The sequence below is a fragment of the Amycolatopsis sp. NPDC001319 genome (assembly GCF_042896185.1).
In the GTDB taxonomy this organism is placed as follows: Bacteria; Actinomycetota; Actinomycetes; order Mycobacteriales; family Pseudonocardiaceae; genus Amycolatopsis.
In genome coordinates this window covers 1-56,703 of record NZ_JBIAWY010000009.1, presented here as the reverse complement: position 1 = coordinate 56,703, position 56,703 = coordinate 1, and the positions used below count along the sequence as shown (strand labels likewise).

At 71.7% G+C, this 56,703-nt stretch carries 52 protein-coding genes, 3 pseudogenes and 1 riboswitch (1 of these 56 only partly in view); of the genes and pseudogenes, 21 read left to right on the top strand and 34 right to left on the bottom strand.

The window, feature by feature from the left end:
- Nucleotides 1-253, bottom strand: the beginning of a protein-coding gene (lepA, locus tag ACFY1H_RS31240; protein ID WP_366583854.1) for a translation elongation factor 4. The gene continues 1,598 nt to the left of window position 1, outside the view; the window shows 253 of its 1,851 coding nt (coding positions 1-253); it begins with the start codon at nt 251-253; its stop codon lies beyond the left edge, outside the window.
- Nucleotides 254-370: 117 nt separating this feature from the next.
- Here lepA and ACFY1H_RS31235 point away from each other — a divergent pair, with 117 nt between their 5' ends.
- The gene (locus tag ACFY1H_RS31235; RefSeq protein ID WP_386952292.1) at nt 371-967 is read left to right on the top strand and encodes a class I SAM-dependent methyltransferase; all 597 of its coding nucleotides are present in this window, start codon (nt 371-373) and stop codon (nt 965-967) included.
- Here the strand turns inward: ACFY1H_RS31235 and ACFY1H_RS31230 are convergent.
- Complete coding sequence (locus tag ACFY1H_RS31230; RefSeq protein WP_366583856.1) at nt 964-1,338, bottom strand: VOC family protein; 375 nt, start codon at nt 1,336-1,338, stop codon at nt 964-966. The genes ACFY1H_RS31235 and ACFY1H_RS31230 overlap by 4 nt on opposite strands.
- Before the next feature lie 22 nt (nt 1,339-1,360).
- Nucleotides 1,361-2,224, bottom strand: a complete 864-nt coding sequence (locus ACFY1H_RS31225) for an EamA family transporter (protein WP_366583857.1) — start codon at nt 2,222-2,224, stop codon at nt 1,361-1,363.
- 366 nt (nt 2,225-2,590) lie between these two features.
- Here ACFY1H_RS31225 and rpsT point away from each other — a divergent pair, with 366 nt between their 5' ends.
- Nucleotides 2,591-2,851, top strand: coding sequence for a 30S ribosomal protein S20 (gene rpsT / locus ACFY1H_RS31220; protein WP_386952287.1), 261 nt, complete (start codon nt 2,591-2,593; stop codon nt 2,849-2,851).
- Between the two features lie 213 nt (nt 2,852-3,064).
- Here the strand turns inward: rpsT and holA are convergent, their stop codons facing one another.
- The gene (gene holA, locus ACFY1H_RS31215) at nt 3,065-4,036 is read right to left on the bottom strand and encodes a DNA polymerase III subunit delta (RefSeq protein WP_366583858.1); all 972 of its coding nucleotides are present in this window, start codon (nt 4,034-4,036) and stop codon (nt 3,065-3,067) included.
- A gap of 165 nt (nt 4,037-4,201) precedes the next feature.
- A riboswitch (SAM riboswitch) is annotated at nt 4,202-4,335 on the top strand.
- A 13-nt stretch (nt 4,336-4,348) separates the two neighbouring features.
- On the opposite strand from holA, the gene thrC reads away from it, so the two are divergent.
- A complete protein-coding gene (gene thrC, locus ACFY1H_RS31210; RefSeq protein ID WP_386952283.1) occupies nt 4,349-5,614 on the top strand; it encodes a threonine synthase in 1,266 nt (421 codons plus the stop codon).
- A 26-nt stretch (nt 5,615-5,640) separates the two neighbouring features.
- Here thrC and ACFY1H_RS31205 read toward each other — a convergent pair whose 3' ends face one another.
- Together ACFY1H_RS31205 and ACFY1H_RS31200 are read right to left on the bottom strand one after the other, a co-directional pair.
- Nucleotides 5,641-8,025, bottom strand: coding sequence for a ComEC/Rec2 family competence protein (locus ACFY1H_RS31205; protein WP_386952281.1), 2,385 nt, complete (start codon nt 8,023-8,025; stop codon nt 5,641-5,643).
- Nucleotides 8,022-8,771, bottom strand: coding sequence for a helix-hairpin-helix domain-containing protein (locus tag ACFY1H_RS31200; protein WP_386952280.1), 750 nt, complete (start codon nt 8,769-8,771; stop codon nt 8,022-8,024). The genes ACFY1H_RS31205 and ACFY1H_RS31200 overlap by 4 nt, the downstream gene beginning before the upstream one ends.
- Before the next feature lie 182 nt (nt 8,772-8,953).
- Here ACFY1H_RS31200 and ACFY1H_RS31195 point away from each other — a divergent pair, with 182 nt between their 5' ends.
- Genes ACFY1H_RS31195 through ACFY1H_RS31185 form a run of 3 tightly spaced genes read left to right on the top strand, consistent with a single transcriptional unit; the run spans nt 8,954 to nt 10,842 of the window.
- Nucleotides 8,954-9,394, top strand: a complete 441-nt coding sequence (locus tag ACFY1H_RS31195) for a nuclear transport factor 2 family protein (protein ID WP_386952278.1) — start codon at nt 8,954-8,956, stop codon at nt 9,392-9,394.
- A 46-nt stretch (nt 9,395-9,440) separates the two neighbouring features.
- Nucleotides 9,441-10,265 (top strand): oxidoreductase, encoded by an 825-nt coding sequence (locus ACFY1H_RS31190; protein WP_386952277.1) that lies wholly within the window; start codon nt 9,441-9,443, stop codon nt 10,263-10,265.
- A gap of 13 nt (nt 10,266-10,278) precedes the next feature.
- Nucleotides 10,279-10,842, top strand: a complete 564-nt coding sequence (locus ACFY1H_RS31185) for a helix-turn-helix domain-containing protein (protein WP_366583864.1) — start codon at nt 10,279-10,281, stop codon at nt 10,840-10,842.
- Between the two features lie 22 nt (nt 10,843-10,864).
- Here the strand turns inward: ACFY1H_RS31185 and ACFY1H_RS31180 are convergent, their stop codons facing one another.
- From ACFY1H_RS31180 to nadD, 5 genes are read right to left on the bottom strand one after another with little or no spacing between them, the layout of a single operon-like run.
- Complete coding sequence (locus ACFY1H_RS31180; protein WP_366583865.1) at nt 10,865-11,713, bottom strand: DegV family protein; 849 nt, start codon at nt 11,711-11,713, stop codon at nt 10,865-10,867.
- 4 nt (nt 11,714-11,717) lie between these two features.
- Nucleotides 11,718-12,446, bottom strand: coding sequence for a diglucosylglycerate octanoyltransferase (gene octT, locus ACFY1H_RS31175; RefSeq protein ID WP_386952273.1), 729 nt, complete (start codon nt 12,444-12,446; stop codon nt 11,718-11,720).
- A gap of 3 nt (nt 12,447-12,449) precedes the next feature.
- On the bottom strand, nt 12,450-13,064 hold the full coding sequence (locus tag ACFY1H_RS31170; RefSeq protein ID WP_360600462.1) for a histidine phosphatase family protein: 615 nt from the start codon (nt 13,062-13,064) through the stop codon (nt 12,450-12,452).
- Nucleotides 13,061-13,480, bottom strand: coding sequence for a ribosome silencing factor (rsfS, locus tag ACFY1H_RS31165; protein ID WP_364054799.1), 420 nt, complete (start codon nt 13,478-13,480; stop codon nt 13,061-13,063). Before rsfS ends, ACFY1H_RS31170 begins: the two co-directional genes overlap by 4 nt.
- Before the next feature lie 45 nt (nt 13,481-13,525).
- Nucleotides 13,526-14,125: a nicotinate-nucleotide adenylyltransferase gene (nadD, locus tag ACFY1H_RS31160; protein ID WP_366189846.1), complete on the bottom strand. Its 600-nt coding sequence runs from the start codon at nt 14,123-14,125 to the stop codon at nt 13,526-13,528.
- Between the two features lie 322 nt (nt 14,126-14,447).
- Between nadD and ACFY1H_RS31155 the strand changes: the two genes are divergently transcribed.
- From ACFY1H_RS31155 to argS, 3 genes are all read left to right on the top strand, one after another.
- Nucleotides 14,448-16,556, top strand: a complete 2,109-nt coding sequence (locus ACFY1H_RS31155) for a RecQ family ATP-dependent DNA helicase (RefSeq protein WP_386952268.1) — start codon at nt 14,448-14,450, stop codon at nt 16,554-16,556.
- A 372-nt stretch (nt 16,557-16,928) separates the two neighbouring features.
- Complete coding sequence (locus tag ACFY1H_RS31150) at nt 16,929-18,218, top strand: MFS transporter (protein WP_386952265.1); 1,290 nt, start codon at nt 16,929-16,931, stop codon at nt 18,216-18,218.
- A gap of 70 nt (nt 18,219-18,288) precedes the next feature.
- Nucleotides 18,289-20,016, top strand: a complete 1,728-nt coding sequence (gene argS, locus ACFY1H_RS31145; protein ID WP_386952262.1) for an arginine--tRNA ligase — start codon at nt 18,289-18,291, stop codon at nt 20,014-20,016.
- A gap of 269 nt (nt 20,017-20,285) precedes the next feature.
- Here argS and ACFY1H_RS31140 read toward each other — a convergent pair.
- A pseudogene (locus ACFY1H_RS31140) lies at nt 20,286-21,236 on the bottom strand (FAD-dependent oxidoreductase); the annotation flags it as partial.
- A gap of 90 nt (nt 21,237-21,326) precedes the next feature.
- Between ACFY1H_RS31140 and ACFY1H_RS31135 the strand changes: the two are divergent.
- Nucleotides 21,327-21,941 (top strand): TetR/AcrR family transcriptional regulator, encoded by a 615-nt coding sequence (locus ACFY1H_RS31135; protein ID WP_386952259.1) that lies wholly within the window; start codon nt 21,327-21,329, stop codon nt 21,939-21,941.
- On the opposite strand, the gene ACFY1H_RS31130 is transcribed toward ACFY1H_RS31135, so the two are convergent.
- Entirely contained in the window at nt 21,931-22,515 is a 585-nt protein-coding gene (locus tag ACFY1H_RS31130; RefSeq protein WP_386952256.1) for a TetR/AcrR family transcriptional regulator, read from the bottom strand. The two genes, ACFY1H_RS31135 and ACFY1H_RS31130, sit on opposite strands and share 11 nt — an antisense overlap.
- A gap of 58 nt (nt 22,516-22,573) precedes the next feature.
- Between ACFY1H_RS31130 and ACFY1H_RS31125 the strand changes: the two genes are divergently transcribed.
- Nucleotides 22,574-23,290: an SDR family oxidoreductase gene (locus ACFY1H_RS31125; RefSeq protein ID WP_386952253.1), complete on the top strand. Its 717-nt coding sequence runs from the start codon at nt 22,574-22,576 to the stop codon at nt 23,288-23,290.
- 646 nt (nt 23,291-23,936) lie between these two features.
- Here the strand turns inward: ACFY1H_RS31125 and ACFY1H_RS31120 are convergent.
- A complete protein-coding gene (locus ACFY1H_RS31120) occupies nt 23,937-24,500 on the bottom strand; it encodes a TetR/AcrR family transcriptional regulator (protein ID WP_386952250.1) in 564 nt (187 codons plus the stop codon).
- A gap of 91 nt (nt 24,501-24,591) precedes the next feature.
- Between ACFY1H_RS31120 and ACFY1H_RS31115 the strand changes: the two genes are divergently transcribed.
- Both ACFY1H_RS31115 and ACFY1H_RS31110 read left to right on the top strand, forming a co-directional pair.
- Nucleotides 24,592-25,170, top strand: a complete 579-nt coding sequence (locus ACFY1H_RS31115) for a DJ-1/PfpI/YhbO family deglycase/protease (RefSeq protein ID WP_386952248.1) — start codon at nt 24,592-24,594, stop codon at nt 25,168-25,170.
- A gap of 44 nt (nt 25,171-25,214) precedes the next feature.
- Nucleotides 25,215-26,192, top strand: a complete 978-nt coding sequence (locus tag ACFY1H_RS31110) for an aldo/keto reductase (protein ID WP_386952245.1) — start codon at nt 25,215-25,217, stop codon at nt 26,190-26,192.
- A gap of 48 nt (nt 26,193-26,240) precedes the next feature.
- On the opposite strand, the gene proB is transcribed toward ACFY1H_RS31110, so the two are convergent.
- From proB to ACFY1H_RS31085, 5 genes are all read right to left on the bottom strand, one after another.
- Nucleotides 26,241-27,347, bottom strand: a complete 1,107-nt coding sequence (gene proB, locus ACFY1H_RS31105; protein WP_366583876.1) for a glutamate 5-kinase — start codon at nt 27,345-27,347, stop codon at nt 26,241-26,243.
- The gene (gene obgE, locus ACFY1H_RS31100; protein WP_386952242.1) at nt 27,344-28,855 is read right to left on the bottom strand and encodes a GTPase ObgE; all 1,512 of its coding nucleotides are present in this window, start codon (nt 28,853-28,855) and stop codon (nt 27,344-27,346) included. The genes proB and obgE overlap by 4 nt, the downstream gene beginning before the upstream one ends.
- 116 nt (nt 28,856-28,971) lie before the next feature.
- On the bottom strand, nt 28,972-29,238 hold the full coding sequence (rpmA, locus tag ACFY1H_RS31095) for a 50S ribosomal protein L27 (RefSeq protein ID WP_220242880.1): 267 nt from the start codon (nt 29,236-29,238) through the stop codon (nt 28,972-28,974).
- A 41-nt stretch (nt 29,239-29,279) separates the two neighbouring features.
- On the bottom strand, nt 29,280-29,594 hold the full coding sequence (gene rplU / locus ACFY1H_RS31090; RefSeq protein ID WP_009081084.1) for a 50S ribosomal protein L21: 315 nt from the start codon (nt 29,592-29,594) through the stop codon (nt 29,280-29,282).
- A 180-nt stretch (nt 29,595-29,774) separates the two neighbouring features.
- Entirely contained in the window at nt 29,775-32,882 is a 3,108-nt protein-coding gene (locus ACFY1H_RS31085) for a translation initiation factor IF-2 N-terminal domain-containing protein (protein ID WP_366583878.1), read from the bottom strand.
- Between the two features lie 507 nt (nt 32,883-33,389).
- Here ACFY1H_RS31085 and ACFY1H_RS31080 point away from each other — a divergent pair.
- Nucleotides 33,390-34,832 carry a S8 family serine peptidase gene (locus ACFY1H_RS31080; protein ID WP_386952236.1) on the top strand — a complete coding sequence of 481 codons (1,443 nt, stop codon included), beginning with the start codon at nt 33,390-33,392 and terminating at the stop codon, nt 34,830-34,832.
- Between the two features lie 77 nt (nt 34,833-34,909).
- Entirely contained in the window at nt 34,910-35,872 is a 963-nt protein-coding gene (locus tag ACFY1H_RS31075; protein WP_386952233.1) for a LuxR C-terminal-related transcriptional regulator, read from the top strand.
- A gap of 55 nt (nt 35,873-35,927) precedes the next feature.
- Here the strand turns inward: ACFY1H_RS31075 and ACFY1H_RS31070 are convergent, their stop codons facing one another.
- The 9 genes and pseudogenes from ACFY1H_RS31070 to ACFY1H_RS31030 all read right to left on the bottom strand — a co-directional run bounded on the left by ACFY1H_RS31070 (nt 35,928) and on the right by ACFY1H_RS31030 (nt 46,726).
- Nucleotides 35,928-37,868 carry a hypothetical protein gene (locus ACFY1H_RS31070; RefSeq protein WP_386952230.1) on the bottom strand — a complete coding sequence of 647 codons (1,941 nt, stop codon included), beginning with the start codon at nt 37,866-37,868 and terminating at the stop codon, nt 35,928-35,930.
- 84 nt (nt 37,869-37,952) lie between these two features.
- Nucleotides 37,953-38,786 (bottom strand): ABC transporter permease, encoded by an 834-nt coding sequence (locus tag ACFY1H_RS31065; protein WP_386952227.1) that lies wholly within the window; start codon nt 38,784-38,786, stop codon nt 37,953-37,955.
- A complete protein-coding gene (locus ACFY1H_RS31060; RefSeq protein ID WP_366583883.1) occupies nt 38,786-39,589 on the bottom strand; it encodes an ABC transporter permease in 804 nt (267 codons plus the stop codon). The genes ACFY1H_RS31065 and ACFY1H_RS31060 overlap by 1 nt, the downstream gene beginning before the upstream one ends.
- Nucleotides 39,589-40,530, bottom strand: coding sequence for an ABC transporter ATP-binding protein (locus tag ACFY1H_RS31055; RefSeq protein WP_366583884.1), 942 nt, complete (start codon nt 40,528-40,530; stop codon nt 39,589-39,591). The genes ACFY1H_RS31060 and ACFY1H_RS31055 overlap by 1 nt, the downstream gene beginning before the upstream one ends.
- A 53-nt stretch (nt 40,531-40,583) precedes the next feature.
- Nucleotides 40,584-43,925 carry a phosphodiester glycosidase family protein gene (locus ACFY1H_RS31050; protein ID WP_386953047.1) on the bottom strand — a complete coding sequence of 1,114 codons (3,342 nt, stop codon included), beginning with the start codon at nt 43,923-43,925 and terminating at the stop codon, nt 40,584-40,586.
- A gap of 129 nt (nt 43,926-44,054) precedes the next feature.
- Complete coding sequence (locus tag ACFY1H_RS31045; protein WP_386952223.1) at nt 44,055-44,783, bottom strand: maleylpyruvate isomerase family mycothiol-dependent enzyme; 729 nt, start codon at nt 44,781-44,783, stop codon at nt 44,055-44,057.
- 85 nt (nt 44,784-44,868) lie between these two features.
- Complete coding sequence (ndk, locus tag ACFY1H_RS31040; RefSeq protein WP_220242889.1) at nt 44,869-45,279, bottom strand: nucleoside-diphosphate kinase; 411 nt, start codon at nt 45,277-45,279, stop codon at nt 44,869-44,871.
- Nucleotides 45,280-45,349: 70 nt separating this feature from the next.
- Nucleotides 45,350-46,150 (bottom strand): annotated as a pseudogene (locus tag ACFY1H_RS31035) (alkaline phosphatase D family protein); the annotation flags it as partial.
- Nucleotides 46,151-46,447: 297 nt separating this feature from the next.
- Nucleotides 46,448-46,726, bottom strand: coding sequence for a hypothetical protein (locus ACFY1H_RS31030; RefSeq protein WP_386952220.1), 279 nt, complete (start codon nt 46,724-46,726; stop codon nt 46,448-46,450).
- A gap of 217 nt (nt 46,727-46,943) precedes the next feature.
- On the opposite strand from ACFY1H_RS31030, the gene ACFY1H_RS31025 reads away from it, so the two are divergent.
- A complete protein-coding gene (locus ACFY1H_RS31025; RefSeq protein ID WP_386952217.1) occupies nt 46,944-47,213 on the top strand; it encodes a hypothetical protein in 270 nt (89 codons plus the stop codon).
- 33 nt (nt 47,214-47,246) lie between these two features.
- A complete protein-coding gene (locus ACFY1H_RS31020) occupies nt 47,247-47,690 on the top strand; it encodes a hypothetical protein (protein WP_366583889.1) in 444 nt (147 codons plus the stop codon).
- Between the two features lie 106 nt (nt 47,691-47,796).
- Here the strand turns inward: ACFY1H_RS31020 and ACFY1H_RS31015 are convergent.
- Nucleotides 47,797-48,576: pseudogene (locus tag ACFY1H_RS31015) on the bottom strand (alkaline phosphatase D family protein); the annotation flags it as partial.
- A gap of 140 nt (nt 48,577-48,716) precedes the next feature.
- Entirely contained in the window at nt 48,717-49,241 is a 525-nt protein-coding gene (locus ACFY1H_RS31010) for an SMI1/KNR4 family protein (RefSeq protein ID WP_386952214.1), read from the bottom strand.
- An 18-nt stretch (nt 49,242-49,259) separates the two neighbouring features.
- On the opposite strand from ACFY1H_RS31010, the gene ACFY1H_RS31005 reads away from it, so the two are divergent.
- Complete coding sequence (locus ACFY1H_RS31005; RefSeq protein WP_386952211.1) at nt 49,260-49,805, top strand: barstar family protein; 546 nt, start codon at nt 49,260-49,262, stop codon at nt 49,803-49,805.
- A gap of 7 nt (nt 49,806-49,812) precedes the next feature.
- Here the strand turns inward: ACFY1H_RS31005 and ACFY1H_RS31000 are convergent, their stop codons facing one another.
- Together ACFY1H_RS31000 and ACFY1H_RS30995 are read right to left on the bottom strand one after the other, a co-directional pair.
- On the bottom strand, nt 49,813-50,217 hold the full coding sequence (locus ACFY1H_RS31000) for a DUF4233 domain-containing protein (protein WP_386952208.1): 405 nt from the start codon (nt 50,215-50,217) through the stop codon (nt 49,813-49,815).
- Complete coding sequence (locus ACFY1H_RS30995) at nt 50,214-51,908, bottom strand: bifunctional folylpolyglutamate synthase/dihydrofolate synthase (protein ID WP_386952205.1); 1,695 nt, start codon at nt 51,906-51,908, stop codon at nt 50,214-50,216. Before ACFY1H_RS30995 ends, ACFY1H_RS31000 begins: the two co-directional genes overlap by 4 nt.
- A 137-nt stretch (nt 51,909-52,045) precedes the next feature.
- Here ACFY1H_RS30995 and ACFY1H_RS30990 point away from each other — a divergent pair, with 137 nt between their 5' ends.
- Complete coding sequence (locus ACFY1H_RS30990; RefSeq protein ID WP_366583893.1) at nt 52,046-52,663, top strand: class I SAM-dependent methyltransferase; 618 nt, start codon at nt 52,046-52,048, stop codon at nt 52,661-52,663.
- Between the two features lie 136 nt (nt 52,664-52,799).
- Nucleotides 52,800-53,681 carry an SGNH/GDSL hydrolase family protein gene (locus tag ACFY1H_RS30985; protein ID WP_366583894.1) on the top strand — a complete coding sequence of 294 codons (882 nt, stop codon included), beginning with the start codon at nt 52,800-52,802 and terminating at the stop codon, nt 53,679-53,681.
- Nucleotides 53,682-53,900: 219 nt separating this feature from the next.
- On the opposite strand, the gene ACFY1H_RS30980 is transcribed toward ACFY1H_RS30985, so the two are convergent.
- Entirely contained in the window at nt 53,901-54,740 is an 840-nt protein-coding gene (locus ACFY1H_RS30980; RefSeq protein WP_386952199.1) for an alpha/beta fold hydrolase, read from the bottom strand.
- Nucleotides 54,737-55,522, bottom strand: a complete 786-nt coding sequence (locus ACFY1H_RS30975; protein WP_386952196.1) for an alpha/beta fold hydrolase — start codon at nt 55,520-55,522, stop codon at nt 54,737-54,739. Before ACFY1H_RS30975 ends, ACFY1H_RS30980 begins: the two co-directional genes overlap by 4 nt.
- A 109-nt stretch (nt 55,523-55,631) precedes the next feature.
- Here ACFY1H_RS30975 and ACFY1H_RS30970 point away from each other — a divergent pair, with 109 nt between their 5' ends.
- The gene (locus ACFY1H_RS30970) at nt 55,632-56,429 is read left to right on the top strand and encodes a LysR family transcriptional regulator (RefSeq protein ID WP_386952193.1); all 798 of its coding nucleotides are present in this window, start codon (nt 55,632-55,634) and stop codon (nt 56,427-56,429) included.
- Nucleotides 56,430-56,703 lie beyond the last annotated feature (274 nt).

Genomic DNA, 56,703 nt, shown 5'->3' with positions numbered 1-56,703 from the left:
CGTGGTCCTGGCCCTGGACCTGCCAGGGCAGGCGGACGTTCTGGGCCTTGATCGTGATGCCGCGCTCACGCTCGATGTCCATCCGGTCGAGGTACTGCGCGCGCATCGCCCGTTCCTCGACGACGCCGGTGAGCTGCAGCATGCGGTCCGCCAGCGTCGACTTGCCGTGGTCGATGTGGGCGATGATGCAGAAGTTGCGGATCAGTTCCGGCGGCGTGAAGGTGGTGTCGGCGAACGTCTTGGGCGCTGTCACTCGTGTGGTCCTCGGGAAAGGTCGGGGGTGGCCGCTTCCTATCGTCCCATGGACCTCCGGGTGCGGTTGGGGGTCATCCCCGATGCGAGCGCGCCGGGCTCGTGGTGACCTCGAAGGATGAGCACTCCACACCCTCCCCCGGGGACGTTCGACACCGCGCTGGACCGCGCGTTCGGGCACCCCAGCGGCCTGCTGGGCCGCGTCGGCGGCCGGCTGATGTCCCGCGGCAACGCCGCCACCGAGCACCGGCTCGTCGACCTGGCGCGGCTGGAACCCGACGAAACCGTGCTGGTCGTGGGCCCCGGCCCGGGCGTCGGCCTCGACGCGGCCAGCCGCCTGGCGGCCGAGGTCGTCGGCGTCGAACCCTCGGCCGAGATGCGCGCCCTGTGCCGCGAACGCTGCGGAGACCGCGTGACGCTGCGTGACGGAACGGCGGCGCGCACCGGCTGCGCTCCCGGGTCCGTGGACGTGGTCCTGAGCATGAACAACGTCCAGCTCTGGGACGACCGCACGGCCGGCTTCGCCGAGCTGTTCCGCGTGCTGCGCCCCGGCGGCCGGCTGCTGCTGTCCGCGCACGAGAAGTGGCTGCCGGTCCCCCGCCACGACCTGGCCGCCGAGGTCACCGCAGCGGGCTTCACCGACCTGCAGACGTGGACGTGGGAGCCCCCGGGCTTCGCGGCCCTGGCGGCGCAGCTGCGGGCCCGCAAGCCCTAGCGGAGGTCACTGCGCAGCGGGTGATCGGGCGGAACCTGCACCAGGACGATGCGCAGGCCGTCCGGATCGGTGATCCAGGCCTCGTCGAGCCCCCACGGCTCGCGCTGCGCCCCGCGGACCGGCGTGACGCCGCGCGCGGCCAGCTCCTCGAGCGTCGCCGGCAGATCACGCACCTGCAGCCACAGGTCGACGGCCGCCGAAGGCGTCGCGTCGTTGCTGCCGACGACCTCGATCGAACCGCCGCCCGCGAAGAAGACCGTGCCACCGGGGAACTCGCGCTGGATCGCCAGCCCGAGCGTGTCCCGGTAGAACGCGGTCGAGGCCTCCAGGTCTCGCGGGTGGATCAGCACCCGGCTGCTCAGTACGTCCATGCGTCCTGCCTACCCGAGTGGCTCAGGCCACCGCAATCGCGACGATCCCGGCCAGCACCACCACCGAGCCCACCAGCCGGCGTGCCGCGTTCCGCTCACCGAGAACGAACCACGCCGCGAGCCCGCCCAGCACGATCGACAGCTCCCGCGCCGGCGCGACCAGGCTGACCGGGGCCATCCGCAGCGCGTACAGCACCAGCAGGTACGCCGCGGGCGAGGCGAGCCCGACGATCAGCGTCTCCTTGCGGTGCTCGCGCCACAGCTTCCCGACCTCGGCCCGGTCACGCAGGGCCGCGGGCGCCAGCAGCACGCTCTGCACCAGCGCGCCGCCGCCGAAGTACACGAGCGGCGGTACGGCGAGCGTCGTCACGGAGTGGGCGTCCCACAGCGTGTAGGCCGCGATGGTCGCCCCGGTGAGCACGCCGTAGAACACGCCGGCGCGGCGCGCTTTGACGTCGGCCTGGCTGCCGCCGAGACTGATCACGAGCACGCCCGCCACCACGAGGAACGCCCCGATCAGGCCCAGCACGCCGGGGTGCTCGTGCAGCACGAGCACCGCCGCCAGCACCGACAGCAGCGGCCCCGTGCCGCGCGCGAGCGGGTAGACGATCGACAGGTCGCCCACGGCGTACCCGCGCTGCAGCACCGTGCCGTACGACACGTGCAGCACGGCCGTGACCACGGCGGCGAGCAGCCACGTCCACTGTGGACGCTCGGGTTCGACCAGCAGTGCGATGACTGTCACGGGGAGCAACACCACGGCGGAGACCGTGTAGTACAGCCACACGAACCGCGGCCCGCCGAAGGTGACGCGCTTGGCCGCGAGGTTCCACCCCGCGTGCACGACGGCGGCGATGAGGACGAACGACAGAGCTGTGGTGTTCACCGGACCCCTTCGGGTCTTCCGCGCACGCGGAAAGCCGGGTCCTCCAGGCTTTTGTCCCGTCAGATGAACGGCGGGCGTCGGGCCGCGCCGATGGTGCCGCTCGGACCTGTCCCGCCGGCCCTGGTTGTGGTGGGTCGCGTCGTGCGGACCGGTGGCGGAACCCTAGGCACTACCGTCTCCACGGTAGCCGAACCGATCACTGCGGGCCGCCCGAGGGGGCCGCGAGCAGGCCTGTTAGGCTTTCCCGTCGTTGCCGTGCGGCATTCCGTCAGGGAGGAAACCCGGCCGCGCCTGTCTTGACGCCAGGCGCCCGGAGCCACTTCGACGCGGCAGCGACCTTCACCGAGACGAAAGCAGGACGCCTTCATGGCCAACATCAAGTCCCAGATCAAGCGCATCACCACCAACGAGAAGGCCCGCCAGCGCAACCTGGCCATCCGCTCCTCGGTGAAGACCGCGATCCGCAAGTTCCGTGAGGCCGCCGACTCCGGCGACAAGACCAAGACCCTCGAACTCCAGCGCGACGCGGCCCGCAAGCTCGACAAGGCCGTCACCAAGGGCGTCATCCACGCCAACCAGGCCGCCAACAAGAAGTCGGCTCTCGCGAAGCGCGCGAACCAGCTCTGAGCTGATCGCAGCGACACCCTGCCAGACCTGAAAGAGCCCGGTGACCGCCTGGTCGCCGGGCTTTTTCGTGTGTTCTCGACCGTTCTCGACGCACACAGCTGCCTGGACTGGCGCGCCCTCACGGCTGCGTACGGGTCCGGCGCGTTGCCCGTTCCCGAGCGGCGGGTTCAGCCTCACCGGTCGGCGATTCGGGGCCTGCCGAGGCGAGCAGGGTCAGCGTTCGCCCTTGGCGGCGACGACCTCGACGACCGCGCGTTCCAGGGCGTAGTCCGCGTCGGCCGCCACGCCCTTGACCTCGGCGTTCAGGCGGGCGACCACGCGCATGGCGGTGGCGAGGCCGTCCTGGCCCCAGCCGCGGGACTGGCCCTGCGCCTTGCGGATCTTCCACGGCGGCATGCCCAGCTCGCCGGCCATCTGGTTCGGGTTGCCGCGGCCGGCGGCGGACACGCGGGCGATCGTGCGCACGGCGTCGGCGAGGGCGTCGGCGACCAGGACGTGCGGCACGCCCAGCTGCATGGCCCAGCGCAGCGACTCCAGGGCCGCCGCGCGGTCGCCGCCCACGGCCTTCTCCGCGACGGCGAAGCCGGTCACGTCGGCGCGGCCGGTGTGGTAGCGGCGCACGGCCTGCTCGTCGACCACGCCACCGGTGTCGGCGACGAGCTGCGTCGCCGCGGAGGACAGCTCACGCAGGTCGGAGCCGACGGTGTCCATCAGCGCCATCACGCCCGCGGCGTCGATCTTGCCGCCGACGCGGCGCACCTCGTTGCGCACGAACGACTCGCGCTCGGCCGGCTTCGTCAGCTTCGGGCACTCGGTGATCTCCGCGCCCGCCTTTTTCAGCGCCGCGGGCAGCGCCTTGGCCGCCTTGCTGCGCCCGCCGCCGTTGTGCACGACCACGAGCACGATCCCGTCGGCGGGCGCCTTGAGGTACGCCATCACCGCGTCCGCCAGCTCCTGCGAGATGTCGTGCGCGGAGTCGAGCACGATGACCCGCCCCTCGCTGAACAGCGAAGGACTCACCAGCTCGGCGAGCACGGGCGGTGTGAGTTCGGACACCCGGTTGCGCGTCATCTCGGCCGTGGAGTCGATGGCCCGCGCGGCGTCCAGCGACGCGCGGACAGCCCGCTCGATGAGCAGTTCTTCCTCACCGAGGACGAGGTGGAGCGGCGCGGGTGCGGTGGTCACCCCGCCATCCTCTCACCCGCCCGGCCCCGCGCCCGCTCCGGTGATGTGCGCCGCCACCGTGGCACGAGGTGATCGCCATGTCGTACGGTGTACCCGAGGCAGCGTCCCGCTCCGCCGGAAACACAGCTCCACCGGAAACACCGCGGCGCGCCGACAACTGAACACCGCTCATCCAGAGGGGCAGAGGGAACGGCCCGACGAAGCCCCGGCAACCGGCGTACAGCCTGTCTTCCCGAATTTGCGGGATAGCTGACGACCACGGTGCCAATTCCGGCCCGCGTTTGCGGGGCAGATGAGGAAAGGAACCTCGCGATGACCGTTACCCTCGGCACGACCTCCACCAAGAAGACCCTGGACCTCGGTCCGGCCGTCGAACTGGTGTCGAAGGAAGAGGGCCACCGGCAGCCGCTCGCCCCGGAGTTCGTGTCCGCGGAGGACTTCTCGCCGCTCGAGGTCGCCTACGACTTCGGCCGCGTGCGCCGCGAAGACATCGAGGCCGGCCCCAAGAACATCTGGCGCTACAAGAAGCTCCTTCCCGTCCCCTCGACCGTCGAGGAGATCCCGAACACCGAACCCGGCGCCACCCGTCTGGTGAAGGCCGACCGCCTCGCCAAGGCCCTGGGCCTGAAGTCCCTGTGGGTCAAGGACGACACCGGCAACCCCACGCACTCCTTCAAGGACCGCGTGGTCGCCGTCGCGCTGGCCGCGGCCCGCGAGTTCGGCTTCGAGGTCCTCGCGTGTCCCTCGACCGGCAACCTGGCCAACGCGACGGCCGCCGCCGCGGCCCGCGCCGGCTGGCGGTCGGTCGTGCTGATCCCGAAGTCGCTCGAGCGCGCCAAGATCCTCACCACCGCCGTCTACGACGGTGACCTGATCGCCGTCGACGGCAACTACGACGACGTCAACCGCCTCGCCACCGAGCTCGCCGGCGAGCACCCGACGTGGGCGTTCGTCAACGTCAACGTGCGCCCCTACTACTCCGAAGGCTCGAAGACGCTCGGCTACGAGGTCGCCGAGCAGCTCGGCTGGCGCCTGCCGGAGCAGATCGTGGTGCCGATCGCCTCGGGCTCGCAGCTGACCAAGGTGGACAAGGGTTTCCGCGAGCTCGGCCAGCTCGGCCTCGTGGAAGCCAGCCCCTACAAGGTGTTCGGTGCGCAGGCCACCGGCTGCTCCCCCGTCTCGGCCGCCTTCCGCGCCGGACACGACGTGGTCCAGCCCGTGAAGCCCGACACCATCGCCCGCTCGCTCGCGATCGGCAACCCCGCCGACGGCCCCTACGTGCTCGACGTCGTCAACCGCACCGGCGGTGCGATCGAGGACGTGAGCGACGAGGAGGTCGTGGAGGGCATCCGGCTGCTCGCGCGCACCGAAGGCATCTTCACCGAGACCGCCGGCGGCGTCACCGTCGCGACGGCGAAGAAGCTCATCGAGACCGGCAAGCTCGACCCCGAGGCCGACACCGTGCTGCTCATCACCGGCGACGGCCTCAAGACGCTCGACGCCCTCGAAGGCCGCATCGGCCCGAAGGCGACCGTGCCCCCGTCGGCCGAGGCCGTGAGCAAGGCCCTCGGCCTCTGAGCTGACCGGGCCCGCGGGCCGCTCCCCTAGCGGGGCGGCCCGCGCGGCTCACCCCGGCGCGCCACCGCCGGCCCGCCGGCACCGGGCAGCACGGCCGTGTCACCGTCCACATCGGTCCGCGTCACCAGTACACCCAGCGTGCCCAGCACGTCCACTGTGGACTTCGCCGGGTGCCCGTAGCTGTTGCCCGCACCCACGCTGATCATCGCCGCCCGCGCGCCCACCGCCTCGAGGAACTGGGGCAACGAGTACCTGCTGCCGTGGTGCGGAACTTTCAGCACGTCGGCGTGCAGGTCCACCCCCTCGGCCAGCAGGTCGGCCTGCGCGGCCAGCTCCACGTCTCCGGTCAGCAGCACCCTCCCCGCCGCCGTGGTCGCGCGCAGCACCACGGAACTGTTGTTGATCATCGTGCCGTCCTGCAGAGCGGCCGCGCGCGCCGTGACGTAGCGCGGCCCGAGCACGTCGAGCGACAGCCCCGGCCAGTCGAGCCGCTGCCCGTCGCTCAGCTCCAGCAGCGGAACGTGGTGCGTCGCCGCTTCCTGCGACACCTGCTGCCACGCCCATGCCGGCGCGCGCCCGGGCCCGACGGCGATCGCCCCCACGGCCCGGCCGTCGAACACCGACGACAGCCCGCCGATGTGGTCGGCGTGCAGGTGGCTGAGCACCAGCAGCGGGATCCGATCCACGCCGAGCCGCCGCAGGCACTCGTCCACCGGCCCCGGCTCCGGCCCGGTGTCCACGACCACCGCCCGCCCGGCCTCCGCCGTGGCCAGCACCACGGCGTCGCCCTGGCCGACGTCGCACTCCACCATCGCCCAGCCCTTCGGCGGCCAGCCGGGCGAGAGCACCCGCGGCGGCACCACGATCAGCAGCACCGCCACCAGTCCCATCGCCACCACCAGCCGCGCGCGCCGGAACCGGAACGCGACCACCACCACGACCAGCACCCCGGCCGCGCACACCCCGCCCCACCAGCCACCCGGCCACGTGAGCACCGCGCCCGGCGCCCGGGCGCCGTGCCGGGCGACGGTGATCAGCCACCGCGCCTCCGGATCGGCCAGGTGCACCAGCACGTGCCCGGCCCCGGGCCACCACGGCCCGACCACCGTGGCCAGCACCCCGAGCACCGTGACCGGCGCGACGACGGGCGCCGCCAGCACGTTGGTCACCACCGAGACGAGGCTCACCGTGCCCGCCATGCCCGCGATCACCGGCGCGGTGACCACGAACGCCGCCAGCGGCACCGCGATCCCTTCCGCGTACCCCGGCGGAATCCCCCGGCGCACCAGCGAATCCGCCCACCGCGGCGCCAGCAGCACCAGCCCCGCCGTCGCGAACACCGACAGCGCGAACCCGAAGTCCGCCGCCATCACCGGATCCCACGCGACGAGCACGCACACCGAGAACGCCAGCGCCGGCAACGCGGAGCCACGCCGGCCCAAGGCCAGCGCCAGCAGCGCCACCCCGCCCATCACTCCCGCCCGCAGCACGCTCGGCGCCGGACCGACGAGGATCAGGAAGCCACCCAGGCACAACCCCGCCGCGACGGCCGACACCCGCGGCCCGATGCGCAGCAACCGGCACAACAGCAACACCGAGCCGCACAGAATCGCGAGATTTCCCCCGCTGACAGCCATCAAGTGCGTGAGCCCCGACTCCGTGAACTCCTGCTCGACCTGCTCCGGCAACGCACTCGTGTCACCCAGAACCAGTCCGGGCAGCAGCCCCGCCGGCTCTTCCGGCAGCACCGCGCACAGCTCGTGCAGCCCCACCCGCAACGCCGCGGCCGCCCGCTGCCACCACGGCGTCCGCGTGACTCCGACCGGAGCGCCCTGCGGGTAGACGACCGCGGCCGTCAGCTCACCCCCGCGCGCCGGCGCCAAGCGGCCCGCCGCCGTGACCTCCTGGCCCGGCAGGAGAGCGCCCCACCCGGCCACCGGCGCGAGCAGCAGGACCCGGCCGGTGGACACCACCGGCCGACCGTCCACAGTGGCCGATTCCACCTGGGTGTCGATGGCCACCGACCGCGTGCCCGCCTGCTGATCGGCGTAGCCGGCGCTGTGGATCGGCCGTGGTCGCTCAGTGACCTCGACACGGACCGTGGCGGTCACCCCGTGCGCCGCGGCTGGGCCGAGCGGATCCTGCTCCGCTCCCCTGATGCGCCACGCCGTCGGCAGCGCCACGACGAGCCCCAGCACCAGCAGCGCGCCGGCCGCGCCGAGCCACCGCCCACGCCGCCGCGCGAGCAGCACGGCCGACAGAACCGCCGCCACCACTCCGAAACCCTCGGCCGCCCACCACCCGAGCCGCAGGCCCGCCAGCGTGCCACCCCAGGCCGCCAGTGCCGCCGGAACGAGCCGAAGGTCGTGGTCACGCCACGACGGCGCGGCGTCCTGCTGGACGAACATCATCCGACCGTCACCTGCTCGCGCAATTTCTCGAACTTGCTTTCGCCGATGCCTTCGACGTCGCGAAGTTGTTCGACGCTGGAGAAGCCGCCGTGCTGGGTGCGCCAGTCGATGATGCGGCCGGCGGTGACCTCGCCGACGCCGGGCAGGGTGTCGAGCTGCTCAGGCGTGGCCGAGTTGAGGTCGAGCTTGCCCGGAGCCGCGCCGGCGCCGGCCGGGGCCGAGGACGCGACCGTGATGCCGACCGCGAGCTGCTCGCCGTCGGTGAGCTTGCGGGCGAGGTTCAGGCTGGAGAGATCGGTGCCGGGGTCCGCGCCACCGGCGGCCCGCACCGCGTCGGCCACGCGTGAGCCGGCCGGAACGGTGACGAGGCCGGGCGCGCGGACGTGGCCGATCACGCTGATCACCAGCTTCGCCGAGGTCGAGGACGCCGGTGCCGCGACGGAAGGGTGCGCCTTCGCACTCGGCAGCGACGGCGCCACTTCCGTCGCGGGCGACCCGCTGAACACCGCGAACCCCGCGGCGATCAGCACGGCCACGACCAGCAGCCCCAGTCCGACGAGGACGCGCGGGCTTTTCAGCACGCCGGGCAGACCGGGGTGGGCCGGGTCGGCACCACCGGGCAGCCAGCGCCGGACCAGCCGGCCGCCGGGCCCGACGGTGCGGGGGCCCGCCGCCAGCTGGTCGGCCAGCCAGGCGAGCCTGGCGTTCACGGGAGTGCCCGGATCACGGGCGGTCTGCTCGAACACACGTGCGACGCTAGGCGCTGATCGACATCGGCCACCAGCCCGAATCCGGCGACCTGTGGATAACTGCCCCCTTGTGGACAACTCGGCCTCCGCGGCGGCGGAACGCCCGTTCCGGTCCGCCCTCGGTGCGATGCTGTCGCCCATCGCCGCTCTCGACGGCACTCACCGGGAAGGACCCCACCGTGACGAACGAAACCGAGATCCGCGCCCTGATCGAAAACTGGGCCACCGCCGTCCACACGGGAGATCTCGACGGCGTCCTCACCGGCCACTCCGACGGCATCGTGATGTTCGACGTCCCGCCGCCCCACGAAGGCGTCCGCGGGATCGACGCGTACCGCGAGACCTGGCCGCCGTTTTTCGTCTGGCAGGCGGAAGGCGCGACGTTCACCGTCCTGGAGCTCGACGTGACCGCTGGTGACGACGTGGCGTTCGCCTGGGCACTCCTGCGCTGCGGCACCCCCGCCGATCCACCGGACCACCACCTGCGGTTGACCTTCGGCCTGCGCAAGGACCAGGGCCGCTGGGTGGTGACCCACGAGCACCACTCGTTCGCCGCCGTCGACGGAGACCCCGCCGAGAACGACCCCGGTGAAATCCGCCCGGTTGAAAGTGAACGGTGACTCATGATAAACCTGAGTCCTGGTTCACTTTCAGGAGGTGTTGGTCATGGCCCCCAAGGTCGCCCTGGTCACGGGCGCGTCGTCGGGTATCGGAGAGTCCACCGCGCGGGAGCTGCTGGAGCGTGGCTACACGGTCTACGGCGCCGCGCGGCGGGTGGAGCGGATGACGGACCTCGCCGAACGTGGAGTGCGGACGCTCGCGCTGGACGTGACGGACGAGGAGTCGGTGGAGAAGGCCGTGGCGGCGATCGTCGCGGAGTCCGGCCGGATCGATCTGCTGGTGAACAACGCCGGCTACGGCTCGTATGGCGCCGTCGAAGACGTGCCCTTGTCGGAGGCCCGCTACCAGTTCGAGGTGAACGTCTTCGGGGCCGCGCGGCTGATCCAGCTCGTGCTGCCGGTGATGCGGGCGCAACACTCGGGCCGGATCGTGAACATCTCCTCGATGGGCGGCAAGATCTACACCCCGCTGGGCGCCTGGTACCACGGCACGAAGTTCGCGTTGGAGGGGTTCTCCGACTCGCTGCGGATGGAGGTGCGGCCGTTCGGGATCGACGTGGTCGTGGTCGAGCCCGGTGGGATCGCGACGGAGTGGGGCGGTATCGCCGTGGACCACGTGACGGAGGTCTCGGGCAAGGGCGCGTATTCGGACCTGGCCGGGAAGCTGGCGAAGCGCATGAACTCGGGCATCAACGCGCGGATGATGTCCCAGCCGTCCGTGATCGCGAAGACCGTCGCCAAGGCTGCGACCGCCCGGCGCCCGCGCACACGTTACGCTGCGGGTTTCGGCGCGAAGCCCTTGATCTTCCTGCGCCGCGCCCTGCCCGACCGCGCTTTCGACACCCTGATCGCGAGGGCGCTCGCGAGCTGACCCCGGAGAACCGATGGAGCCGTCCCGCCCGCTGCGCGCCGACGCGGTGCGCAACCGCACGAAGATCCTCGACGCGGCGCGGGAGCAGATCACCCGGCTCGGCCCCGACGTCCCGATGGACACGATCGCCGAGGCCGCGGGGGTCGCCGTGGGCACGTTGTACCGGCACTTCCCGACGAAAACCGACCTCGTCACGGCGGTGATCGGCGAGCACAGCCAGCTGATCACCGAGGCGATCGAGGCGGCGGCGCAACGGGTGGCCGGCGGGGCCGACGCGATGGGCGAGATCTCGGCGCTGGTCAGCCACATCGTCGAGGCGGCGGCCGCGGACCGGGCGGTGAAGGCCGCGGCGCAGAACGTGGGGGCGGAGTACCTCACGCCCGAGCAGGAAAGCCGCAGCCGCGCGGCCACGACTCGGATGATCGAGGCCGCCCAGCGCGACGGCAAGCTGCGCGACGACGTGACGGCCGACGACTTCTATCTGCTCATCCTCACGGCGCCGACGGACGTTGAGCCGGCGGTGCGGGCGCGGTGGCTGGAGCTGTTCCTCGCGGGCTTCACCACCGGTAAGGGCTGAAACCCGTACCGGCCAAGGAGGATCACCGCTCGCGCTGCACGACCACGCCGAGCACGCCCGGTCCGGTGTGCGCGCCGATCACGGCACCCAGCTCCGAGACCACGCAGCCGCCTGCGCAGCCGGGCACGGCTTCCTCCAGGCGGTTGGCCAGCTCGACGGCTCGTTCCGGCGAGGCGAGGTGGTGCACGGCGAGCTCGACCGGGCCCTCGCCGGCCGCCGCGACGGCCAGCTCGACCAGCCGTGCCATGGCCCGGTTCATGGTCCGGACCTTTTCCAGCGGAAGGATGCGCCCTTCGGACATGTGCAACACCGGCTTCACCGCGAGCGCAGTGCCCAGCAGCGCCGCGGCGGGCCCGATCCGGCCACCTCGGCGCAGGTGCTCGAGGGTCTCGACCACGAAGAGCGTGGACGAGCGCCCGGCGGCGTCGACCGCGGCCGCCTCGACGTCGACCGCCGACTTTCCCGCGGTGGCGGCGATCGCGGCGTGCAAAGCGGCGAACCCGAGTCCCATGGCCGTGGTGCGCGAGTCGACCACGCGCACGAGGTCGGGACCGACCTCCTGCGCTGCGAGCACGGCGGCTTCCCACGTGCCGGAGAGCTCTTTGGACAGGTGCACCGACACCACGGACTCGGCGCCGTCGTCGAGCGCGGCCCGGAAGACGGTCGCGAACTCGGCGGGCGTGGGCCGTGACGTGGTGACGATTTTGCGCTCCCCCAGCGCTTCCGCGAGGGCGGCCGGGCCCATCTCGGTGCCGTCGTAGGAGACGGCGCCGTCCACGAGGACGTGCAGAGGCACCACGCGCACCGAGTGCCGGTCGGCGAAGCCCTCCGGCAAGTGGGCGGTGGAGTCCGTGACCACGGCGACCGACACGCCGTCAGCCTACGTGGCCGGGGCGCAAAGCCGGTGTCATCAGCTTCGCCATGGCCGTGCCGACTGCTTCGTGGCCCGCCCAGCCCCAGTGCATGCCGTCGGGGTTGCCCTCGCCGCCGAGCACGTGATCACCCACGACTGCCGGGAGATCAAGCAGGGGCACGTCCAGGCGCGCACCCCACTCGGCCATCGCGGCGGCCGCGGCGGGGCGGGCGGTGTGGACGCGGCCGTACGCGTCGGCGCGGTGCACCGACGGTAGCATCCCGAAGATCGGCAGCTCGGGCCTCAGCACGCGCAACGCCTCCACAGCGAGGTCCAGGTAGTGCACGGTCAGCTTCGCGGGCAGCACCACCGGCCGGCCCCGCAACACGACGGACAACCGCGGCTGCGCGGCCAGATACGCACCGCGCACGACGCGGCGCACGCCGTCGGGACGGAGGTAACGCAAGCCGGTGCGGAGGTAGGTCGGCAGCGGCGACGGGAGCGTGTCCATGCTGCCGATCGCCAGCACGACGGCGTCCGCGTGGTGCAGATCGGCCCACACGCGCGGATCTCCGGTCAGCGACCACCACACGTCGCGCGCGGTCCAGCCGATGCCGGCGACCACGTCGGCGTGCCCGTCGAGCGCGGTGGCCGCGACGTTGGGCCACAGGCGTGGTTCGTCGGCGGCACAGGGACCGACCGGTCCGTGAAAGCTCAGCGAATCACCGAAGACGAGCAGGTGCGGGCCCATCGATCAGCCGGTGATCCCCGCGTTGTAGGCATACAGCCGCCAGGCGTCGTCGCGGCGGCCGAGCTCCACCCAGTGGCAGTTCATGATCCCGCCGAGCGAGGGCCAGATCTCGATCGGCAGGCCGAGCAGCTTCGCCGTGAGCGCCACGATCAGGCCGCCGTGCGACGCGAGCAGCACCGACTCGCCGGCGTCGGAATTGGGCTGCAGCAGGTCGTTCACGACCTCGCCCGCGCGGCCGGCGACGTCCACTCGGGACTCCCCGCCCGGAGGCGCCCACGCGGCGTCGGTGCGCCACTTGTCGCGCTCTCCGGGATACGCGGCGTCGACCTCGGGGCCGGTCATGCCCTGCCACTCGCCCAGGTGCGTCTCGCGCAGGCGCTTGTCGATGCGCAACGGCACGCCGATCGCTTCGGTGAGCACCGTGGCCGTGTCGGTAGCGCGGTGCAGATCCGACGCGATCACGAGGTCGGGTGAGAACCGCGCGAGCGCGGGTACGGCGAAGCGCGCCTGGTTCCAGCCGACCGGGGTCAGCGCGGAGTCGAGGTGGCCCTGCATGCGGCCGGCGGCGTTGTAGTCCGTCTCGCCGTGCCGCCAGAGCAGCAGCCGCTTCAGGCTCACGCGTCCAGACCGTCCGCGCTGTCCGCGGCGGCGTCGCGATCGGCCGCGGCGGCGGGCTCGAGCCCTTCGACCTCGATGCGCGGGCAGTCCTTCCACAGCCGCTCCAGGCCGTAGAACGAGCGCTCTTCCTGGTGCTGCACGTGGACGACGACGTCGACGTAGTCCAGCAGCACCCAGCGGCCCTCGCGGGCCCCTTCACGGCGGACCGGCTTGTGCCCGCCGATGCGCAGCTTCTCCTCGACGTTGTCGACGATCGCACCGACCTGGCGCTCGTTGGGCGCGGACGCGATCACGAACGCGTCGGTGATCACGAGCTGGTCGGACACGTCCAGCACGACCACGTCGCTGGCCAGCTTGTCGGCTGCCGCGTGCGCGGCCGCGACGGCCAGCTCTCGTGCCTCGGACGTCGCTGCCACAGTGCTCCTTCAGGGTTCGGGGTACGCCCGGACGAGGGTACCCGGTCACTCACCTCGGTCTTTGCGGTACAGGTCCTTCTTGGCGATGTAGCGGACCACGCCGTCGGGCACGAGGTACCAGACGGGCTCGCCGCGCTCCACCCGTTCGCGGCACGCGGTGGACGAGATCGCCATCGCCGTGACCTCGACGAGGCTGACCTTGCCGCTCGGCAGGTGGTGGGAGTTGAGTCGGTAGCCGGGCCGCGTGACGCCGATGAAGTGCGCGAAGTCGAACAGCTCGTCGGCCTTGTGCCAGGTGAGGATCTGCTCCAGCGCGTCGGCGCCCGTGATGAAGAACAGCTGGTCGTCCGGGTACTCCTCGTGCAGGTCCCGCAGCGTGTCAACGGTGTAGGTCTGGCCGCCGCGGTCGATGTCGACGCGGCTCACGGAGAACACCGGGTTGGACGCGGTGGCGATCACCGTCATCAGGTAGCGGTCCTCGGCCCGGGTCACGACGCGCTCGGACTTCTGCCACGGCTGCCCGGTCGGGACGAAGATGACCTCGTCCAGCGCGAAGCGCGACTGGACCTCGCTGGCCGCGACGAGGTGACCGTGGTGCACGGGGTCGAACGTGCCGCCCATGACCCCGATCCGGCGTGGTGACATAGCCGGTGAGCCTATACGCGCGGGCGCGCGAGGGCTCCCCGTTCGGGCTGCGATGTCGCTAACGCGCGAACCCGGCCTGCCCGCTCCCCAGGAGGAGGCCGGGCCCGCGCGCGACGCTCCGGCGGTCAAGGGGGCATCGCCGGGCGACCGGTCACCTCCCCCGAGAGGCACCGGTTGTCCGAGGAGAGCCAGGAATCCGGCGCGCCTTACGCGAGTCTTGATTGTGACTTGAGTCACATAACTGTGGGTATTCGGTCGCGAACGGTCCGTTCGTGCCACGTCCGGCTCCCGTTCTGTCGGTCGCATGGGGTAGACCGGGGACGTGGACACCACCGAAGCCCTTCGCGAGCGTGCCGAGACCCTGCTGCGGTCGCTCGCCGGCGAAACCGCGACCCTGCGCGAAGACCAGTGGACGGCGATCGAGGCCCTCGTCGCCCAACACCGGCGCGCGCTCGTCGTGCAGCGCACCGGGTGGGGCAAGTCGGCCGTGTACTTCCTGGCCACAGCCCTGCTCCGCGAGCAGGGCGCCGGCCCGACCGTCATCGTCTCGCCCCTGCTCGCGCTCATGCGCAACCAGATCTCGGCGGCCGCGCGCGCCGGGATCCACGCGGCCACCATCAACTCGGCCAACGCGCAGGAGTGGGACCAGGTGCAGGCGGCGGTGGTCGCCGGCGACGTCGACGTGCTCCTGGTGAGCCCCGAACGGCTCAACAACCCCGATTTCCGCGACGCCGTGCTGCCGAAGCTCACCGCGAGCGCCGGGCTGCTTGTGGTCGACGAGGCGCACTGCATCTCCGACTGGGGCCACGACTTCCGGCCCGACTACCGCCGGCTGCGCACACTGCTGGGCGACCTGCCCGACGGCGTGCCGGTGCTGGCCACCACGGCGACGGCCAACGACCGCGTGGCCACCGACGTCGCCGACCAGCTGGGCATCGGCACCGGCGGCGACACGCTCGTGCTGCGCGGTCCGCTCGATCGCGAGAGCCTGCGGCTGGCCGTGGCCGAACTGCCGACGGACCAGGCTCGCCTGGCCTGGCTCGCCGAGCACCTGGCCGAGCTGCCGGGGTCCGGCATCATCTACACCCTCACGGTCGCGGCGGCCCACGACGTCGCGGCGCTGCTCGGCGAGCGCGGCTACCCGGTGGCGGCGTACACGGGCAAGACCGACCCGGCCGACCGCCAGGCCGCGGAAGACGACCTGCTGGCCAACCGGGTCAAGGCGCTCGTGGCCACGTCGGCGCTCGGGATGGGGTTCGACAAGCCGGACCTCGGGTTCGTGGTGCACCTGGGTGCGCCGTCGTCGCCGATCGCGTACTACCAGCAGGTCGGGCGCGCGGGCCGCGGTGTGGAGCGCGCGGAGGTCGTGCTGTTGCCGGGCCGCGAGGACAAGGCGATCTGGGCGTACTTCGGCTCGCTGGCGTTCCCCGACGAGCTGCGGGTGTCGCAGGTGCTGAACTCGCTCGCGTACGCCGACCGTCCACTGTCGACTGCCGCGCTGGAGCCGACCGTGGAGCTGTCGCGCTCGCGGCTGGAGATGGTGCTGAAGGTCCTCGACGTCGACGGCGCGGTCCGGCGCGTGCGCGGCGGCTGGGAGAGCACAGGCCAGGAGTGGCAGTACGACCGCGACCGCTACGCCCGGGTCGCGAAAGCGCGCGAGGCTGAGCAGTCGGCGATGCTCGGTTATCTCTCCACGGCCGGCTGCCGCATGGAGTACCTGCGCCGTCAGCTCGACGACCCGGACGCGGTGCCGTGCGGCCGCTGCGACAACTGCACCGGGCAGCACTGGGACACGGCGGTTTCGGACGAGGTCGTGGGCGCCACGCGCGAGCGGCTCGACCGGCCGGGCGTCGAGGTGGCGCCGCGCAAGCAGTGGCCCAGCGGGATGAAGGGTCTCGACGTGCCGTTGTCGGGCCGCATCGCCGCCACCGAGCAGGCCGAGCCGGGCCAGGTGCTGGGCCGCCTCACCGACGTCGGCTGGGGCTCGCGGCTGCGCGAGCTCGTCGGCCCGGGCGCGGTGGACGACGTGGTCCCGGAGTCGGTGTTCCAGGCCTGCGTGAAGGTCCTGGCGGCCTGGCCCTGGGCCGAACGCCCGACGGCCGTGGTGGCGGTGCCGTCGGCAACGCGGCCGGTCCTGGTCGCCAACCTCGCGGAGCGGCTCGCCACCATCGGCCGGCTGGAACACCTGGGCACGCTCGACTCGGCCGGCCCGCCCCCGCGCCAGGCCAACAGCGCCCAGCGCCTCGCCGACCTCTGGCAGCGCCTCTCCCTGCCCACCGACGTCGCCACCCGCCTCGCCGAGACCCCCGGCCCCATCCTCCTCGTGGACGACGTCATCGACACCGGCTGGACCATGACCCTGGCGTCCCGCCTCCTCCGCAAAGCGGGCGCGAAGGCGGTGTTGCCCTTCGGTCTGGCCAGCACCTCCTGACCCCGCCGCACGACCCGCCGAACCACCCGCGGTCCGCGACACGCGGCCCCGCCGAACCACCCGCAACGGCGGCCGTGCGCACGGCCCCGGCCCTCCCGGGAGTCGACAGACGCTCGGCCACCGCCAACGGCAACGGTGGCGACTCCGTTGCGACCGCACGACATGGTCCGCTGCCTCGCGGCGCCGATTGGCTCGGAGCACGCGCAACGAACTGGGCGACGGCGGTGACACGCACCGTCGCCACCCCACCCGCGCAGGGGTCCAGACCGCCGAAGCCACCAACCAAACCCACTTCCGGTCGGTGAAGAACTACCGATCTCCGGGCATTTCTGGCACAGTGCCGTTCCACCCGAGCGGGACGTGGAGGTCGCCATGGGCGGATCGACGGCGGAGGTCGCGACGAGGCACCGGTTGCCGGTGCGGAAGTTGTTCGCCGCCAGTGCCGGGAATGCGCTGGAGTGGTTCGACTGGACGATCTACGCGACGTTCAGCATCTACTTCGCGGGCGCGTTCTTCCCCTCCGGCAACGAAGCGCTGGCGTTGATCAACACGTTCGCCACCTACGCGCTGGCGTTCTTCTTCCGGCCGCTGGGTGGGGTGCTGCTCGGGCGGTTCGCGGACGTGCACGGGCGCAAGCCGGCGATGATCCTGACCATCGCGCTCATGGCGGGCGGGTCGGTGGCGATCGGCGTGTTGCCAACGTTCGCGCAGGTGGGGTGGCTGGCGCCGGTGCTGTTGCTGGTCGCGAGGGTCGCGCAGGGGCTGTCGCTGGGTGGTGAGGTGTCGAACGCGTCGGCGTACCTCGGGGAGATCGCGCCGGCGAAGAGGCGCGGGCGGTATTCGTCGTTCTTCTACATCTCGACCGGATCGGCGGTGCTGGTCGCGACCGTGCTGGGGTTCGTGCTGGCGCGGACGATGGACAAGGCGCAGCTCGCGTCGTTCGGCTGGCGGATCCCGTTCCTGCTGGGCGGGGTGCTGGGTCTCGTGGGCCTCTGGTTGCGGCGCAGCCTCGCGGAAACCGAGCTGTTCGAACAGAAAAAGGAGCAGGCCCGGCGCGTCGAACGGCCGTTGCTGACCACGCTTACGCACCACCCCAAGGCCGTCGGGCAGCTCGTGGGCTTCACGATGCTGTCCACGCTTTGCTACTACACCTTCTTCAGCGCCCTCACCTCCTTCGCCGTGAAGACGCGCGGGGCGAGCGACGTCGACGTGTTCCTCGCGCTCTCGATCGCCACCGCCTTGTTCGTGGCGCTGCAGTACCCGATGGGCGCACTCGCCGACCGCGTCGGGCGCCGGCCGCAGCTGCTCGTGTGGTCGGGCGCGACGGCGCTGGTGATCGTGCCGCTGTCGTTCCTCGTGCGGCCCGGGCTCGGCGGGCTGCTCGTGGTGTTCTGCGTGGGCCTGGGCCTCTACACGGCGATGACGTCGCTCGCGCCCGCGATCATGAGCGAGCTGTTCCCCACCGAGCTGCGCGGGCTGGGCATCGGGGCTTGGTACAACCTCACCGTCGCGCTGTTCGGCGGGACCGCGCCGCTGGTGCTCAGCGCGCTGTCCGCGGCGGGCGCGGCCACGGCGTTCTTCTGGTACGTCGCGGTCGCCGCGGCCATCGCGTTCCTCGTGGTGCTGCGCCTGCCCGAGACGAAGGGCAGCGAACTGCGGTAATCCCTTCGAGCGCGCTCCGGCGGAGTCGCTACGCTGCGGCGAACCGGCTACGCGAAGAAGGAGGGACACCGTGCGCAAGCCCGAGGTTAGTGAGGAACTCGCCCGACGCGTGGTGGACGCCCTCCACCGCGCGCTCGACGTCGACATCGCCCCGGCCGACGCGCTCATCGCCGTCTCGACCCGCGACGGCGTCGACTACCAGTGCAACCTCGCGATGAGCCTGGGCAAACGCCTCGGCCGCCCGCCGCGCGAGGTCGCCGCCGCCATCGTCGAACACCTCGAGATCACCGACCTCGCCGAGCCGCCCGAGATCGCCGGCCCCGGCTTCCTCAACTTCGTGCTCCGCCGCGAATGGCTCGAAGCCGGCGTCGACGCACTCAGCGATGACCCACGGCTCGGCGTCGAGCCCGCCACGCACCGAAAGCGCATCGCGCTCGACTACAGCAGCCCGAACGTCGCGAAGGAAATGCACGTCGGGCACCTGCGTTCGTCGGTGATCGGCGACGCGATCGTGCGGTTGCTGCGCTTCGCCGGCCACGAAGTGCTGCCCCACAACCACCTCGGCGACTGGGGCACCCCCTTCGGCATGCTCATCGAGCACCTGCTCGACGAACCGCCCGCCGGGCCCAGCGGCATCGGCGACCTCAACGAGTTCTACCAGGCCGCGCGCCGGAAGTTCGACTCCGACGAAGCGTTCGCCACGCGCTCGCGCGAGCGCGTCGTGAAACTGCAGAGCGGCGACGCCGAGACGCTCGCCACGTGGCAGGGGCTCGTCGACGAGTCCACCCGCCACTTCAACGAGGTCTACCACCTGCTCGGCATCACGCTCACCGACGAAGACATCTACGGCGAGAGCTTCTACAACCCCTACCTCGCCAAGGTCGTCGACGAGCTGGAGGCCGACGGCCTCACCGAGCTCAGCGACGGCGCCGTCTGCGTGTTCCCCGAAGGCTTCCACAACCGCGAAGGCGACCGGCTGCCGCTGATCGTGCGCAAGCGCGACGGCGGCTACGGCTACGCGGCCACCGACCTCGCCACCGCGAAGTACTGGACCACCGAACGCGGCGCCACCGACCTGCTCTACGTCGTCGGCACGCCGCAGGCGCAGCACTTCGCGATGCTCTTCGCCGTCTGCCGCGCCGCGGGCTGGCTCGACGGCGTGCACGCCGAGCACATCGGCTTCGGCTCCGTGCTCGGCGCAGACGGCAAGGTGATGCGCACGCGCGCCGGCGAGACGATCAAGCTCGCCGACCTGCTGGCCGAGGCCGTCGCGCAGGCCGCCGGCGTCGTCGCCGAACGCAGTGAGCTCAGCGAGGCCGAACAGCGCGAGGTGGCGCGCGCCGTGGGCATCGGCGCGGTGAAGTACGCCGACCTCTCCGGCGACCGCGAGCGCGACTACGTCTTCGACTGGGACCGCATGCTGGCCAAGGACGGCAACACCTCGGTCTACCTGCAGTACGCGCACGCGCGGATCGAGTCGATCCTCGCGAAGGCCGGCGACCAGAGCGTGGCCGCGCCGGTGACCCTGGCCGAGCCGGCCGAACGCGCCCTCGCCCTCACGCTGCTGCGCTTCGGCGAAGCCCTCCGCTCGGCGACCAGCGCGTACGCGCCGCACAAGCTGTGTACGTACCTCTACGAGACGGCCGTGACCTTCTCCCGCTTCTACGAGCAGTGCCCGGTCCTCACCGCCGAGACGCCGGAGCTGCGGGCGTCGCGGGTGCAGCTGGCGACGCTCACGTCGCGCACGCTCGTGCTCGGCCTGGAACTGCTCGGCATCGAAGCGCCGCGCCGGCTCTGACCGACGGCGGGGTTGGGGCACCCGGCCTCAACCCCGCAGCTTCGCCACCGCACCCATCGCGCGGAACATCCCCCGCGTCGCCACGCGGCCGAGCCGGCTCTCCGACACGAACTGCTCGGCGCTGCGCGCCGACGTGCGCACCGCCTTGAATCCGTACTTCCGCATCTCGCGCTCGTACTCCCCACGGCCACGCGCACGTCATCGCCCGCGAAAAGCTTGCGGCACAACAACTGCGCGTCACGCAACGCTGTGTTGGCCCCGATGCCGCGGAACGGCGTCATGCTGTGCACCGCGTCGCCGAGCAACGTCACCGGGCCCGGCTCCCACGGCTTGACCGGCAGCGACGTGAGGATCGGCAGCCGGCTCACGGACGCGTCGGGTGAGTTCTCGACCAGGCGGACCAGGTCGGGATGCCAGCCCCGGACCTCGGACAGCGCCGTGTCGCGCAAGCTTTCGTCCGATGTGGACAGACGGCGGGAGCCGTACGCCCACATCACGTAGCTGCCGGTGTTGTCGAACAGCACGGGGTCCACCTCGGCCGTCTCGTCGTTGACCGCGGCCTCGGGGAACAGGTGCGGCGCCGTGAACAAGCCGCACCCGGGCGGCCCCACGACGTAGACCGGTCCGGCCTTGAACCGTTCTGCCGCCTCGGAAACCGGGGTCTTGCCCACGATCGTGACGATGCCGGTGTCGACCCGTCGCGCATGCGGCAGGAGCTGGGCGCGGACGCGCGAGCTCGCGCCGTCCGCGCCGATCACCAGGTCGGCCTCGGCCGTGGTGCCGTCGGCGAAGTGCAGCGTCACGGCCTTAGGCCCGGTCTCGTACCGCACGAACTCCTTGTCGTGCCACAGGATTCCGTCGAGTCCGGTCGACAGCACCTGGTGCAGCGAAATCCGGCTCACGGAGTGGTGCGCGGCGGCCGGATCCGCGGCGGCGGGTTCGCGCATCACCGCGAGCTCGCGCAGCTGCTCCGTGACGAAGGCGAACTCGTGGGCGCTTTCCCCCGTCGCCGCAAGGAATCTCTGCCACGCGGCGGGCGGCAGGCACTCGTGCAACGCGGCCGCCCCGTGCGGATCGATGTGCACGCGGTAACCCTGCAGCCGCTCGGTCCGCGTGCGGCTGCGTTCGTACACGGCCACCTCGACGCCGGCCCGCACCAGGCCGTGGGCCAGGCACAGGCCACCCGTCCCGCCGCCGACGACGGCAACTCGCAAGTTCATGGTCTTCCCCTCTCGGATCACTCCATAATTATCCGTACGGTTGATTAAGTCAACTGTGAGGATGATTGAGTCATCGACTAGGCTGATCCCGTGCCCGAGAACAGCCCCCGCCGTGCGCCGCGTGAACGTCAGCGCGACCCCGAGCGCACGAAGGCGCGCATCCTCGAGGCGGCCAAAGCGGAGTTCGGCAGCAAGGGCTACGCCGCGGCGCGCGTGGGCGAGATCGCCGCGCGGGCGGGTGTGAACAAGCAGCTGATCTCGTACTACTTCGGCGGCAAGGAAGGCCTGTACACCGAGCTGAACCGCCCGGTGTTCGACGGCTTCACCACGATCACCGCGCCGGATCGCGAGCTCGCGGACGTCGCCGCCGAGTTCGTGCGCTCGGGTCTCGCCGACGCCGACCTCGGCCGCCTGTTCCTCTGGGAGAACCTCACCGACGGCGAGCCGGACGCGGTCGGCGTCGAAGCCCAGCGCGAGTTCCTGCAGCGCCAGCTCGGCTACGTCCGCGCACGTCAGGAGGCCGGCGACTTCCCGGACGACGTCGATCCGGCGGCGCTCATGCTCGTGCTGATGGCCGCGGCCAGCGCGTCGCTGGCATTCCCGCGCGTGGCCCGCGCGCTCACCGGCCAGGACCCGGGCTCGGCGGAGTTCGCCGAGGGCTACGCGGAGCAGCTGGCCCGGATCGTGCGGGCGCTCAAGCCCTGACGATCAGGGCCACCAGCTCGTCGGCCAGCTCGGGGCCCACCGCCGTGCGAGTGGCGAGCAGGCGGTACCAGAGGGTGCCGAACACGACGTCGATCAAGGTTTCGCGGGAGACACCGGCGGGGAGCTCGCCCCGCGCGGCCGCGCGGTCGACGATCCGGCCCAGCACCTCGCGGCGGCGCAGCAGGAAGTCTTCGCGGAAGCGGTCGCCGAACGCGGGGTCCACCTGCGCCTGCGCCATCAGCGCGCGCAGCGTGTCGGCGACGGTCTGCTTGCCGCCGAGCGCGAACGTGTCACGCAGGAACTCGCGCAGGTCCGCCGCGAGGTCACCGTGGTCGGGCACCGGCACGATCAGGTCGGCCTTGGTCGCGAGCGCCTCCATGAGCACGTCCGCTTTGGACGGCCACCACCGGTAGACGGTCTGCTTGCCCGAGCCGGAGCGCGCCGCGATGCCTTCGATGGTCAGGCCGGCGTACCCGACTTCCGCGATGAGTTCCAAGGTCGCAACGAGGATCGCGTCGCGGCTGGCGGCGCTGCGCTTGCGGCCGGGGCGGCTGCCGAGGGGCTGGTCGGTCACGGGAACCGATGGTAGCGTAATTCGAGACGAGACGTCACGGTTCGAAATAGGAGACCACATGAGCATCCACAAGGCCCTCGTCGCTGGGGGCACTTCGGGCATCGGGCTCGCGACCGCGCGCAAGCTGCACGCACGCGGGTTCGACGTCCACGTCACCGGCCGCGGCAAAGAGCGGCTCGACGACCTGGCGGCCGGCGACCCCGGCCTCACCGGCCACCAGGCCGACGGCGGCGACGCGGCCGCCATGGCCACGCTCGCCGAGACGATCGGGCAGATCGACGCCCTCGTCGTCAGCCTCAGCGGCAGCGAAGGAATGGGCCCGATCGCGGACCTCGACCTGGGCATGCTGCGGCGCGCCTTCGACGCGAAGTTCTGGGCGCACCTCACCACCATCCAGGCCGTACTGCCGAGACTCGCGCCGACGGGGTCGATCACCCTGGTCACCGCCATCAGCGCCCGCACCGGCATGCCGGGCACCACCGGCCTGGCGGCGATCAACGGCGCCCTGGAGGCCGCGATCAAACCCCTGGCCGCGGAACTGGCACCGATCCGCGTCAACGCCGTTTCACCCGGCGTGGTCGACACGGCTTGGTGGAGCTCCTTCCCAGCCGACCAACGCGCGGCCTACTTCGCGCAGGTCGCCTCCGCCCTGCCCACGCGGCAGGTCGCGTCCGCCGACGACGTCGCCGACGCCGTGGTCTTCGCCGCCACCAACCCGACCACGACCGGCACCGTCCTGGAAACCGACGGCGGCGCGCGCTTGATCACGCTCTGACGCCCCTGCGGGACTTGGGCCGTGATCCCGGCTCAAGTCCCGCTGTGGCACGGGTTTCGGCCGCCGGACAGTCGCGGCGCTCGACCTCCGAGAGCGGCGCGCTCAGTTCGCCTATGAGCGGGCTCCCGCGGCACGCTCGCTCGGCCAGCAGCGGCCCGGAGCCACACCTGCTCAGCGCCGGAGACCCCGCAACGCAACGGGCCCGCCCAGCCACTCGCTGATCGCACCGACTGCCGCCGTCAGTTCTGACTCCCCCGCCAAGGCGCGCTCAGCCGCCCCGCGGCGGCCCCGCTCGCGCCGGAGATCTCCAGCGATCAACGGGAAGCTCGGCCATTTGGAAAGACCCTCGCGCGAACGCCCGCCGATGCGACCCGACTGGCGCCGTCGGCTCGCATCTCGCGCCAACCCTCAGCGGCCCACCACGGCCATGACAGCCACCCAGGCTCGGCACCATCGGCCTCCAGCCACGCAAACGAGAAGGCCACTTGCGTGGCGAACCTCGCCGAACGTCGACCAGCCGGAGCAGCGCCGCCAGCCCGGCGGCCCGCGCCAATACTCAGCCCGCCCACCGTGGCGTGCGGCCGCCGACCGAGCGCCGGAGACCGGCGAGGCCCTGCCCCGACGTCGGCCGCCCGAAGCAGTGCCGTCAGTCCAACGGGTCGCGCCAGGGAAGGCTCAGGCGGCCCACCGCGGCCACGACGGCGGAACGCAGCCGTGCGCGGTCCGTGGTGGAGCCCGGGCGCAGGGCACTGGGGTACAGGATCGCCGTGTGGTGGAGGGCCCAGACGAGGGCGTAGAGGTCGGCGGTGTCGATGGCCTCGTCGGTGGGGCGGGCGGCGCGCATCTCGGCGAGTTTGGCGCCGAAGGACTCCAGTTCGCGGGTGGTGGGTTCCGGGCGTTCCAGCTGCCGCCAGAGGGTGAGGCGGGCGCGGTCGGGGTCGGAGGCGTAGTAGTCGAACACCGCGCCGGCGAAGCGGGCCAGGTCGTCCCAGGTTTCGGGGACGGTTTCCATGCCCGTCAGGAGCCGTTCGACGACGACGGTGTCGAACAGCTCCTCCTTGGAGCCGAAGTAGTCGTAGATGGCGCGTTTGTTGGCCTCGGCGTTCGCGGCGATGCGGTCGACCCGGGCGCCGGCCAGGCCGTACGCGGCGAACTCGCGGTAGGCGGCCTCCAGGACCCGGCGTTTGGTCTCCGACGCGTCGCGTGGCATCCCGCCAGCATAGAGCGTTCCGAACCATCTGGTTCTTTCGGTGCTATAGTCGATACCGAACCATCCAGTTCGTTCGGTTTGGAGTTCAGACATGACGACGCGTGCGACGGCCGTTCCCGGAGTCGACAACCGCAAGCCCGTTCCGATGGCGCAGCGAAAAACAGGCCGGGTCGCGATCCTGACCGCCGACCAGGTCGAGGACGTCGAGTTCTTCTACCCCTACTACCGCTTCGTCGAGGAGGGCTACGACGTCGACGTGATCACCCCGGCCGGCGGCCTGCTCACCGGCTACCGCGGCACCACCCTGCAGGACACGCTCCCCCTCGCCGACGCCGACCCGAAGGCGTACGACGCGCTGTACGTGCCCGGCGGGCTCGCGCCCGAGGAACTCGCGGCGAACGACGCCGCCGTGGAGTTCGTGCGCACCTTCGCGGAGCGCGACAAGCCGATCGGCTCGGTGTGCCACGGCCCGCGGGTCCTCGCCAAGGCAGGCCTGGCGGACGGCCGCACCATGACGGGCTTCCACCACGTCGAGAGCGACATCGCCGAAGCCGGCGGGACCTACGTCGACGAGCCGGTGGTCACCGACGGCCACATCGTCACCTCCCGGCGCCCCGGCGACCTGCCGCGGGAGCTGGCCGTGATCATCGAGCGGCTGCGCGCGCAGTGACCGGACCGTACATTGAGGACAGTGAGCGAACAGGAGCGAAGCCCATGCGGATGAGGAAACTCGGCGGTCTGGAAGTCTCGGCCGAGGGGTTCGGCGCGATGGGGATGAGCGCGTTCTACGGGGAGCGCGACGACGAGGAGTCGATCGCCACGCTCCGCCACGCCGCCGACCTCGGGATCACGCTGATCGACACCGCGGAGGCGTACGGCCCGTTCGAAAACGAGAAGCTGATCCACCGCGCCCTCGGGCACCGGCGCGACGAGCTCGTGCTCGCGACCAAGTTCGCCACCGAGATCGACGACGACGGCACTTTCCACGGCCCGAACGGGAGCCCCCGGTACGCCCGCAAGGCCGTCGAACGGTCCCTTCGCCACCTCGGGACCGACCGCATCGACCTGCTGTACCTGCACCGGGTCGACCCGGCGACGCCGATCGAGGACACCGTCGGTGGCATGGCCGCGCTCGTGCAGGAGGGCAAGGTGCGCTACCTCGGGCTGTCCGAGGCGGCGCCAGCGACGATCCGCCGCGCCCACGCGGTGCACCCGATCACCGCGCTGCAGTCGGAGTTCTCCCTGTTCAGCCAGGAGGCCCTGACCAACGGTGTGAAGGCCGTCGTCGACGAGCTGGGCATCGGCTTCGTAGCCTTCTCCCCGCTCGGCCGCGGCTTCCTGTCCGGCACGATCCGCAGCGTCGACGACCTCGCCCCCGGCGACGCGCGGCGCGGGCTCCCGCGGTTCTCGCCGGAGAACATCGCGGCCAACCTCGTGCTGGTGGACCGGGTTCGCGAGCTCGCCGAGGAAAAGGGCGTGGCGCCCGGCCAGGTCGCGCTGGCCTGGGTGATGCGCCACGACGTCGTGCCGATCCCGGGCACCAAACGCCGGAAGTACCTCGCCGAGAACGCCGCCGCCGCGGACGTGTCGCTCAGCGAAGCCGATCTCGCCCGGCTCGAAGCCGCCGTGCCGCGCACAGCGGTGGCGGGAGATCGCGACACGCCCGACGGACTGGCGAAGACGAACGGCTGAAGGCGGCCCGGTGCCGCCGGAAAACGCGGTGACACCGGGCCGCGGAAATCAACGACGCAGCGGCACGAGATCGTCCGCGTGGACGACCTCACGGCGGTGCTCCACGGGAACCTCGTGGCTCGACCGGCCGATCAGGTCCGGCAGCTCGCTCGCGTCGAACGCCACCACGCCACGCGCGACCGGGACGTCCTTGGCGTCGACGAGGTCCACGACGTCGCCCGCCTCGAACTTGCCGATCACGCCGGTGATGCCGGCCGCCAGCAGCGAACGGCGGCGCAGGATCGCGGCCACGGCACCGTCGTCGAGCCGGAGGCGGCCGGACGAGTCGGCGGCGTAACCGAGCCAGAAACGGCGCGCGGACAGGCGGGTGTCAGCCGGGGCGAAGACCGTGCCGACGTCGGCCGCGCCGAGGGCGCCCGCGGCGTCGACCGCGGCGGCGAGCAGCACGGGGATGCCGGCGCCTGCGGCCGTGCGGGCGGCCGCGAGCTTCGAGACCATGCCGCCCGTGCCCAGGCCCGAGGACGACATGCCGACGGAGATGCCCTCCACATCGGACTCGCTGATCACCTCGGCGATCTTGCGGGTGGCGCCGTCGCGGGGGTCGCCGTCGTAGAGACCGTCCACATCGGACAGCAGGATCAGCGCGTCGGCACCGATGAGGTGGGCGACGAGGGCCGCGAGGCGGTCGTTGTCGCCGAAGCGGATTTCCTGTGTGGCTACGGTATCGTTCTCGTTCACCACGGGCACGGCGCCGAGCGCGAGCAGTCGGGAGAACGTGCGCTGCGCGTTGCGGTAGTGCGCGCGGCGCACCACGTCGTCGGACGTCAGCAGGACCTGGCCGACGGTGAGCGAGTACCGGCCGAACGACTCCGCGTACGCGTGGGCCAGCGCGAGCTGGCCCACGCTCGCCGCCGCCTGCTTCGTGGCCAGGTCACGCGGGCGCTTGCCCAGCGACAGCGGCGCCAGCCCCGCGCCGATCGCGCCCGAGGACACGAGCACGATCTGGCAGTCGCGGGCCACGCGCGCCGCGATGGCGTCGACCAGCGCGTCGAGCCGCTTGACGTCCAGGCCGCTGCCGGCGGTCGTCAGCGCCGACGAACCGACTTTGACGACGAGCCTGCGGGCTTCGGCGATCTCGACGCGCGTGCCGCTCACCGGTCCAGTTCCTCCAGATCGTCATCGAAATCGTCCGCGACGCCGCCGTCGTCGGAGTCCGCGCCGGACAACGGCTCGTCCTCGCCGGTCCCGTCGCGACGGATCCGCCGGGCTTCCTTGCGCTCCGCGGCACCGACGCGGTCGCTCTTCTCCAGTCGCACGTCCGTGCCGCGCCCGGACAGGTGCACCGCGACGCTGGGCGACGACGGCTCCCACTCGAACTGCACGTCGCCGATCGTGACCGGGCTGCCCGGCTTCGCACCCTTCTTCGCGAGCGCGTCTTCGACACCGAGCCGGTTGAGCCGGTCGGCGAGGTAGCCGACGGCCTCGTCGTTGGCGAAGTTCGTCTGCCGGATCCAGCGCTCGGGGCGCGTACCGCGGACGATGAACGCGCCGTCTTCCTCCGGGTCGGCCGAGACGGTGAAGCCGCTGTCGTCGACGGCCAGCGGGTGCAGCACGATCCGCTGCTGCTCCAGCACCGGCTGCGCCTCGCGGTACTCCTCCACGACCTTCGCCAGCGCGAACGTGAGCTCCCGCAGGCCCTTGCGCGAAGCCGTCGAGACCTCGAACACCTGCAGGCCGCGGGCCTCGAACTCGGGCCGCACGAACTCCGCCAGCTCGGCCGCCTCCGGCACGTCGATCTTGTTCAGGACCACCACGCGGGGGCGCTCGTCGAGCTTGCCGCCCAGGCCCGGGGTGTACTTCGCGAGCTCCGCTTCCAGAGCGTCCACATCGGACACCGGGTCGCGGCCGGGCTCCAGCGTCGCGCAGTCGACCACGTGCACCAGCACGGCGCACCGCTCGATGTGGCGCAGGAAGTCCAGCCCCAGGCCCTTGCCCTCCGACGCGCCCGGGATCAGGCCCGGTACGTCGGCCATCGTGAACACGGTGGAGCCGGCGGTGATCACGCCGAGGTTCGGCACGAGCGTGGTGAACGGGTAGTCGGCGATCTTCGGCTTCGCGGCCGAGAGCACGGAGATCAGCGACGACTTGCCCGCGCTCGGGAAGCCGAGCAGGCCGACGTCGGCGACCGAACGCAGCTCCAGCACCAGGTTGCGCGACTCGCCGGGCTCGCCCAGCAGCGCGAAGCCGGGGGCCTTGCGGGCCTTCGACGCCAGCGCCGCGTTACCCAGGCCGCCGCGGCCGCCCTGGGCCGCGATGAACGTGGTGCCGGGCGACACGAGGTCGGCCACGAGCTCGCCGTCCTCCGTGAAGACGACGGTGCCGGACGGCACGCGCATCTCCAGCGGTTCGCCGGCGGCGCCGTTGCGGTTGCTGCCCATGCCCATCTTGCCGCTGCCCGCTTTGGCGTGGGGGCGGAAGTGGAAGTCGAGCAGGGTGTGCACGTTGGGGTCGACGACGAGCGTGACGTCGCCGCCGTTGCCGCCGTTGCCGCCGTCCGGGCCGCCCAGGGGCTTGAACTTTTCGCGGTGCACGGAGGCACAGCCGTTGCCCCCGTCACCGGCGGTCAGGTGGATCACCGCGCGGTCCACGAACCGGGACGCCATGGCACTGCCTCACTTCACTCGCGAAGAAAAACTGTCAGACAACACAAACGAGGGGTGGTGCCGGATATTCCGGCTCCACCCCTCGTCGGAAAGTCGTGGTGCAGAAAACCTGAAGATCAGGCTTCAGCGGCGACCGAAGGCACGATGTTGACCGTCTTGCGGCCACGCTTGGTGCCGAACTCGACCGCACCGGCGGCGAGCGCGAACAGCGTGTCGTCGCCGCCACGGCCGACGTTCACGCCGGGGTGGAACTTGGTGCCACGCTGACGGATCAGGATCTCGCCGGCGTTCACCTCCTGGCCGCCGTAGCGCTTCACGCCCAGTCGCTGGGCGTTGGAGTCGCGACCGTTGCGGGAGCTGGACGCACCCTTCTTGTGAGCCATCGCTCAAGCCTCTTTCTGAAAGACTACGAAGATCCGAAGAACTACTTGGAGATACCGGTGACCTCGACGCGGGTCAGCTTCTGCCGGTGACCCTGGCGCTTGTGGTAGCCGGTCTTGTTCTTGAACTTGTGGATCCGGATCTTCGGACCCTTGGTCTGCTCCACGACCTTGCCGGTGACCGAGACCTTCGCCAACGCGTCGGCGTCCGTGGTGACCTCGCCACCGTCCACGAACAGCACGGCGGGGAAGGTGTGCTCGGTGCCCGGCTCGCCCTCGAGCTTCTCGACCTCGACGACGTCGCCGACGGCCACCTTGTACTGCTTGCCGCCGGTCTTGACGATCGCGTACGCCGACACGGAAGTCTCCTGCATTAACTCGGCCCTGTAACTACTAGGCAATCGGGTGGGGGCTGGCGCGGACGGCCCGCCCGGAGGCGGTCCAAGTGCTCGCGCAGCGGCCTGCTCTGGTGGCAGGCCGTACTACAGGTTACGTGAGGTTCCCCGGTGGATGGACACCGGGGTCCCCTACGTGGTCTTTCAGCTCTGCTCCGAGGCGTGCACCGGCGGACCCGCCGGGCGCGACGCCGCCCGGCGCGACCGGCGCCGGGTGGGCCGCGTGGCCGGAGCCGGCACGTCGACCTCGGATTCGGTCTCCGAAGTCCCCGAATCCGGCACAGCCGGCACAGTCGACGCGGCCGCCTCAGCGGTCTCGGCAACCTCGGGAACCTCGGTCTTCTCAGCCGTCTCAGCCGGCTGAGCCGCTTCCTCGACGGCCGGAGCCGCCGTCTCCTGCGCCGTCTCCACCGTCTTCACGGCCTCGGCCAGCGGCTTCGGCTCGTCCTCGACGTGCGGCTCGTGCTCGTGCTCGCCCTTGTGGGACGCCGCCTTCGACGCGTTCACCATCGCCTGCACGGCCGACACCACGGACTCGCGCTGCTCGGGCGTGGGCGCCGGGACCGGCTCCACGACCTTGATGTGCTCGGCCTGCTGCTCGTCGCCCTTGCCGCGGCCGCGCGAGCGCCGGGAGCTCTTGGTGTCCCCGCCACCGCCGTTGCCGTGGTTGTGGCCGTTGTTGCCGTTGCCGTTGCCGCCACCGCCGGTGCGCTGCGGCTCGGTGGACACGATGACCCCACGGCCCTTGCAGTGCTCACACGGCGTGGAGAACGCCTCGAGCAGGCCCGTGCCGATCTTCTTGCGGGTCATCTGCACGAGACCCAGCGACGTGACCTCGGCGACCTGGTGCCGCGTGCGGTCGCGGCCCAGGCACTCGGTGAGGCGGCGCAGCACCAGCTCGCGGTTGGACTCGAGCACCATGTCGATGAAGTCGATCACGATGATGCCGCCGATGTCGCGCAGCCGCAGCTGGCGGACGATCTCCTCCGCCGACTCCAGGTTGTTGCGCGTCACCGTCTCCTCGAGGTTGCCGCCCGAGCCGGTGAACTTGCCGGTGTTGACGTCGATCACCGTCATCGCCTCGGTGCGGTCGATGACGAGGTAACCACCCGAGGGCAGCCAGACCTTGCGGTCGAGCGCCTTCGTGATCTGCTCGTCGATCCGGTGGTCGGCGAACACGTCGCCGGTGCCGGTGTAGCGCTTGAGGCGGTCGGCCAGGTCCGGGGCCACGTGCTCCACGTACGAGTGGATCGTGTCGAAGGACTTGCCGCCCTGGACCTCGAGCTTGGCGAAGTCCTCGGTGAACAGGTCGCGCACGACCTTCACCAGCAGGTCGGGCTCCTCGTAGAGCATGGTCGGCGCGCCGCCCTTCTTGGCGGCACCCGCGTCGGCCTTCTCCTTGATGACGTCCCACTGCACCTTGAGGCGCCGGACGTCGCGGTCGAGCTCCTCCTCGGCGATGCCCTCCGACGCGGTGCGGATGATCACGCCCGCGTCCTCGGGGACGATCCGCTTGAGGATGTCCTTGAGGCGGCGCCGCTCGTTCTCCGGCAGCTTGCGCGAGATGCCCGTGGCCCCGCCGGCCGGCACGTAGACCAGGAAGCGGCCGGGCAGCGAGATCTGCGTGGTCAGCCGGGCGCCCTTGTGCCCGACCGGGTCCTTCGTGACCTGCACGAGCACGCTGTCGCCGGTGGACAGGGCCTGCTCGATCTTGCGGGCCTTGCCCTCCAGGCCGGCGGCGTCCCAGTCGACCTCGCCGGCGTAGAGCACGGCGTTGCGGCCGCGGCCGATGTCGATGAACGCGGCCTCCATGCTCGGCAGCACGTTCTGCACGCGGCCGAGGTAGACGTTGCCCACGATCGAGCCGGTGCCGGCCGAGGTGACGAAGTGCTCCACGAGCACGCCGTCCTCGAGCACGGCGATCTGCGTGGAGTCGCCCTTCTCGGCGACGACCATCGTGCGCTCCACCGACTCGCGGCGGGCGAGGAACTCGGCCTCCGACAGGATCGGGGCACGGCGGCGGCCGGCCTCGCGGCCGTCGCGGCGGCGCTGGCGCTTGGCCTCCAGGCGCGTGGAGCCGCGGACGCTGCGCACCTCGTCGCGCGCCGGGCGCTCGGGCTGCTCCGCCTTGGCCTGGCGCACGTGGGTGACGGTGTTGGGCGGGTCGTCGGTGGTCGCGTCGGACCCGTCGTCGTCCCCGCCCTTGCGACGGCGGCGACGGCGCCGGCGGCGGCTGCCGCCCTCACCGTCGGAGTCGCCGTCGGCCTCGGCTTCGCCGGACGAGTCCTCGGACTCGGTCTGCTCGCCCTGCTCGGGCTCGGCCTTGTCGGCCTTGTCGGCCTGCTTTTCCGGCTTGTCGGCCTGCTTGTCGTCCTGCTTCGCCGAGCCGCGCTTGCGGTCCGGCTCGTCGGTGGCTTCGTCGTCTTCGGCGCCGCCCTCGTCGCCGCCCTTGCCCCGGCCGCGGCCACGACGGCCGCGACGACGCCGGCGACGGCCGGCCGCACCGTCCTCGTCGTCCTCGGAGCGGTCGTCGGTGTCCTCGCCCGTGGTGTCCTCGGCCTGCTCGTCCTCGGCCGGGGCCTCTTCGGTGACCGGCTTCGGGCCGACGCCGAACACCGGCTCGGGCCGGCTGCGGGCGGGCCGCTCGCCGGCGGGCTCGGGCTCCGGCGGCAGGAAGACCGGCGACGGCGCGGCGAACACCGGCACGTGCACCGGGCGCTTGGCCTGGGCCGGCTCCTCGGCCTCGACCTCCGCGGGCGGGTCGCTCACCACGACCGCGGGCACGGCGGCCCGGCGGACGCGGCGGCGCGGCTCGCGGGCGGCCTGCTCTTCGGCGGGCTGCTCCGCGACCTCGGGGGCCTCGGCGGTCTTGGTGCTTTCGGTGCTTTCGGCCAGGACGGGTTCGGGCTGAGCCGGCTGCTCAGTGACCTCGGCGACCTCGGCGACCTCGGCGGCCTTGGCGACCTCAGGGGTCGCGGTGCTCTCGGTGGCCGCGGTGACCTCGGGCGCGCTCTCGGCCGGGGCGAGCGCCTCGGCCACCTTGAACGCGACCTCGCGCGTCACGCTCGACTGAGCGCTGCGGGGGCTCTCGCCCAGCTCGGCCAGCTTGGCGAGCAGGTCGCGGCTGCTGGAGCCCAGCAGCTTGGCCAGCGCGTGCACGCGAATGCGCGGCGGCAGCTCCCCCAACTGACTGGTCACGGGTGCGGCGGTATTCCCGCCGGTCTGATCGGCGGGTGTTTCCGCGTTCGACATGTGTCTCCTCCGCCCCCGGGCGCGTCTGCCGGTTCTCACCGGTCACGACGCGGCCGCGCAGGGGCCCTTTCTGTTCCGTGCCCGCCGTGGTGGTGACCAGCGGCGGGAATCCTTGCGTGGCAAACCGTGCGGTCCACCGGGTTCGGCGAACCGGGCACGGTCAGGTCTCCTCGGCGGCGCGCCGGCCTGGCTCCGACCCCTCGCGGGCCAGCCCCACCACGTCGAGCTGCCCGGCCTCCCGGGGGCGACGCGAGTGGTGCCGGTCCGGCACTCCTCCGGACCACTCCCGACGCAGGCAGGATGCCCGTCGTCGAGGCGGTCGACGTGAGTATCCCACACCCGGGGGTGCACCCGGTGTAGTCGGTGCCTTGCGCAGCCACCCGGGCGTGCCGTCGCGGGGCGAACTCGGCGGTTCCGCTTGTCCCGCCGCGCGAGCCTGGTTACCGTGCGGCTCGGGCACGCGTGCGCGCGGGTGCCCGGCGTTTCCTGCATTCGGTAGGAGGTCCGGTGTCCCTGCTGGCGCGGCCACTGCGCGCGGCCGTGTGCCTCGTCGCGGTGCTCTGCGGGTGCCTCGCCGCCGGGCCGGCGAGCGCGGACGCGCCGAGCTGCCACCCGTCCGGGCGGACCCTGCGCTACGTCGTCGCCTTCGACCGGGGCACCTCCGAAGACTCCGCACGCGAGCAGGTCGAAGCCGCCTGCGGTCACTCGTCCGGGTACTACCCGCAGATCGCGGTCGGCGTCGTCACTTCCAACGATCCGGACTTCGGGTCGCACATCGGGCTGGACCGCGCGTTCAGCGCGCAGGGCACCCGGCTCGCGGCGCAGCGCGCGAGCGGCGACGCCGTGCCGCCGCAGCCCGCGCGGGCCGAGCTGCACCTGAGCGACCCGGCGCAGGTGTCGACGGCCGACCTGTCGGGTGAGCAGTGGGACATGAAGATGGTGGGCGCGCCCACCGCGCACCAGGTCAGCGAAGGCAGCCGTGACGTGGTGGTCGGCGTGCTCGACTCCGGCGTCGACCCGGACCACCCCGATCTCGCCGCCGCGATGGACCCCGCCGACTCCGCCGGCTGCCTCACCGGCGTCGCCGACCCGCGGCCGGCGGCCTGGCAGCCGACAACCTCGGTGCACGGCACCCACGTAGCCGGCATCATCGCCGCGGCCGACGACGGCAAGGGCGTGACGGGCGTCGCGCCCGGCGTGCGGATCGCGTCGGTGAAGGTGATCGACGACCGCGGCTACGCCGATCCCGAGGCCGCGGTGTGCGGGCTGATGTGGTCGGCGGCGCACCACCTGCCCGTGACCAACAGCAGCTGGTTCGTGAACCCGTGGTCGCTGTCGTGCGTGCGCGGCGACGACCGCGGCGTCGTCCACGAGGTGCTGGCGCGCGCGGTGGAGTACGCCACTTCGGCCGGGACGCTGAACGTCGCGGCGGCGACCAACGAGGCCGTGGACCTGACGCCGTCGGCCCACTCGGGCGTGCGGACGGCGGGGGCCACGAAGTGCGAAGCGCTGCCGGCCGGCCTGCGTGACGTGGTGGCGGTGTCGGCCGTGGGCGCGGACCGCGTGAAGGCCGGCTACAGCTCGTACGGCCTCGGTGTGGTGGATGTCACTGCCCCGGGTGGCGAGGCCGGGCGCTGCGTGGTGTCGACCGTGCCCGGGGGCTACGCGCCGCTGTGCGGCACCTCGATGGCCGCGCCCCACGTGGCGGGCGTGCTGGCGCTGCTGAAGTCGGCGCACCCCGGCATGTCGGCGGCGGACCTGCGCCACGCCCTGGACACGCGGGCCACGCCCATGCCGTGCCCCGACGACTACGACCTCACCGGCGACGGCGCCCAGGACGCCTACTGCGCCGGCTACGACAGCTACAACGGCTTCTACGGCCACGGCCTCGTCGACGTGCTCGCCGCCGTGGCCCCGCCGGAGACGGGTCCGCCGAACCCCGCGCGGTAGGGCCCCGCCCGTGATCGTTTCGACACCTCGTCCGGGTTGGATACCGGTCGCAGTTCGCCGACGCCCGAGGAGGTCCGGTGCTCGAAGCGCTCGGCCTGTCCGCCGACGAGGAGCGGGTGTTGCGCGTGCTCGTGGGCGGCTACCGCGCCGCCGCCGGTGAGGTGAGCACGCGGCTGGGGCTCGCCGTGGCCGAGGTCGAGCGGGTGCTCGGCTCGCTCGTGGCCAAGCGCCTCGTGAGCCGCACCGGCGAGCACTACGTGCCGGCGCCGCCCGACGTCTCGCTCGGGCCGTTGCTGCGCCACGGCCAGTCGGAGCTCGAACGCGCCCGCGCCGCCCTGACGGAATTGGCCGAGCAGTACCGCGACAGCGCGCGGCGGCGCGATTCGTCGCGGCTGGTCGAGGTCGTCACCGGCGCGGAGGCGATCCGGCAGCAGGCGCTGAGCCTCCAGCGAGACGCGCGCGAGGAGGTGCTGTGGTTCTGCCGCGAGGCGCCCATCGCCATGCCGGCCGCCGAGAACGACGAGGAGTTCCGCGCCCTGGCCCGCGGCGTGCGCTTCCGGGTGCTCTACGAGACCGCGCTGCTCGAAGAACCGGGCGCGATCGCGGGCCTCGCCGAGGGCATCCGCCTGGGCGAACGGGCCCGGACCATCGCGAAGCTGCCCGTGCGCCTCGCCGTGGCCGACCGGGCGCTCGCGCTGTGCCCGCTCGCCGACGACGAGGCCACGGGCGAACCGACCGCCGCGCTCGTGCTGGGCAGCAGCCTGGTGACCGCGCTGGTGGCGCTGTTCGAGAGCTACTGGGAACGCGCGTCTCCCCTGCGCGTCGACGGCGTCCCCGCCGACGCGCAGTTGTCGGCCGACGAGCGCCGGCTGCTGTCGCTCCTCGTCGGCGGCGTGAGCGACAAGTCGATAGCGAAGCACCTCGGGGTGAGCCACCGGACGGTGCAGCGGAGATTGCAGGACCTGATGCAGCGGGCCGACGCGCAGAGCCGGATGCAGCTGGCGTGGCAGGTCGCGAAACTCGGCTGGCTCGACGACTGAACGTCCACTGAGGACCCGGGGCCGGGTGTCCACTGCGGACACCCGGCCCCGCGGATCACCGCAGGGGCAGGCGGTAGACGCCCGCGCCCGTGCCGGCGAGGAGCCAGCGGCCGTCGGCCGACGGCAGGAGGGTGCGCACGTCGCGGTCGGCCGGCTGGGTGGGCAGCGAGGTGAACCGGCGGCCGCCGTCGTGGCTGACGAGGACCCCGGCGCCGGGTTCGTACTTGTCTGCGGAGGACACGTACAGGGCGCCGTCGCCGGTGAAGGTGGCGTCGGAGTAGCCGGCGGTGCCGAGGCCGGCCGCGGGGCGGAAGGTGGCCCCGCCGTCGGTGGTGACCTTGACGAAGCCGGCGCCGGTGACCACGACGTGGCGGGCGTCGCGCGGGTCGACGGTCACGTGGGCGACCTCGCCGTCGAAGAGCTTGCGCGCGGTGGCGCCGCCGTCGGTGCTGCGGTAGAGGCCGGTGACGTCGCCGATCCACACGGCGCCGCGGGAGCGCGGGTCGACGGCGACCGACTGCACGCCGTCCAGGCCGGCGAGCACGTGCTGCGTCAGCGTGCGGCCGCCGTCGTGGCTCGTGTAGACGGCGGGTGTGAGGTAGCTGCCCGCGTACACCGTGCCGGCGTCGTGCGGATCCACGGCCAGCGCGCGGGAGTTGCCCGGCACGGTCGCGAACTGCTGCCACGTCTTGCCGCCGTCGCCGGAGCTTTCGACGGTGAAGCAGTCGACCTCGCAGTAGCCCTGCCGCACGCGCAGCACGGCCTTGGCCGACACCGTCGCGAGCGCCCCGACGGAGTTGCCCAAGGTGTCCGGGGCCTGGCCGGTCCAGCCCCAGTCCTGGTAGCCACGCGGGAGGTGCGCCGCGAACGGCGCTGTCGAGCGGTAGGTGCCACTGCGCGTGGCCGCGACGAGCGCCGGGCCGACGCTCGCGAGCGCGTTGACCTCGGTGTCGGGCACGCCGATGCGCCGGAACGTCACCGAGTCGGCCGTGGTGAAGATCCCCGCGGCCGCGGCGACGACCTGCTCGCGCGGGCGGTCCGGGAAGCCGCCGACCTCGGAGTAGAGGTCGATCGCGCCGGTCGCGGCCGGGTGGTCGGTCCACGTGCGGCCGCGGTCGCGGCTGACCCAGACGTCGCGGGCGCCCGCGCTGCCGTCGGGCCCCGGCGAGGCGATCGACTGGACCTCGAGCTCACCGGCGGGGGTCAGCCCCGTGAACGCCATCGCGTCGTCGGCGCCCCACGGTCCGGTCAGGGTGCGGAACGTCCGGCCTCCGTCGGTGGAGAACACGGCGCTGCCGAGCACGCCCGAGCCGACCACCATGCCGTCGGCCGCGGCCAGGTTCGACAGGTACGACGTGCCGGGCACCGCGAGCTCGCGCGGCGCGCGCGGGTGGCTCAGCGCGTTGTCGACGACGTGGATTTCGCTGCCGGTGGCCAGGAACAGGTGGTCGCCGTCGAGGGCGAGGTCGGTGACCCCTGCCGGCGCGCCCGGGAGCTTCGCCCAGTGGCGGCCGTGGTCGGTGCTGGTGAGCACGCCGTCGTCGCCGGCCGCGAACACGTCCTCGCCCGAGGGCGAGACCACCACGGACGTGAACAGCCCGGGACTCGTGGCGGCGGCGCGGAACGTGCGCGCCGCGTCGTCGCTGCGCAGCACCTCGCCGGTGCCCGTGGCGGGGTCGGTGGCGGTGACGTAGACGACGGACCCGTCGCGCGGGTCGGCCGCGATCGCGGTGCCGTTGGCGCCCAAGGGACCCGGTGTGGTCCAGGTGTCGCCGTGGTCGTCGGTGCGGTAGACAGCGCGGCCGCTGTCGGGCAGCACGTACAGCCGCGCCGGGGCGTCGGGCGTGAAGGCGAGGTGCCCGCCGGCGCTGTTGGGGCCGACGAGCTGCCACGGCTGCGCGTGGGCGGGCTCGGCCGAGGCGGAAACAGTGGGGACGGCCAGGGCGAGGGACAAGCCGGCGGTGAGCGCGGCCAGTTTCAGAGGTCTTCCGTGCATCCGGTCAGCCTGGGGCAGGCCGGGCGCGGCGTCACGATCTTCGCCGTGGCCGAAATACGACAGGTCGCACTTTGGACACCAGCGTCAGGTCAGCAGGAGCTTCGCGATCCGCCGCGTCGACCCCCAGACCCCGATCGCCGCGAGCACCAGCAGGTAGGCGAGGTTGCCCGCCATGCTCCACGAGAAGAAGCCGGTCGCGAGGCCGCGCATGAGCTCGATGCCGTGGTACAGCGGGAAAACCCGCACCACCCACTGGATGGCCTCCGGGTAGACCGTGATCGGGAAGAACGTGGTGGAGAACAGGAACATCGGCATCAGCACGAGCTGGATGTAGTCGAACTGCGACGTCGACTTCAGGTAGCTCACGAGCGTGATGCTGATGGCGGAGAACGTGAACGACACCAGCAGCGCCACCGGCAGGAGCAGCAGCGCCCACCACGACGTGAGCAGCCCCATGGCGCCCGTGACGGCCATGAACGCCACGGAGTACAGCCCGCCGCGCAGCATCGCCCAGCCGATCTCCCCCAGCGCGACGTCGAGCGGGCCGATGGGGGTGGCGAGCATGGCGTCGTAGGTCTTCGCGTAGCGCAGCTTGAAGAACAGGTTGTAGGTGCTCTCGAACACGGCCCCGTTCATCGCCGACGACGCCAGCAGCGCCGGTGCCACGAACGCGACGTAGCTCATCGGCCGCCCGTCCGGCCCCGGCACCGTCTGCACCAGCTTGCCGAACCCGACCTGGAACGCCAGCAGGTAGAACAACGGCTCGAGCGCGCCGGACAGCAGGATCGTCCACGACCGCCCGTAGACGGTGATCGCCCGCTCGATCAGCGCGCCGGCACGCCCGCTGTACATGCCCGGCGGGAGGACGCGGAGGAGGAGACCGCGGCGCTGGAACTCGGTGGCTCGCACGTCGGTCATCACGCCACCAGCCGGCGGTAGAACCAGCGGTGGGCCAGCGCCCAGCCCACCACGACGAGAGCCACCAGGTATGCCGTGTGCCCGAGCACCGCGAGCCCGCCGACGCCGCCGAGCGTGCCGGCGCGCGCGAGCTGCGTGCCGTGCCACAGCGGCGACAGCCACGCGAGCCAGCGCAGGTACAGCGGGATCTGGCTGATCGGGAAGAACGTGCCCGAGAACAACGTCATCGGCATCACCACGAAGCGGAACAGCAGCCCGAAGCGCTGCCCCTCGTCGAACGTCTTCGCCGCCAGCGCCGTCATCGGCGCCGCGCAGGCGAGCCCGGTCAGCGTGCCGACGAGGACCACCAGGACGGCGCCGAAGTTCTGCCAGGCGCCGAAGAACACCGCGATCACCGCGTAGATCGCGCCCGCCAGCGTGAGTTTCAGCGTGGTCCAGATGAAGTGCCCGCCCAGCAGCTGCCCGGCCGAGACCGGCGTGGCCGTGACGGCGACGTAGTCCTTCTGCCACTTGAACCCCGACAGGACGGGGTACGTCGAGTCGCCCACGCCCTGCTGCGCCGCGCCGGCCACCAGCAGCGCCGGGGCGACGTACACGAGGTAGGACACCCCGCCCGTCGCCGGGCCGGCCTGCACCTGCGAGCCGAAACCCAGCCCCATGGCGGCCAGGAACAGCACCGGTTGCAGGCCCGTGGAGTACAGCGTGCTGACCCAGTGCCGTCGGTACCACGTCCAGTGGCCCTCGACGCGCAGCCAGGCGCCCCGCCAGCTGCCGACGACCCGGCCCGTCGCGGAGATCGTCATCAGTCCACCAACGTCCGGCCGGTCAGGCGCAGGAAGACGTCTTCCAGGGAACTGCGCCGCACCAGGCTGGAGACCGGGCGCAGGCCGCGTTCGTGCGCGCGTTCCAGCGTCGCCTCGCCCGTCATCGTGTACAGCAGCACGCGGTCGGGCAGGACCTCGACGCGCTCGGCCAGGTCTTCGACGGCCGAGGCCGCGGTCTGCTGTTCACCCGGCGCGAAGCGCAGCTCCACGACCTCGCGCGTGGAGTACCGCGCGATCAGCTCCGCCGGCGAGCCCTCGGCGGCGATCCGGCCGCCGTCCATGACCACGAGCCGGTCGCAGAGCTGTTCTGCCTCATCCATGTAGTGCGTGGTGACGATGAGCGTGGTGCCGCGCGCCTTGAGCCGGAACAGGCGGTCCCACAGCAGGTGCCGGGCCTGCGGGTCGAGGCCCGTGGTCGGTTCGTCGAGCAGCAGCAGCTCCGGGTCGTTCACCAGCGAGCGCGCGATGGTGAGCCGCCGCTTCATGCCGCCCGAGAGCGAGTCGACGGTGGCCTCCGCGCGGTCGCTGAGCTGCGCGAACTCCATCAGTTCCTCGGCTTTCGCCCGCACGTGCGCCCGCGACAGGCCGAAGTAGCGCCCGTAGATCTGCAGGTTCTGCCGCACCGACAGCTCGACGTCGAGGTTGTCCTCCTGCGGCACCACACCCAGGCGCGCGCGGATGCGCGGCCCGTCGACGTCCGGGTCCATGCCCAGCACCCGCAGGTCGCCGTCGGTGCGTGGCGACACGCACGCGATCATCCGCATCGTCGACGACTTCCCGGCGCCGTTGGGCCCGAGGAAGCCGAACGCCTCCCCCGGCCGCACCTCGACGTCGATGCCGCGCACCGCTTCGAACTCACCGAACCGCTTCACCAGTGCCTTCGCCTGCACCAGTGCCGGTTCCGCCGTTGCCTCTGCCACCTCGACGACACTAGGCGCGGGCACCGACAGTTTTCGACCGGTTTCCCGATCGATCAGCGGACGGTGACCGTCAGGTCCTTCGAAACGCCGTTCACCGTCACGGAAATCCGCGCGACACCCGGGTGCAACGCGGTCAGCACGCCGCTCGCCGTGTCGTACGACACCACGTCCCACGGTGCCGGACGGCCGGCGCCGAGGTGGGCGAAGAAGCCGCTCCAGTCCGCGCTCACCGGGTACGCGACCGGCACGGCGCGACCCGCCTGCGTGAGCGTCGCGGTCAGCTGCGCCTTCGCACCCCACCGCAGCGAGGCGGGACCGGACAGCGTCAGCGCGTCGACGTTCGGCCGCGTCTCGAAGCGCACCGGCTGGTCCTTCGCCGACGGGTCGACGCGCACCAGCGTCCAGCCGACGAACCCGCCGTCACCCGGCGCGGCCGCGGGCGTCTTGCCCGAGTTGCCGTTGACCAGGTACGGCACACCGTCGGTGCGCGACAGGCTGAACACGCCCGCGTGCGACGCGATCGCCGCCGCCTGCTTGCCCGAGGACTGCTCGAACCCCGTCAGCCACGTCTGCAGCAGGTCGGCTTCCTTGCGGTCGCCCAGCTGCGAGTTGCCCGTGGGACTCGGGTCCTTCACCGGGTGGTGCATCGCGACGACGACACCGCGGATCGACCGGTCGCGGGCGGCGCCGTCGAGCGCGTCGCGCAGCATCCGCACCTGGTCGAAGCCGCCGGCGCGCAGCGAGCCACGCGAGGAGTCCATGAGCACCAGCCGGATGCCGTGCACGTCCACGACCTGGTGCGTCGCGCCGAACGCGGTCTCGAAGTCGGCCAGGCCGTTGCCGCCCTCGGCTTCGTGGTTGCCGGGCACGTAGTACCACGGCACCTTGCCGTCGAGCTCCTCGGTGATGACCTTGCGCGCCAGCACGAAGTCGGGCGCGGTGCCGCGATCGACGAGGTCGCCGTTGATCAGCACGAGGTCCGGCTTCGCGGCCACGGCCTCGCGCATCGCGCGGCGCGCCTGCGCCACCAGCGGGCCGTCGGGCGCGTCGGCGGTGAACTGCGCGTCGCTGATCACCGCGATCCGCAGGCCGCCGGTGCCGAGCGTGCCGTCGGTGACCAGCGCCGGGTCGTGCGCGGCCGGGTCGGCGGGCACGGACGTGGACGGCGCGACCTCGAAGGTGAGGTCGTCGAACACGAGGTGACCTTCGTACTGCTGGTCCGGCACGTTCTCCACCGCGTAGAAGCGGGTGAGGCGCTGGCCGTCCGGCAGCCCGGCCGGCACGGCGGCGGTGACGTACTTCCAGCCCGTCCAGTCGACGCTGAGCGAGAGGTCCACAATGGACGCCACGTTGGCTTGGTCGTGCAGCTCCGCGCGCAGCCAGGCACCCTTGCCGTCGCCGTCGACCCACAGGCCGATCTTCTGCGTGCCGGCCGGAACGGGCAGCGGCGTCGCGGCGGTCACGTACGCGGCGCGCGTGGCCATGGTGCCGGTGAGCCGGTAGTCGAGCGCCAGGCCCTGCCCGCCGTCCCGCCCTTCGGCCGGCGACAACGCGGCCCCGACCACCGCCGGGTACACGCTGGCGCTCCAGCCCGCCGGACCGTCCAAAGGAGACGCCACCTGCGGCTCGGTGCCGACGGAGGCGGCCAGGTGCTCGGTCAGCCCGCCCGCGTGGACCGTGATCGCCGAGGCGCCCGAAGCGGTCTTCGCCGTGACCTCGAACCCGTCGGCGGCGGGCCGCACGTCCACCACGGCGGGGTCGAACTCGAGCTTCACGTCGCGCGGCTCCACCCAGGTGCCGTAGCCGTCGGCGTCGTAGCCGAAGACCTGGAACGTGCTGTGCGCGCCCGCGCCGGACAGCGCGACCTGCGAAGTGCTCGTGCCCAGCCGCACCGGCGCGCCGAGCACGGACATGGTCGTCTTGCCGGAAGCCTTGCCATCGCGGGCCACCACCGAGACGTCTTCGCGCGCTTCCGGGTGCTTGCGGTCGGCGTGGGCGGTGAGCACGTTGTCCGTCACGGTCGCGCGGCCCGGGTCCGACGTGCTCCACCGCGGGTGCGCCGCGACGGCCGCGCCGGTCTCGTCGTGCGCGTCGGCGACGAGCACGCGCGACAGTCCGGAAAGGACTCGCGTGGCGTTCGTCGTGTTCTGCGCGGGCGCCGGGGCGAAGCCGGTCAGCCGGCCGCTGCCGGGCACGGTCTTGATGCCGATCCCGTTGGGCACCAGGCGTTCCCCGCCGTCCGACGGCGCGTTGCGGACGCTCGGCGCGGCCTCGCCCTCGGCCCGCGCGAGGAGCGTGGAGGAGCCGCCGCCGTCGAGGTTGATGGCGTCGTCGGCACCCAGGGCTTTCAGGCGGCGACCCAGCTCGGCCTCGGTCATGCCGCGGCTGTCGGCCTGCCGGCCGTCGACGGTCATGAGCCACAGGTGCTTGCCGTCGGCGGAAAAGCCGACGCCGGTGCGCGGGGCGAGCGTGGTGTCGTCGACCGGCTGCAGCACACCGTCCTTCAGCAGGGCCTCGTTTCCGCCCACGGCGACGGCGATCTTCCCGGCGTCGGACCGCGGTGCGTAGGACACACCGAGGTGGTCGCCGACCTTCAGCGCGGCGAGGGTGTCCGCGCCCGCTTCGCGGCCCAGCAGCAGCGTGCTGCCCGCGGGGATCGGCCCGTCGGCCGGCTGCGCGCGCACCTGGGTGACCACGCCGTCGCGCACCTCGATCTCGGCCACCCGCGCGGCGCCGGCCACCGAAGTCGCGCGCGCCGAAGCGCCCCACAGCGGCGTGTAGACGCCGAGCGCGTCCTTGCCCAGCACCGGGCTGTTGAAGTTCGTGGCCGGCACGCTGCGGCCGTCCGGCAGCTGCACCGACGCTTCGAGGAAGATGTCGGCCAGCTTCGCGCGACCCTCGTCGGTGATCGCGGCGGTGGTGTTGTGCCCGGCGGCCGGCGCGGTCTGCAGCTGCCCGTCGGAAATGCCGACGCCCTCGGGCGCGCCGGTGGCGTTGATGTCGAAGAAGTCGCCGTTCACCCCGGCCACCGCGCCGGTGCGCGCGACCTGCTGCGACAGCGGCGTGCGCGCGGAAACCGTGCCGGGGCTGAGGTATGTGGGCTCGAGGACTTTGCTGGTGAGGTCGACGCTGAGGGTGTCGCCGCGGATCCAGCCGGCCGGGTCGAAGCGGTCGAACTGCGTGAGCTGCAGCCCGGGCGCGATGGCCGAGGTGGCGCTGCTGGTCTCGAGGCCGTCGTCGGTCGTCGCCGCGGCCGTGACCGGGGCTTCGCGGGCCGACGACGCCGCGGGCGCGCCCTCCACCGGCCGCGTGCCCAGCGGTGCGGCGAGCGGGTCGCCGTACGCCGGCGCGGTGACGGCAGTGGCGAACAATGCGCAAAGGGCGCAGAGCAGCACGGAGCGTGACTTCTTCACCAGGCACCCCAGTATCGAGTTGGTAACTTCGCTCAGCAAAGTGGAGCAGCCCGGCCGGCGGAAGGATTCGGGATGAACGCCGCCTGAATGGCTCAGAACGGGCGGTTCCGGTCAGGGGGTGAGCGGGGATTTCAGGAACGCGCGGGCCAGTTCCTCGTCGCCGGTGATGCGCGGGGTGGCTTCGCCGCGCTTCCACAGCAGCGTCAGCAGGTCCTGCGCGGGGGCCTCGACGGTGGCGGCGGCCTCGCCTTCACCGAGCACGGGCGGCTCCCCCGGCACGACCGTCCACTCGTGGCCGGTGTCGGTGGCGCGCACCGTGAGCGGCACGGGCAGCGGCGGCACGGCGTGCCAGCGGGTGATCCTCGGCAGCATCGCGCCGAGGACCTCGTCGATGCCGTCGGCCGACACGAGCGGATCGAGGACCGGGGTCGTGCCCGCGCACGCGTGGGCGTCGACCAGGTGCATCGCCGTCTCGTGGACCTGACGGCGGAACCAGAACAGCTTCGTCTTCGCGGTGCCGCAGAAGTGCCAGCACCGTTCCTCGGGGTCGGCTTCTTCGAGGGCGGCCAGCAGCAGGGCGGCGCTCTCGGCGTACCAGCCGGCGAGGTCACCCGCCGCCGGCTCCTCGAACGCCTGCTTCCGCGGTTCGCCGGTGCGCACGACCTCGGCGGCCCAGCGGTGCACGTTGCCGGTGTGGGTCACGAGGTCGGGCCACGTCCAGCCCGCGCAGGCCGGCACGGCCACGCCGACGTCGGCGGAGCGGGCGAGGTCGGTGAACGCCGCGGTGAGCGCGCGCAGGTGCGCGAGGTAGTCGCGGGCCGTCAGTGGCAGCGTCGGCATGGTCGTGTCGCCCCTCGGAACACTTGGTGGAGAAGGGAAAGCCGGGGCGGAGCCGCTCGGCCCCGCCCCGGCTTTCAGTCCCGGCTCACAGGTCGGGGAACCACAGCTTCAGCTCGCGCTCGGCCGACTCCGGGGAGTCGGAGCCGTGCACCAGGTTGAACTGGGTCTCCAGCGCGAAGTCGCCGCGCAGGGTGCCCGGCGTGGCCTTCTCGACCGGGTCGGTGCCGCCGGCCAGCTGGCGGAACGCGGCGATGGCGCGCGGCCCCTCCACGGCGATCGCGACGAGCGGACCCGACGTGATGAACTCCAGCAGGTCGCCGAAGAACGAACGTTCCTTGTGCTCGGCGTAGTGCTCCTCGGCCAGCGAGCGCTCGACGGTGCGCAGCTCGAGGGCGGCCAGCTTCAGGCCCTTGCGCTCGATGCGCGAGACGACCTCGCCGACGAGGCCGCGCGCGACGCCATCGGGCTTGACGAGGACCAGCGTGCGTTCAGTCACGACGGTGTTTCTCCTTGTGCGGATTCGTGTTATCGGGCGCGAGCCTAGCGCGGGGTCGGTTGCGGTGCGGTCAGCGGCCCTGCGGGTGCAGGGTCTTGGACCACAGGGACTTGCCGGTGGCGTCGCGCAGGTCCACGCGCAGGTCGCCGCTGCCACCGTCGACGTTCAGCTCGCCGAAGTGCTGGAACCCTTGCGCGGGCGAGGAGTTCTGCGTCGTCGGCGCGTGCACGAACACCGCTTCGGGGCCGAACGTCGGGTCGAGCAGGTTCGGGCCGAACGCGCCGGCGTTGAGCGGCCCGGACACGAACTCCCAGAACGGGTCGAAGTCCTTGAAGGCCGCGCGGTCGGGCGAGTAGCGGTGCGCAGCGGTGTAGTGGACATCGGCGGTCAGCCACACGACGTTGCGCACCTTCCGGCGCGAGATCTCGCGCAGCACCCACGCCAGCTCGGTCTCACGACCGCCGGGCGCACCCGGCCGGTTGTTGGCGACGGCCTCGATGTCCGTGCCGTCCGGCACCACGAGCCCGATCGGCATGTCCGCCTGCACGATCTTCCACGTCGCCGTGCTGCGGTCCAGCGCGTCGGCGAGCCAGCGCGCCTGCTTGTCGCCGAGGATGTAGCCGGGCTTGGTCTGGTCCGCGGTGTTGGCGTTGCGATAGGTGCGCATGTCGAGCACGAACACCTCCACGCGGCTGCCGTAGCGGAAACTGCGGTACACCCGCCCGTCCACCGCCCGGCGGCTGTCGATGGGGTGCCACTCGTGGAACGCCTGGTACGCGCGCGGGGCCAGCACGTCGAGACGCTTCTCGGTGTATTCGGGACGGTCGTTGAGGATTTCGCCGGGGTACCAGTTGTTGAGGACCTCGTGGTCGTGTTCCCGACCAATCAAACGAACGGCGCCGAACCTTCCATCTCACTCTCAAGCCGTCGTGCAGAGGTGCCCCGCCGACCGGCCCGGCCTTGGTCGGACTGCGACCGGCCACCCTACGATCTGGCCCTCCCCTGCCGCCTGTCGATGCCAGCCCGGGAGGGATACCCCTGGGCCAATCGTTGCCAGGTACCGACATGAGCCTAGAGAAAGTTCCTCACCATCTAGCTCGCACATCAGTTATTCACCATCTCGGCGGTACCGTCAACCCTCCCGGCCGACCAAAGTCAATGATCGTCATCAACTGTTTGGGAGGGCATTGATGCGCAGGGGGATTCTGTTTTCACATGTCAAAAACATGATTTCTGACATAGCTACCCCGATTGCTTGATGCACCTTCTCAAACTGCATCCGAGCAGGAGGGAAGATTTTTATGCGCAAATCTATCGCCCTATTAGGCGGAGTGGCAGCGCTGTCGTTTTTCGCCGTCGGAACAGCATCCGCCACGACGATTCCGTCGCAGGCAAGCAGCGTCACGATCACCGCACCCACAGGGAAAATGGCGCCAGTTTCCGTCAAGACTTGGTACCCGTGGGGGACTTACTCCTCCGAAGCGGCCTGCATCGAAGCCGGCAATAAGCTTCGAAACGATGAACCGTGGGCATTCTCCGGCGTTTGGTGTCAGTACCAGTCACCCGTCTGGAAGCTTTACATGAACGAGACTGGACGATAACCGCCCACGTCTAACTACTTGTTCGACCGAATTTTTTTTCGAGGGAAATTTATCATGCTTTCAATGATGAAGAGAATCGTGGCGACCACTGCAGCGGCTGGCACACTGGCTTGCATTGGCGCAACATCGGCACTGGCAGCAGAGGGCAACTCATTGCCCTCGTCGACAAACAGCATCAACTCGTTCGTGTGGTACGGATGGTACCCCACGGCCGACGAGTGCTCCGTCTACGGAGTCGCGTGGCACAGCGCCCACCCTGACCGGACCGACTGGTTCTGCATTGCCGAAAACGGCGGCAGCGCCCTCTACGTCGATGACGGCATCACCGACTGAGAACCACCCTCCGGAGTGACATGTTTGCGGGTCATGCTCGACAACGGTATGTTGTCGAGCATGACCCGCTCAACGGACCGCCTCAGCTTGCAAGACGAGCAACAGATTCTCCGTCAGCTCGATCGCTACCTGCCGACGGACATGCGTGGAACTCATCCAGGCCTTCACGTTTTCCCGCAGCTCGTCGGCGTCTGCGCAAACAATGATCCCAGGTTCGACGATGAGCAACGCGCGCGTGGGCTTCCCGCGTCCACAGAGGTCAGCGTCGAGGACATCAGCGCAGCTTTGAATCTCGTCCCCCAGGTACGGCGTGATCTTGACTCGACAGAAATCAGTCTCATCGAGGCAGCGCTCGATCGCGGCGAGACCTTCGAATCTCTCGGCACAGGATGCGGCCTCACCCGTCAGGGGATGCGGCAGCGCTACCAGCGGTTAGGTGGCACACGGCGTTGGCCGAACACCGCCGACGAAGACTGAACCGTGTGACCGCCGGAGCGTTGATGCTCTGCTGCCTTCAACTGTCGCGGCGGGTCTTCGACCAGACTGCCGCTGGTCACACGTCCTAGCGTGTTGTCAGTTGACGTACTTGGTAGTCGTCCCACTGGGTGTAGCTCGGCACCTGGGCCGCGAAGCGCAGGAAGTTCTTGTCGAGGCGGTTGTAGGCGTGCTGGCCGCGGTACTCGTCGAGGGTTTCGGCGACCTTCGATTTCTCCGGTGTGACGATGTTGCGCCAGGTGCCGCCGTCGCCGGGCAGGGTGACGGTCTCGGTGAGCGGGCCGTCGGCGTAGACGGTGTCGCCGCTGTGCAGGAACAGGTCCGGGTGGCGGTCGGCCATGGCGGAGAAGATGGTCATGCCGCCGAACGCGGGATTGATGCCGTAGTTCTGGCCCGCGACGTCGCCGCTCCACAGGATGCGCGTGTTCTTGCGGCCGACGGGCGCGGTGGAGAACCGGCCGGTGACCGGTTCGCTGGACGTGCGGCCGTCGAGGTCCACGGCCGTGACGCGGTAGTGGTACTCGGTCCCGGGCTGCAGGCCGGCGACGCGCACCTTGCCGGTGCCGCCGGTGTCGGGCGTGGCGATGTCCCCGGCGACTCTGCGCGCGTGGCGGAACGACTCGTCGCGCGCGATCTCGGCGACCAGCCGCGCCGGCCGGTCGGCCCGCGACCAGATGATGCCGGACCCGGTGGTGACGTCCCCGGACGCGACGCCGTGCGTGAGCACCGGCCGCACCCGGCGCACCAACGGCGCGGCGGCTGCGGCACTTGCCGTACCTTCGGGCAGGAGCAACGCCCCGCCCACGACGGCCGACGCGGCAAAACCGGCCTTGAACAGACTGCGGCGAGAGTGGGTCGATTCGGTCATGCCGGACGTTCTATCCGGCCCTGACGGCTGGTCGGACAACTCCTGGCGACGCGGCGGTGAACTGGGTCAGCGCCGCGGCGGTCCGACGGGGGCCGGACTACTTCGCGAGGAGTGACTCACCCGCTGCCCGTGCCGCGACTTCATCGACACTGCGACCGCACAATCTCGCCGAAGTTCGGGAACTCCTCCCGAGCACTGGTGATCACCTCGGACGTGGCCTGCCTCCCGGACGGTGCCCAGCGCTCCGCGATCAGCGTCAGGCGGGGATCAACCCGCGGCTCATGCTCGTGGTGCGGGTACAACATCGCTTCATACGGCCCGAAGCCACCTGCAAGCAGCCACAGATATCCATCCACATCACCGGCGACGACTCCGGTCTCCCCTTCGGACCCGAGGAACACCACCGGCTGCCGCACAACCGGCCTGCCACGGCGCACGAGCCAGAACGCAGCCAGCCCGCCGGCGCCGTCCTGTCCGAACACCCGGAACTCGGCTCCGTCGACGGCCCGGTTTCCCGTCCACGCCCGCCACCACTCGGCTGTTTCGGCCTCGCTCTCGAACCGCGGATACGGCTCGAAGTCGACGCCCAAGCCATCCCGGTAGTCGAATGGCTCGCGATGAGCTTCCACCAGCATTTCGGGCATCACATCGTCGGGCTCGGCCACGCCCCCACCTTACGGGCCATGCTCGCCGAACGCGTACGACCGGCAATGGACCCGGTCAGCGATCCTCAGCGTCCGGACAGGGAGCGGGCACTGGGCGTGGAGGCGCGTTTCGACCGTGCCCCGGGCGAAACCGACTTCGGCGATGTTCACGGTCCGGCCGGAGCCGGTGACCCGCGCCGACACCAGTCCGGACACGGCCGTCGCAACCTCATCGACCGTCGGCATCGACCTGAACCTCGCTTGCCCGACTACAACGGCAACAACCTCAACGCCCTCAACGACTGTCTGAGTGACGTCGCCGCGGGTGACTACGGCGCCGACCTCGGGGCGACCGGGTTCGTGCTCGTGCTGCGGCACTACGACAGGTTCGCGGGCGTAGAGAAGGACCTCGCCCACGCGCTGCTGGACATCTTCGCGAGCCAAGCGCGCAATGCCCTGCTGGTCGGACATCGGATGATGTGCCTGGTCCAGTCCGATGATCCGCGGCTGAGTTTTCCCGCGGTCGGGGCGACGTCGGCCCTGTGGAACGACGCGGAGTGGCTGAACTCCCGACGCGAGCTTTAGCCGAGCGTCAACTCTTCGGCGAAGACTGCGGCTGCTGACTCGGCAACGTCCCCGCCGCCATTCGCCGTGCCACTTCGCGGCGCAGGTACAGGAACCACACGAAGGCCGCCAGGAACAGCACGCCGATGATCGCAATAGCCGGCAGCACAAAAGCCATCGCGATCAACGCCACCTGCAGCACCAGCACCACGGGCACTGCCCACACGTGCTTCAGCAGACCGCACAGCACCAGCAGCGCCACGGCGATCCCGATGACCGTCCAGCCCGTCGCCGACGTGATGCCGCCGCCGAGTTTGTTGACGACCGGGAGCGCCAACGCGACCGTGATGGCTTCCATGATCAGTGTGCCCGAGAGCACGCCGCGGAAGCCCTTCATGGGGTCCTTGGGGGGAGGCGGAGGCGTCTCGCTCATACCGGTTCCTTCCCGAACAGGGTGCGGGCCTCGCCCGCGGTGACGACGGAGCCGGTGACCAGCACGCCGCCGCCGGCGAGGGGTTCTTCCGGGTCGTCGGACTGCTCGACGAGGCCGATGGCCGTCTCGACGGCCGACTCCAGGTCGGGCTCGGCGAGCACGCGGTCTTCGCCGAAGATGGAGATGGCGAGCTCGTTGAGGTCTTCCAGCTCCATCGACCGCGGGGCCGAGTTGCGCGTGACCACGATGTCCGACACGACGGGCTCCAGCGCGTCGAGGATGCCGCGCGCGTCCTTGTCCGCCATCACCGCGACGACGGCGACCAGGCGGCGGAAGGCGAACTCGTCCGTGACGGTGGTGGCCAGCGCCTGGGCGCCCATGGGGTTGTGCGCCGCGTCGAGGAGCACGGTCGGGGCGGCGCGCACGCGCTCCAGCCGGCCCGGGTTCTCGACCTCGGCGAAGGCCTCGCGCACGGCTTCGAGCACCAGCTGACGGTCTTTGCCCGCACCGAAGAACGCCTCGACGGACGCGAGCGCGAGCGCCGCGTTGGCTGCCTGGTGGGCGCCGTGCAGGGGCAGGAAGATCTCGTCGTACACGCCGCCGAGGCCCTGCAGCTTCAGCAGCTGCCCGCCGACGGCGATCTCGCGTTCCAGCACGCCGAACTCGCTGCCGGCGCGCGCCACGGCGGCGTCTACGTCGACCGCGCGCTTGAGCAGCACGTTGAGCACGTCGGGGTCCTGCTCGGCGATCACGGCGACGGAGCCGGGCTTGATGATCCCGGCCTTCTCGCGCGCCGCGTCGACGGCCGTCGGGCCGAGGTACTCGGTGTGGTCGAGGCCGATGGGGGTGATCACGGCGACGTCGGCGTCGGCGACGTTCGTGGCGTCCCACGCCCCGCCCATGCCCGCCTCGAGCACGGCGGCCTCCACCGGCGCGTCGGAGAACGCGGCGAACGCCATGCCGGTGAGCACCTCGAACTTGCTCATCGCCACGCCGTCCTCGCTCGCGGCGTCGACCATGTTCACGTACGGCGCGACGTCGCGGAACAGGTCCACGTACCGCGCGGCCGAGATCGGGTGCCCGTCGAGCGCGATGCGTTCCGTGACGAGCTGCAGGTGCGGGCTCGTGTACCGCCCGACGCGCAGGCCCATGCGGGTGAGCAGCGCGTCGATCATGCGGCTGACCGAGCCCTTGCCGTTCGTCCCGGCGACGTGCAGCACGGGGTAGCCGCGGTTCGGCTCGCCCAGCAGCGTGACCAGCGCCTGGATCCGCGCGAGGCTCGGCTCGATCTTCGTCTCGGGCCAGCGCTGGTTCAGCTCCGCCTCGACGGCCATGAGCTCCCGGCGCGCCTGGGCTCCGTTGGGGTCCTGCGCGGGTTCGTCGACGCCCTGGTCGTCGAGCTCGTGCAGCTCCCCGTCCTCGGCGCCGAGCAGGTCCGGCACCGGGCCGGTCGCGAGGTTGTCCCCCAGCTGCCCGATGCCGCCGATACCCCCGCGGGACCCGCCGCCGACGGTGTACGCGGCGTCCGGCGCGTCCAGGTCGGGATCGACGTCGTCCGACTCGTCGTGCGCGCGCGACCCCAGCTCGTCGACCCCGGCGAAACTGTCCGGGTCCGCGAGATCGGGCCGCCGCCGGCCGCCCTCGTCGATCTCCTCGAACGGCCCCTGGCCGTCCGCCTCACCTCGCGGCACGCACACGCTCCCTCGACAACGGGCTTCACCTGACCAGACGAGTCTACGTGCGGTGCGTTGCCGCGCGTCGGGCCCGTGTCGGTAGTGATGACCTGCGCGTTCGGCCATCGGACCGGTGTTGCTGGTTAGGTCGGGTCATGCCGTTCAACCACAACCACCGCTACCACCCCCTGCTGCTCAGCCTCGTGCCGCCGGGGGCGAAACGGGCGTTGGACGTCGGGTGCGGGCAGGGGCGGTTCGCGCGGCGGCTGGCGGCGCGCGGGCTCGACGTGGACGCCGTGGACGTGTCCGGGGAGATGGTGCGGATCGCCGCCGCGCTGGGGTCGCCGGGGCCCGGGAAGGTCGACGTCCGGCGCGTGGACGTGGCGAACGACGTCCTCGAACGCAACGCCTACGGCTTCATCTCCTGCATCGCCTCCCTCCACCACATGCCGTTCGCAACCGTCATGAAGCTGCGCGACGCCCTGCATCCCGGCGGAGTCCTCGCAATTCTCGGGCTGGCCCGGCCCAGCACCCCCGGCGACTACGCCGTCGAGCTCGCCTTCGCGCCGGTCAACGTGGCCGCGCGGGTGGTCGTCGCGGCGGGCGAGTGGCTCAACGGAGGTCCGGACCCGACGCCGGAGCCGCCCGTGGAAATGAAGTTCCCGACGATGAACGAGCTCAGGCGCGACGCGCGAGAGCTCCTGCCCGGCAGCACGGTCCGGCGGCTGCCGTTCTGGCGCCACCTCCTGACCTACCGGAAACCGTTGGCCTGACCCGGTTCCCGCCGCGTCACACCACTGGCGGGTGAATCCCGGGCCCGGCCACCCGAACGGCGGCAGGCAACCCGCGAAGAGCTGGCTAGACGTGAGAAGAGTCCGTGAATTCGGTTCGGAGAAACGGGGCCTTCGCATGCGTACCACCCGGCTCGTGTTCGCCGCGCTGGCGGCCGCAACAGCCGTCACGACAGTCACCGCCACCGCGGACGCGGCGCCGCAGGAGCACTTCCGCAACTACGTCGCGCTGGGCGACTCGTACACCGCCGGGCCGCTGATCCCCGCGCAGCGCCTGGATCCGCTGGGCTGCGCGAGAAGCACGGCGAACTACCCGGCGATCCTGGCCTCCGCGTTGCGCGTGGACAGCTACACCGACGTCAGCTGCTCGGGCGCGGACACGTCGAACATGACGGCCCCCCAGAGCGTGCCGCTGGGCGTGAACGCGCCGCAGTTCTCCGCGCTGCGCCTCGACACCGACCTCGTGACGCTCGGCATCGGCGGCAACGACTCCGGCGTCTTCGGCACCCTCGTCGGCACGTGTCCGGCACTGCGGCCGACCGACCCGAGCGGCAACCCGTGCGAACGCCACTTCACGGCCGGCGGCGCAGACTCCATCAAGGCCGCGCTGACGAACACGCAGAAGAGCATCCAGGCCGTGCTGGCCGGCATCCACGCGCGTTCCCCGCGGGCCAAGGTGCTCGCCGTCGGGTACTCGCGCATCGCGCCGGCGTCGGGCTACTGCCCGAGCGTGCTGCCCTTCGCCGACGGTGACTACGCCTGGCTCTCCAGTGTGGAGGAAGCGCTCAACACGGCGATCGAGAACGCCGTCGAGGCCGACGGCAACGCGTCCTATGTGGACACGTTCACCCCGTCGGCCGGCCACGACGCCTGCGCACCCGAAGGCGCCGCGTGGATCAACGGCCAGGACACCCTGCTCTTCACCGCCGCCGCCTACCACCCGCTGCCCGAAGGCATGGCGGGCCTCGCCGGGATCATCCACCGGCAGCTCGCCGCCTGATCCCCGACCGCGAACGAGCGGGGGCGGCGGTCACCCGCCCGCCCCCGTCGCTCGTGGACACCCCTCCCTCGGCACCGCAGAGTCTCGCAGCCGGTACACCGGAGTGTCAACTCAGGTTATTCACTTGCCGATCGACACCAACTGAGATGAAAATCAGCAGGCGAGACCCGCGCCGCCGACAACCGGCGCAGCCAGGACCGGGCCGGCACCCACCCCCAGTCAAGTGCCGGCCCGGCCCGCCTCGGCCCGGATCTCCTCGGCCCGGATCTCCTCGGCCTGCCGCACGAAGTCCAGGAGCACCTTCGCGAACTCCCCCGGCAGCTCGGCCGGCGCACCGTGCCCGGCCGGCAGCTCGACGTGGCTCGCGTGCGGGATCGCCGCCAGCAGTTCCTGTTGCTGAGCCGCCTCGATCAACCGGTCGTACGCGCTGGAGAGCACCAGCGTCGGCGCCGTGATCGAGCCCAGCACCGGCCGGAGGTCGACGCCGCGGTCGGCCCCGATCTGCCGCGCCGCCCCGGGCTGGATCACCAGCTGCGCCACCAGGTCCTCGTTGGCCGCCGGGGTGGTCGTGGCCCAGTAGCCGGGCCCGAATGCCATCAGCGGCAGCATCCGCGCGAACACGTCGGCGCCGTGGTCGAGCAACTCGAGCCAGTGGCGGAACTCCGCGTCCTGCCGCGTGCCGGTCTTCGGCCAGGCGGCGTGGAGCACGGCGGACCGCACGCGCGCCGGGTGCGTGCCCGCCAGGTGCGCCGCCACCACGGCACCGAGCGAATGGCCGGCGACGTGGAACGTGGTGAACCCCGCGTCGTCCGCCGCGGCCAGCGCTTCGGCGGCGAGATCCGCGATCGAGATCGGGCCGCCGTGGTCGACGGTGCCGCCGGAGCCGGAGAAATCAGGGGCGACAACCGTGAACGACTTCCGCGCGAGCTCGACCACCGGCGCCCACTGTTCGTGCGACGCGGCCGTGCCGTGCAGCAGCAGGAGCGCGGGACCGGATCCGGTCACGGCGTAGTGGACCTCGGCGGCTCCGCCGGTCAGCGTCACGGGAACCACGGTCACGCCGCCACGCGCAGACTCGCGAGCACGTCGCACAGCACCGCGGTGAACCCGACGGGGTCCTCCTGGTGCGGCAGATGCCCGCAGCCGGCGACCACGTGCACGCTCGCCCCGGGTGTGAGCGCGGCGCAGGTGCGCGCCACGTCCACCGGGATCTGGACGTCGAGCTCGCCGTGGACGTACGCGATCGGCACGCTCAGCTCCGGCAGCCGCGGGCGCGGGTCCCACGTCGCCGACTCGCCGATGAGCGGGTCGAGGTAGCCGGAGGAGTCGACGATCTGGCGGATCGTCCAGTCGACGAGCGCCGCGCTCGCGGCGGGCGCGTACCAGTCCGGCACCCAGCTCGCGACCAAACCGGGCCGGTCGGCCAGCAGCGCCGCGGTGACCTCGTCGACCTTGTCGCGCATGCCCTCCGACGGCCAGTACCCCGGGCCGTCCACCGCGACGACGCCGCCGACCAGGTCGGGCCGAGTCAGCGCGAGCTCGGTGCCGAACACCGCGCCCATCGACGAACCCACCACGGCGGGCTTCTCCAGCCCGAGCGCCGTGATCACCTCGACGAGGTCGGCCACGTTGCCGGCGATCGTGTTGCCGGCCGCCGGGCGGTCGGAGCGCCCGCACCCGCGCCAGTCGAGCGTGACCACGCGGTGGTCACGGATCAGGTCGGGCAGCTGGGCTTGCCAGACGCGGCCGCTCGTGCCCCAGCCGTGCAGCAGGAGCACGGCCGGGCCGTCGCCCTCGTCCTCGTAGTAGAGCCGCGCGCCCCGGACCTCGACGAATGCCATCGGATCTTCCTCTCTTCCGTTCGCCTTCGAGCCAACCGCGACGGCGAGCGGCGACCAACGGCCAGACCGCTCGTAGACTCATCACGAACGCTGATGAATGGGGCCGGGGATGGAGCTGCGTCAGCTGAGGTACTTCGTGGTCGTCGCCGAGGAGCTGCACTTCGGGCGCGCGGCCGAGCGGCTCCGCATCGTGCAGCCGGCGGTCAGCCAGCAGGTGCGCCGGCTGGAGCGCTCACTCGGCACGGAGCTGTTCGAGCGGACCACGCGCACCGTGTCGTTGACCGAGGCGGGCGCGCGGTTCCTGCCGCACGCGCGCGCCGTCCTCGCCGCGGCCGACCGCGCGGCCGACGCCGTGGCCGACTTCCGCGCCGAACGCGGCCGCCTCGTGCGGCTCGGCACCAGCGACGGCCTCGGCGACCGGCTCGACGGCTTCCTCGCCGCGTTCACCCGCCTCGCCCCGGACGCCCAGCTGGAACTCGTACACGCCCCCACCCCGGCCCGCCTCCGGCAGATCCGCGACGGCGCCCTCGACGCCGCCTTCCTCCGCGGCGACTGGCCCGCCGACGGCCTCGACTTGACTCCCTTGTGGACGGACGAGGTCCTCGTCGCACTCCCCGCGGCGCATCCCCTGGCGTCTTCGGCGGTCGTCGACTTCGCCGACCTGGCACCGCTGCCGCTGCGCCTGAGCTCCCCCGAACGCAACCGCCCGCTCCACGACCTGGTGCTCGCGTCCTGCCGCGAGGCCGGCTTCGAACCGTTGCTGGGCAAGGAGTTCACGACCGCCCAAGACACCCTCGGCACGCTCGGCCTGGGCCGTCCCCAGTGGACGGTCTTCTACCGCGCCCACGCCAACCTGCTGCCCGTGCCGGGCGTCGCCTTCCGCCCCTGCGCAACCCGACGCCGGTGATGCCCACCTACCTCGCCACGTCCGCCGATCGCCGGCTGCGGCCGGAAGTCCTGGCGCTCATCGAGGCGGGCCGCGAGCTCGGCTGACGTCGAGGCGACTCGACGCCTGGGTTTCGGCGCACGGCTGCGTACCCCAGGGCCGCATCGCGCAACGGCGACCTCCCCGCACCGACCGCCCAGCCTCACCAACGCGGGCCACCCACCTCAGCCCGCCGCCACGTCCGCCGACCGCCGGCTGCGGCCGGAAGTCCTGGCGCTCATCGAGGCGGGCCGCG

Coding starts and splice junctions, on each gene's coding strand:
- ACFY1H_RS31020 (WP_366583889.1), top strand. CDS start 47,247: ATGCTCGACAACGGTATGTTGTCGAGCATGACCCGCTCAACGGACCGC.
- ACFY1H_RS30975 (WP_386952196.1), bottom strand. CDS start 55,522: ATGGCATTCGTCGAGGTCCGGGGCGCGCGGCTCTACTACGAGGACGAG.
- ACFY1H_RS30985 (WP_366583894.1), top strand. CDS start 52,800: ATGCGTACCACCCGGCTCGTGTTCGCCGCGCTGGCGGCCGCAACAGCC.
- ACFY1H_RS31065 (WP_386952227.1), bottom strand. CDS start 38,786: ATGACCGACGTGCGAGCCACCGAGTTCCAGCGCCGCGGTCTCCTCCTC.
- ACFY1H_RS31000 (WP_386952208.1), bottom strand. CDS start 50,217: ATGAGCGAGACGCCTCCGCCTCCCCCCAAGGACCCCATGAAGGGCTTC.
- ACFY1H_RS30970 (WP_386952193.1), top strand. CDS start 55,632: ATGGAGCTGCGTCAGCTGAGGTACTTCGTGGTCGTCGCCGAGGAGCTG.
- ACFY1H_RS31150 (WP_386952265.1), top strand. CDS start 16,929: ATGGGCGGATCGACGGCGGAGGTCGCGACGAGGCACCGGTTGCCGGTG.
- ACFY1H_RS30990 (WP_366583893.1), top strand. CDS start 52,046: ATGCCGTTCAACCACAACCACCGCTACCACCCCCTGCTGCTCAGCCTC.
- ACFY1H_RS31070 (WP_386952230.1), bottom strand. CDS start 37,868: ATGCACGGAAGACCTCTGAAACTGGCCGCGCTCACCGCCGGCTTGTCC.
- obgE (WP_386952242.1), bottom strand. CDS start 28,855: ATGGCGTCCCGGTTCGTGGACCGCGCGGTGATCCACCTGACCGCCGGT.
- ACFY1H_RS31025 (WP_386952217.1), top strand. CDS start 46,944: ATGATGAAGAGAATCGTGGCGACCACTGCAGCGGCTGGCACACTGGCT.
- rpsT (WP_386952287.1), top strand. CDS start 2,591: ATGGCCAACATCAAGTCCCAGATCAAGCGCATCACCACCAACGAGAAG.
- ACFY1H_RS31060 (WP_366583883.1), bottom strand. CDS start 39,589: ATGACGATCTCCGCGACGGGCCGGGTCGTCGGCAGCTGGCGGGGCGCC.
- ACFY1H_RS31085 (WP_366583878.1), bottom strand. CDS start 32,882: ATGTCGAACGCGGAAACACCCGCCGATCAGACCGGCGGGAATACCGCC.
- ACFY1H_RS31190 (WP_386952277.1), top strand. CDS start 9,441: ATGGCCCCCAAGGTCGCCCTGGTCACGGGCGCGTCGTCGGGTATCGGA.
- ACFY1H_RS31125 (WP_386952253.1), top strand. CDS start 22,574: ATGAGCATCCACAAGGCCCTCGTCGCTGGGGGCACTTCGGGCATCGGG.
- rpmA (WP_220242880.1), bottom strand. CDS start 29,238: ATGGCTCACAAGAAGGGTGCGTCCAGCTCCCGCAACGGTCGCGACTCC.
- ACFY1H_RS31185 (WP_366583864.1), top strand. CDS start 10,279: ATGGAGCCGTCCCGCCCGCTGCGCGCCGACGCGGTGCGCAACCGCACG.
- nadD (WP_366189846.1), bottom strand. CDS start 14,125: ATGTCACCACGCCGGATCGGGGTCATGGGCGGCACGTTCGACCCCGTG.
- ACFY1H_RS31110 (WP_386952245.1), top strand. CDS start 25,215: ATGCGGATGAGGAAACTCGGCGGTCTGGAAGTCTCGGCCGAGGGGTTC.
- ACFY1H_RS31230 (WP_366583856.1), bottom strand. CDS start 1,338: ATGGACGTACTGAGCAGCCGGGTGCTGATCCACCCGCGAGACCTGGAG.
- ACFY1H_RS31045 (WP_386952223.1), bottom strand. CDS start 44,783: ATGCCGACGCTGCCACTGACGGCCCGCGACTACCTCGCGCACCTGCGC.
- ACFY1H_RS31120 (WP_386952250.1), bottom strand. CDS start 24,500: ATGCCACGCGACGCGTCGGAGACCAAACGCCGGGTCCTGGAGGCCGCC.
- ACFY1H_RS31115 (WP_386952248.1), top strand. CDS start 24,592: ATGACGACGCGTGCGACGGCCGTTCCCGGAGTCGACAACCGCAAGCCC.
- ACFY1H_RS31205 (WP_386952281.1), bottom strand. CDS start 8,025: ATGATGTTCGTCCAGCAGGACGCCGCGCCGTCGTGGCGTGACCACGAC.
- ACFY1H_RS31005 (WP_386952211.1), top strand. CDS start 49,260: ATGCTCGCCGAACGCGTACGACCGGCAATGGACCCGGTCAGCGATCCT.
- thrC (WP_386952283.1), top strand. CDS start 4,349: ATGACCGTTACCCTCGGCACGACCTCCACCAAGAAGACCCTGGACCTC.
- ACFY1H_RS31235 (WP_386952292.1), top strand. CDS start 371: ATGAGCACTCCACACCCTCCCCCGGGGACGTTCGACACCGCGCTGGAC.
- octT (WP_386952273.1), bottom strand. CDS start 12,446: ATGGGCCCGCACCTGCTCGTCTTCGGTGATTCGCTGAGCTTTCACGGA.